This is a genomic window from Rikenella sp. (assembly GCF_056799795.1).
In genome coordinates, this window is the sequence record NZ_JBQIQO010000019.1 from 1 (window position 1) to 45,143 (window position 45,143).

The 45,143-nt window shown below is 59.7% G+C and carries 40 protein-coding genes; 20 read left to right on the forward strand and 20 right to left on the reverse strand.

What is annotated here, in order from left to right; all coding sequences use genetic code 11:
• Positions 1-233: 233 nt before the first annotated feature.
• A complete protein-coding gene (locus ACTO3O_RS05855; protein ID WP_298080914.1) occupies positions 234-662 on the reverse strand; it encodes a type II 3-dehydroquinate dehydratase in 429 nt (142 codons plus the stop codon).
• A 124-nt stretch (positions 663-786) separates the two neighbouring features.
• Here ACTO3O_RS05855 and xerA point away from each other — a divergent pair, with 124 nt between their 5' ends.
• From xerA to ilvC, 5 genes are all read left to right on the forward strand, one after another.
• On the forward strand, positions 787-1,764 hold the full coding sequence (xerA, locus tag ACTO3O_RS05860) for a site-specific tyrosine recombinase/integron integrase (protein ID WP_298080912.1): 978 nt from the start codon (positions 787-789) through the stop codon (positions 1,762-1,764).
• Between the two features lie 125 nt (positions 1,765-1,889).
• Positions 1,890-3,722, forward strand: coding sequence for a dihydroxy-acid dehydratase (gene ilvD, locus ACTO3O_RS05865; protein WP_297829923.1), 1,833 nt, complete (start codon positions 1,890-1,892; stop codon positions 3,720-3,722).
• A 28-nt stretch (positions 3,723-3,750) separates the two neighbouring features.
• Complete coding sequence (gene ilvB / locus ACTO3O_RS05870) at positions 3,751-5,490, forward strand: biosynthetic-type acetolactate synthase large subunit (RefSeq protein WP_297829925.1); 1,740 nt, start codon at positions 3,751-3,753, stop codon at positions 5,488-5,490.
• Positions 5,491-6,057: 567 nt separating this feature from the next.
• On the forward strand, positions 6,058-6,603 hold the full coding sequence (ilvN, locus tag ACTO3O_RS05875) for an acetolactate synthase small subunit (RefSeq protein WP_297829927.1): 546 nt from the start codon (positions 6,058-6,060) through the stop codon (positions 6,601-6,603).
• Positions 6,604-6,745: 142 nt separating this feature from the next.
• Positions 6,746-7,795, forward strand: a complete 1,050-nt coding sequence (gene ilvC, locus ACTO3O_RS05880; protein WP_297623839.1) for a ketol-acid reductoisomerase — start codon at positions 6,746-6,748, stop codon at positions 7,793-7,795.
• 84 nt (positions 7,796-7,879) lie between these two features.
• Here ilvC and ACTO3O_RS05885 read toward each other — a convergent pair whose 3' ends face one another.
• The 5 genes from ACTO3O_RS05885 to ACTO3O_RS05905 all read right to left on the reverse strand — a co-directional run bounded on the left by ACTO3O_RS05885 (position 7,880) and on the right by ACTO3O_RS05905 (position 13,588).
• The gene (locus tag ACTO3O_RS05885) at positions 7,880-9,328 is read right to left on the reverse strand and encodes a leucine-rich repeat domain-containing protein (protein WP_297829929.1); all 1,449 of its coding nucleotides are present in this window, start codon (positions 9,326-9,328) and stop codon (positions 7,880-7,882) included.
• Between the two features lie 19 nt (positions 9,329-9,347).
• Positions 9,348-11,228 (reverse strand): ABC-F family ATP-binding cassette domain-containing protein, encoded by a 1,881-nt coding sequence (locus tag ACTO3O_RS05890; RefSeq protein WP_297829931.1) that lies wholly within the window; start codon positions 11,226-11,228, stop codon positions 9,348-9,350.
• 2 nt (positions 11,229-11,230) lie between these two features.
• Positions 11,231-11,692: a type I restriction enzyme HsdR N-terminal domain-containing protein gene (locus ACTO3O_RS05895; protein WP_294593621.1), complete on the reverse strand. Its 462-nt coding sequence runs from the start codon at positions 11,690-11,692 to the stop codon at positions 11,231-11,233.
• Positions 11,693-12,645: 953 nt separating this feature from the next.
• Positions 12,646-12,804 (reverse strand): hypothetical protein, encoded by a 159-nt coding sequence (locus ACTO3O_RS05900; protein WP_298080908.1) that lies wholly within the window; start codon positions 12,802-12,804, stop codon positions 12,646-12,648.
• A 121-nt stretch (positions 12,805-12,925) separates the two neighbouring features.
• Positions 12,926-13,588, reverse strand: coding sequence for a superoxide dismutase (locus tag ACTO3O_RS05905; protein ID WP_297627939.1), 663 nt, complete (start codon positions 13,586-13,588; stop codon positions 12,926-12,928).
• 234 nt (positions 13,589-13,822) lie between these two features.
• Here ACTO3O_RS05905 and ACTO3O_RS05910 point away from each other — a divergent pair, with 234 nt between their 5' ends.
• On the forward strand, positions 13,823-14,980 hold the full coding sequence (locus ACTO3O_RS05910) for a metallophosphoesterase (RefSeq protein ID WP_297829933.1): 1,158 nt from the start codon (positions 13,823-13,825) through the stop codon (positions 14,978-14,980).
• 357 nt (positions 14,981-15,337) lie between these two features.
• Here the strand turns inward: ACTO3O_RS05910 and ACTO3O_RS05915 are convergent, their stop codons facing one another.
• On the reverse strand, positions 15,338-17,008 hold the full coding sequence (locus ACTO3O_RS05915) for a formate--tetrahydrofolate ligase (RefSeq protein WP_297829935.1): 1,671 nt from the start codon (positions 17,006-17,008) through the stop codon (positions 15,338-15,340).
• A 99-nt stretch (positions 17,009-17,107) separates the two neighbouring features.
• On the opposite strand from ACTO3O_RS05915, the gene ACTO3O_RS05920 reads away from it, so the two are divergent.
• From ACTO3O_RS05920 to ACTO3O_RS05935, 4 genes are all read left to right on the forward strand, one after another.
• Positions 17,108-18,256: a glycosyltransferase gene (locus ACTO3O_RS05920; RefSeq protein WP_297829937.1), complete on the forward strand. Its 1,149-nt coding sequence runs from the start codon at positions 17,108-17,110 to the stop codon at positions 18,254-18,256.
• A gap of 13 nt (positions 18,257-18,269) precedes the next feature.
• Positions 18,270-19,565, forward strand: coding sequence for a S28 family serine protease (locus ACTO3O_RS05925; protein WP_297829939.1), 1,296 nt, complete (start codon positions 18,270-18,272; stop codon positions 19,563-19,565).
• 250 nt (positions 19,566-19,815) lie between these two features.
• The gene (prmA, locus tag ACTO3O_RS05930) at positions 19,816-20,679 is read left to right on the forward strand and encodes a 50S ribosomal protein L11 methyltransferase (RefSeq protein ID WP_297829941.1); all 864 of its coding nucleotides are present in this window, start codon (positions 19,816-19,818) and stop codon (positions 20,677-20,679) included.
• Positions 20,680-20,683: 4 nt separating this feature from the next.
• On the forward strand, positions 20,684-21,220 hold the full coding sequence (locus ACTO3O_RS05935) for a GNAT family N-acetyltransferase (RefSeq protein WP_297829943.1): 537 nt from the start codon (positions 20,684-20,686) through the stop codon (positions 21,218-21,220).
• 75 nt (positions 21,221-21,295) lie between these two features.
• On the opposite strand, the gene ACTO3O_RS05940 is transcribed toward ACTO3O_RS05935, so the two are convergent.
• Entirely contained in the window at positions 21,296-21,553 is a 258-nt protein-coding gene (locus ACTO3O_RS05940) for a GlsB/YeaQ/YmgE family stress response membrane protein (protein WP_294592314.1), read from the reverse strand.
• Between the two features lie 512 nt (positions 21,554-22,065).
• On the opposite strand from ACTO3O_RS05940, the gene ACTO3O_RS05945 reads away from it, so the two are divergent.
• Positions 22,066-22,752, forward strand: coding sequence for a cell division ATP-binding protein FtsE (locus tag ACTO3O_RS05945; protein ID WP_297829965.1), 687 nt, complete (start codon positions 22,066-22,068; stop codon positions 22,750-22,752).
• An 18-nt stretch (positions 22,753-22,770) separates the two neighbouring features.
• On the opposite strand, the gene ACTO3O_RS05950 is transcribed toward ACTO3O_RS05945, so the two are convergent.
• Positions 22,771-24,102, reverse strand: coding sequence for a YihY/virulence factor BrkB family protein (locus tag ACTO3O_RS05950; RefSeq protein ID WP_297829945.1), 1,332 nt, complete (start codon positions 24,100-24,102; stop codon positions 22,771-22,773).
• 36 nt (positions 24,103-24,138) lie between these two features.
• Positions 24,139-24,918 carry an endonuclease/exonuclease/phosphatase family protein gene (locus tag ACTO3O_RS05955; RefSeq protein WP_297829947.1) on the reverse strand — a complete coding sequence of 260 codons (780 nt, stop codon included), beginning with the start codon at positions 24,916-24,918 and terminating at the stop codon, positions 24,139-24,141.
• 70 nt (positions 24,919-24,988) lie between these two features.
• On the opposite strand from ACTO3O_RS05955, the gene ACTO3O_RS05960 reads away from it, so the two are divergent.
• The 4 genes from ACTO3O_RS05960 to ACTO3O_RS05975 all read left to right on the forward strand — a co-directional run bounded on the left by ACTO3O_RS05960 (position 24,989) and on the right by ACTO3O_RS05975 (position 27,914).
• On the forward strand, positions 24,989-25,153 hold the full coding sequence (locus tag ACTO3O_RS05960; protein WP_294592322.1) for a hypothetical protein: 165 nt from the start codon (positions 24,989-24,991) through the stop codon (positions 25,151-25,153).
• 176 nt (positions 25,154-25,329) lie between these two features.
• Positions 25,330-26,805 carry a catalase gene (locus ACTO3O_RS05965; protein WP_294592324.1) on the forward strand — a complete coding sequence of 492 codons (1,476 nt, stop codon included), beginning with the start codon at positions 25,330-25,332 and terminating at the stop codon, positions 26,803-26,805.
• Positions 26,806-26,895: 90 nt separating this feature from the next.
• On the forward strand, positions 26,896-27,240 hold the full coding sequence (locus ACTO3O_RS05970) for a DUF4491 family protein (RefSeq protein ID WP_297829967.1): 345 nt from the start codon (positions 26,896-26,898) through the stop codon (positions 27,238-27,240).
• Complete coding sequence (locus ACTO3O_RS05975) at positions 27,237-27,914, forward strand: DUF2461 domain-containing protein (RefSeq protein WP_297829949.1); 678 nt, start codon at positions 27,237-27,239, stop codon at positions 27,912-27,914. Before ACTO3O_RS05970 ends, ACTO3O_RS05975 begins: the two co-directional genes overlap by 4 nt.
• Positions 27,915-28,231: 317 nt before the next feature.
• On the opposite strand, the gene ACTO3O_RS05980 is transcribed toward ACTO3O_RS05975, so the two are convergent.
• Entirely contained in the window at positions 28,232-28,378 is a 147-nt protein-coding gene (locus ACTO3O_RS05980; protein ID WP_297829951.1) for a hypothetical protein, read from the reverse strand.
• 258 nt (positions 28,379-28,636) lie between these two features.
• Entirely contained in the window at positions 28,637-29,107 is a 471-nt protein-coding gene (gene coaD / locus ACTO3O_RS05985) for a pantetheine-phosphate adenylyltransferase (protein ID WP_297829953.1), read from the reverse strand.
• Positions 29,108-29,289: 182 nt separating this feature from the next.
• On the opposite strand from coaD, the gene ACTO3O_RS05990 reads away from it, so the two are divergent.
• From ACTO3O_RS05990 to ACTO3O_RS06000, 3 genes are all read left to right on the forward strand, one after another.
• Positions 29,290-29,856 (forward strand): 30S ribosomal protein S16, encoded by a 567-nt coding sequence (locus ACTO3O_RS05990; RefSeq protein WP_297829955.1) that lies wholly within the window; start codon positions 29,290-29,292, stop codon positions 29,854-29,856.
• A 108-nt stretch (positions 29,857-29,964) separates the two neighbouring features.
• The gene (locus tag ACTO3O_RS05995; protein WP_297829957.1) at positions 29,965-30,552 is read left to right on the forward strand and encodes a ribosome maturation factor RimM; all 588 of its coding nucleotides are present in this window, start codon (positions 29,965-29,967) and stop codon (positions 30,550-30,552) included.
• A gap of 21 nt (positions 30,553-30,573) precedes the next feature.
• Positions 30,574-31,566 (forward strand): SEL1-like repeat protein, encoded by a 993-nt coding sequence (locus tag ACTO3O_RS06000; RefSeq protein WP_297829959.1) that lies wholly within the window; start codon positions 30,574-30,576, stop codon positions 31,564-31,566.
• A gap of 150 nt (positions 31,567-31,716) precedes the next feature.
• Here ACTO3O_RS06000 and ACTO3O_RS06005 read toward each other — a convergent pair whose 3' ends face one another.
• Both ACTO3O_RS06005 and ACTO3O_RS06010 read right to left on the reverse strand, forming a co-directional pair.
• On the reverse strand, positions 31,717-33,390 hold the full coding sequence (locus ACTO3O_RS06005; RefSeq protein ID WP_297628136.1) for a nucleoside kinase: 1,674 nt from the start codon (positions 33,388-33,390) through the stop codon (positions 31,717-31,719).
• A gap of 55 nt (positions 33,391-33,445) precedes the next feature.
• Positions 33,446-34,642 carry a 5'-nucleotidase gene (locus tag ACTO3O_RS06010; RefSeq protein WP_297829963.1) on the reverse strand — a complete coding sequence of 399 codons (1,197 nt, stop codon included), beginning with the start codon at positions 34,640-34,642 and terminating at the stop codon, positions 33,446-33,448.
• 351 nt (positions 34,643-34,993) lie between these two features.
• On the opposite strand from ACTO3O_RS06010, the gene ACTO3O_RS06015 reads away from it, so the two are divergent.
• The gene (locus ACTO3O_RS06015) at positions 34,994-35,191 is read left to right on the forward strand and encodes a hypothetical protein (protein WP_297628142.1); all 198 of its coding nucleotides are present in this window, start codon (positions 34,994-34,996) and stop codon (positions 35,189-35,191) included.
• 728 nt (positions 35,192-35,919) lie between these two features.
• On the opposite strand, the gene ACTO3O_RS06020 is transcribed toward ACTO3O_RS06015, so the two are convergent.
• The 6 genes from ACTO3O_RS06020 to ACTO3O_RS06045 all read right to left on the reverse strand — a co-directional run bounded on the left by ACTO3O_RS06020 (position 35,920) and on the right by ACTO3O_RS06045 (position 44,187).
• The gene (locus ACTO3O_RS06020) at positions 35,920-36,993 is read right to left on the reverse strand and encodes a chorismate mutase (RefSeq protein ID WP_297832551.1); all 1,074 of its coding nucleotides are present in this window, start codon (positions 36,991-36,993) and stop codon (positions 35,920-35,922) included.
• 815 nt (positions 36,994-37,808) lie between these two features.
• Positions 37,809-38,648, reverse strand: coding sequence for a prephenate dehydrogenase (locus ACTO3O_RS06025; RefSeq protein ID WP_297832548.1), 840 nt, complete (start codon positions 38,646-38,648; stop codon positions 37,809-37,811).
• 23 nt (positions 38,649-38,671) lie between these two features.
• Complete coding sequence (locus ACTO3O_RS06030) at positions 38,672-39,841, reverse strand: pyridoxal phosphate-dependent aminotransferase (protein WP_297832545.1); 1,170 nt, start codon at positions 39,839-39,841, stop codon at positions 38,672-38,674.
• A gap of 29 nt (positions 39,842-39,870) precedes the next feature.
• A complete protein-coding gene (locus ACTO3O_RS06035; RefSeq protein WP_297832542.1) occupies positions 39,871-40,713 on the reverse strand; it encodes a prephenate dehydratase in 843 nt (280 codons plus the stop codon).
• A 630-nt stretch (positions 40,714-41,343) separates the two neighbouring features.
• Positions 41,344-42,018, reverse strand: coding sequence for a transglycosylase SLT domain-containing protein (locus ACTO3O_RS06040; RefSeq protein ID WP_297627349.1), 675 nt, complete (start codon positions 42,016-42,018; stop codon positions 41,344-41,346).
• A gap of 51 nt (positions 42,019-42,069) precedes the next feature.
• Positions 42,070-44,187 (reverse strand): putative porin, encoded by a 2,118-nt coding sequence (locus ACTO3O_RS06045; protein ID WP_298080898.1) that lies wholly within the window; start codon positions 44,185-44,187, stop codon positions 42,070-42,072.
• On the opposite strand from ACTO3O_RS06045, the gene ACTO3O_RS06050 reads away from it, so the two are divergent.
• Entirely contained in the window at positions 44,166-44,432 is a 267-nt protein-coding gene (locus ACTO3O_RS06050) for a hypothetical protein (RefSeq protein ID WP_297832739.1), read from the forward strand. The two genes, ACTO3O_RS06045 and ACTO3O_RS06050, sit on opposite strands and share 22 nt — an antisense overlap.
• Positions 44,433-45,143 lie beyond the last annotated feature (711 nt).

The following is a 45,143-nucleotide window of genomic DNA, read 5'->3' on the forward strand; positions in this document are numbered from 1 at the left end:
CGCTTAAGCAGCTTGGCCCAGTTCTTAGTGCGCGCCGGGGAAATCTTGTCAAAACGTGCCAGCACATTTTGACGATTTCCCTCTTTAGGCGGCGGCGCGCGGTCGAGCTTTGTCCCGTCTGAAACTGCCCTGCGCGGGCGGCGACCGGGTGACCCCGGCGGGACGGGCGAAACTACGTTTCGCTATGGCAGCCTCAGCCTAAAACCAGCAACCCGCGCCCCACACGGCAACCCCTACAGGAAGCTCCGTATCGCCAGCCGATAGGAATCGAGCCCGAAGCCCATGATCGACCCCCTGCACCTCGGCGCGATCAGCGAGACATGTCGGAACTCCTCCCGCGCCAGGATGTTCGAGATATGCACCTCCACCGTTCCCAGTCCGCATCCCGCCACCGCCCCCACCGCATCCGCCAGCGCCACCGACGTATGCGTATACCCCCCCGCATTGAGCACCACCCCGTCGTAAATTTCCCTCGCCCCGTGGATCGCATCGATCAACACCCCCTCCACATTCGACTGGACATAATCCAGCTCCGCCAGCCCCTCGAACTCCGCCACCAGCTCCGTCAGGTAATCCTCGAACGTCCGCGAACCATACACCTCCCGATCCCGCACCCCCAGCAAATTGAGATTCGGCCCGTTGATAATCAATATCTTTTTCATGAATTCTCCGATTAGACGTCAAATTTAGTGCAAATTTAGGTAATTTAGCCCCATCCGAGCGTATTTTCGCCAGCCCCTCGCCCCGGCAGCACAACCACCCGCACCCGGCAACCCGCCCCGAACCATGAACACCCCCACCCCCGCCACCGCCTGGCAACAAGCCCTGGACAACTACCGCGACTACCTTCGATTCGAGCGGAACCTCTCCACCCACAGCATCGAAGCCTACCGCCGCGACGCCACCCGCCTCGCCTCCTTTCTGCTCCGCCAACCCCGCCCCGTCTCCCCCGAGAGCGTCACCCCCGCCGACATCGAAACTTTCATGTCCCACCTCTACGACAGCGGCGCCGGCGACTCCACCCAAGCCCGCACCCTGAGCGGCATCCGGAGCTTTTTCGCCTACCTCCTCCACGCCGACCTTATCGACACCCTCCCCACCGAACTCATCGACTCCCCCCGGATCGCCCGCCGCCTGCCCGACACCCTCTCCTACGACGAAATCCGGCGCATGCTCGACACCATCGACCTGAGCACCCCCCTCGGCCACCGCAACCGCGCCATCCTCGAAGTCCTCTACTGCTGCGGCCTCCGCGTCAGCGAGTTAGTCACCCTCCGCCTGAGCGACCTCTTCACCGCCGACCACGTCATCCGCGTGACCGGGAAAGGGAACAAACAACGCCTCGTCCCCATCGCCCCCCCCGCCCTCCGTCAACTCGAACTCTACCTCTCCCGGCGCCACGAACAACCCGTCCAGTCCGACTCCTCCGACATCCTCTTCCTCAACCGCAACGGCCACCAGCTCACCCGCGTGATGATCTTCACCATCATCCGCCGCATCGCCGCCGCCGCCGGCATCACCAAGACCATCAGCCCCCACACCCTCCGCCACTCCTTCGCCACCCACCTACTCCAGGGCGGCGCCGACATCCGCGCCGTACAAGAGCTGCTGGGCCACGAATCCATCCTCACCACCGAGATCTACACCCACCTCGAACTGCGCGACCTTCGGAGCGCCCTGGAGCTCCACCCCCTCGCCCACCCCTCCGCGAGCGACAAAAAAGACCCGCTTGACACCGAAGAAAAGCAAGACACAACAAACTAAAAATAAGTTTATTATAGAATACAATTCCCCATTGGAATCCGTAAACCCCTCCGAACTCCCTTTTGAGTCGGAGGGGTTTATGTTCTTCATTTGTACCGGCAAAGAAGCCCAAAACGCAAACCACCATGAGACCCTTACGCAGCGACGTCAGCACCCATGGCCGCCGGATGGCCGGCGCCCGTAGCCTTTGGCGCGCCAACGGCATGAAAGAAGAGCACTTCGGCCAGCCCGTGATCGGCATCGTGAACTCCTTCACCCAGTTCGTACCCGGGCACACCCACCTGCACCGCATCGGTCAGGAGCTCAAACAGCTCATCGAAGCCGAAGGGTGCTACGCCGCCGAATTCGACACCATCGCCATCGACGACGGCATCGCCATGGGCCACGACGGAATGCTCTACTCCCTTCCCTCGCGCGACCTGATCGCCGACTCCGTAGAATACATGTGCCAGGCCCACACCGTCGACGCCATCGTCTGCATCTCGAACTGCGACAAGATCACCCCCGGGATGCTGATGGCCGCCATGCGGCTGAACATCCCGGCCGTATTCGTGAGCGGCGGCCCGATGGAAGCGGGGGTTGTGGACGGAGAGGCCTATGACCTCATCGACGTGATGGTCAAAGGCGCCGACCCGAGTATATCCGACGCCCAGCTCTCGAAAATCGAGCGCCACGCCTGTCCGACCTGCGGCTCCTGCTCCGGGATGTTCACCGCCAACTCCATGAACTGCCTTACAGAGGCCTTGGGACTTTCGCTGCCCGGGAACGGAACCATTGTCGCCACCCATACGAACCGCCGGAAACTGTTCGAATCCGCCGCGAAACTGATTGTCAAGAACGCCCGCGACTACTATTTCAACGACAACGACAGCGTTCTTCCGCGGTCTATCGCGACCAAGCAGGCCTTTCTCAACGCCATGAGCCTCGACATCGCCATGGGCGGGTCGACCAACACCGTGCTGCACCTGCTGGCAGTGGCACAGGAGGCCGGCGTAGACTTCACCATGCGCGACATCGACGCCTTGTCGAGAAAATTGCCCGTGCTGTGTAAAGTGGCCCCCAACCACTCCTCCTATCACATACAGGAAGTCAACCGCGCCGGCGGGATTATGGCCATCCTCGGGATTCTGCTTCGCGCAGGCCTGATCGACGGCACCGTGAAACGCGCCGACGGCTTGACCCTGGCAGAGGCAGTGGCCCGGTACGATATCGCCAACCTCGGAGCCAGTGCCCGGGGCGAAGATACCGAACGCTACCTCTCCGCCCCCGGAAACCGGCCCGAAGTCAACACCCACTTGGGGTCTCAGGACGCGATGTACCCCGACTACGACCTCGATCGGGCCACGGGGTGCATTCGCGACATCGAACACGCTTATATGCGAGACGGCGGGCTGGCAGTGCTCTACGGAAATATTGCGAAAGACGGGTGTATCGTGAAGACCGCCGGCGTCGACGCCTCCATCCTCGTATTCGAAGGGACAGCCCGCGTTTTCGACTCCCAGGAACAGGCCAGCAAAGGGATATTGGACGGGACAGTCAAGGCAGGCGACGTCGTGATTATCCGCTACGAAGGGCCGCGAGGCGGGCCGGGGATGCAAGAGATGCTCTACCCCACCTCCTACCTCAAGACCGTCAAGCTCGACAAAGCTTGCGCCCTGCTGACCGACGGTCGATTTTCCGGCGGGACATCGGGACTTTCGATCGGCCACTGCTCGCCCGAAGCCGCCGCAGGCGGCCTGATCGCCGCCGTCGAAGACGGCGATAAAATTCGGATCGACATCCCCAACCGTTCCATATCCTTAGTTGTAGCCGACGATATTCTGGCCCGGCGCATGAAACACATCCGGTCGAACGGCGGCTTCCGCCCCCACCGGGAACGCACCGTGAGCAAAGCCCTGCGCGCCTATGCCCACATGGTCTCCTCCGCCGACAAAGGCGCCGTCCGGATCGTCGAATAGCCCCCAACCACCACCAGATACCAGAGTCATGAGATATACCGAAAAAGCACATATCAGCGGCGCCGAAGCCCTCCTCTCCTCCCTGATCAACCAGGGCGTCGAGACCGTCTTCGGCTATCCGGGAGGGAGCATCACCCCCGTTTACGACCGGTTGCAGGACTACCCCGAACTGCGTCACCTCCTGACGCGGCACGAGCAGGGTGCCGTCCACGCCGCCCAAGGCTACGCCCGCGTCTCGAACCGCACCGGCGTCTGCATGGCCACCTCGGGACCGGGGGCGACCAATTTGCTGACCGGGATCGCCGACGCCATGCTCGACTCCACCCCGATCGTCTGCCTCTCCGCACAAGTGCCGTCAACAGCCTTGGGAACCGACTTCTTCCAAGAGGCCGATATGATTAATATGACCGTCCCGATCACCAAGTGGAACTACCAGGTGACCCGCTTCGACGAGATCGTACCCACCATCGCCAAAGCATTTTATATCGCCGGATCGGGACGTCCCGGCCCCGTGTACATCGAATTCACCAAAGACGCCTTGACCGCCGTCGGCGACTACCGTTGGGAACCCTGCACCGGCATCCGGAGCTACCACCCCAATCCGACCATCGATCCCGACGCCGTGCGCGACGCCATCGCCCTGCTCAACGAATCCGAGCGCCCCTTGATCCTCGTGGGGAACGGCGTGAAAATTTCCGGTGCCGAACAGGAAGTACTCCGTTTGGCCGAAGCCGGAAATATTCCCGTAGCCTCGACCCTGATGGGCCTTTCGAGCATCCCGAGCGACCATCCTTTATATATCGGTATGGTCGGCATGCACGGGAACGTAGCCGGCAACCTCATGACCCAGGAATCCGATCTGCTGCTCGCCATCGGCATGCGCTTCAGCGACCGCGTGACCGGCAACCTGAAGACCTACGCCCCGAAAGCCCGTGTCATCCACATCGAAATCGACCCCGTCGAGATCGACAAGAACGTCCGCACCGACCTCGCCCTGCTCGGCGACGCCCGCGAAGCCCTGACCGCTTTGCTCAGTACCGGCGATATCGTCCGGAAACCGCGCGAAGCCTGGTTCGCCCAGGCCGCCTCCCATGCCGCCGTCGAAGAAGAGCGCGTCATCCGGCGTCAATTGCAACCCGAACGGGATACACTGACCATGGGCGAGACCGTCCGCGCCGTGGCCGCAGCCTCCGGCGGCGAAGCCGTCGTCGTGACCGACGTCGGCCAGCACCAGATGATGGCCGCCCGCTACTCCTTCTACAAACACACCCGGAGCTTAGTGACCTCCGGCGGCTTGGGGACTATGGGTTACGGTCTTCCCGCCGCCATCGGCGCGAAAGTCGCCCTCGACGAAGCCGCCCGACGGAACGGCGAAGAACACGGACGCGACGTAGTCGTCTTCCTCGGCGACGGCGGCTTCCAGATGACCATCCAGGAGCTCGGCACCATGATCCACTGGGGAATCCCCGTGAAAGTCGTCGTTCTGAACAACACCTTCCTCGGAATGGTACGCCAGTGGCAGCAGCTGTTTATGGAGAAGCGCTACAACGCCACCGAGCTCGTAAACCCCGACTTCGTCCGGATCGCCGGTGCCTACGATATTCCCGCCCGTCGCGTGATCGACCGGAGCGAGCTGCAAGCCGCCGTCGGGGAGATGTTCGCCACCCCCGGCCCCTACTTTTTGGAAGTCGCCGTCGGGAAAGAAGACAACGTTTTCCCGATGATCCCCGGCGGCGCCTCGTTAGACGACCTACTCTACAACGAGTGACCGGCATCATTAGGAAAGAGATTCTCAATAGTCCACTGCGGACACAGACAGAGTCCCTTGAGTCCTGCGGAGCCTAAGGAGTAGCGTAGCTATCACGAAAGTTCTTTGGGTACCTTTCTTTCAAGAAAGGTACGGTTCTATCCGGACCAAAGCTTGACCCGCGCGCGACTGCTGGAAAAGGAAATCATTCAAACGCGTAAGTTCGCGTTTGAATAAGATTTCCGCCAGCGCGCGGACAAAGGATTGGACGCTGAGTTGGGCCGAGGCTGCCAGTCAGCAAATGCACGCGCCGCCGCCTTAAGAGGGCAATCGTCAAAATGCGCTTGCGCGTTTTGATAAGATTTCCCCGGCGCGGACAAAAAAGGTGCGCGAACAACGCTCGCCACCGCCCCATGTACAAAAACGCCCATGTATAAAAAAAGTTTATACATTTTGCAGCAATCTTTAAACAAAAAGTATAAAGTTGCAACAATGTTTAAACATTCCGCGAATAACAGACCTTACGAACTGAATACCAACCCCATCGATTACAACATTACCCGTAATCGACCAACCACAGAGAGACCTATGGCCCCCACCCGCGACACCGACCCCACCATCCGCGAATATATCATCACCGTCTTCACCGAAAACCAAGTCGGCGTCCTCGGTCGGATCACCTCCATCTTCACCCGTCGCAAGATCAACATCGAGAGCCTGAAAGTGAGCGAAACCGCCGTGAAAGGGATCAGCATGTTCACCATCCACGCCTTCACCAGCGAAGACACCGCCCGCCGCGTGCTGAGCGGCATCGAACGCATCGTCGAAGTGCTCCGCGCCGACAAATACCGCGCCTGCGACGTCACCACCCAACAGATCGCCCTCTACAAAGTCTCCCCCGACGCCTTCCGCCACAGCGGCGACACCCCCCTGAAAGAACACAACGCCCGCGTGATCGAAATCAACCCCGCCTACATCGTCCTCGAACGCACCGGCACCAAAGAAGAGATCGAATCCCTGCGCGACCACCTCCAAACCAGCGGCATGCTTCTTCAATTCACCCGCTCCGAGAACCTCGTCCTGCACGACCCCTCCGTGGAAAACGTCCTCGGCCAGCTCGCCGCAGGCGAATGACCCGCCCCTACAGAGAGAGAGCCCCGAGCTATTTTCCGTGTAATAAACAGGTACGGCACATCGCAACTTCGCCGATAAATCCCTACCTTTACCCCACACACCGAAACCACAAAAACAGACATAAAAAAACAACCACAAACAAATGGCAAAAATCAACTTCGGCGGCGTAGAAGAAAGCGTCGTCACCCGCGAAGAATTCCCGCTGAGCAAAGCGAAAGAGATCCTGAAAGACGAAACCATCGCCGTCATCGGCTACGGCGTTCAAGGGCCCGGCCAGGCCATGAACCTGCGCGACAACGGCTTCAACGTCATCGTCGGCCAGCGCAAGAACTCCAAGACCTGGGACAAAGCCGTCGCCGACGGCTGGGTACCCGGCCAGACCCTCTTCGAGATCGAAGAAGCCTGCGAAAAAGGCACCATCATCCAGTTCCTCCTTTCCGACGCCGGCCAGATCACCCTGTGGCCCACCGTGAAGAAACACCTGACACCCGGGAAAGCCTTGTACTTCTCCCACGGCTTCGGGATCACCTATAAGGAAAAGACAGGGATCGTGCCCCCTGCCGATGTCGACGTCATCCTCGTCGCACCGAAAGGATCGGGAACCTCCCTGCGTCGGATGTTCGTGGCAGGGCGCGGGCTGAACTCCAGCTTCGCCGTCTTCCAGGACGCGACAGGCAAAGCGAAAGACCGTGTGCTGGCTCTTGGGATCGGCGTCGGCTCAGGCTACCTCTTCGAAACCGACTTCAAACGCGAAGTCTACTCCGACCTGACCGGCGAACGCGGCACCCTGATGGGCGCCATCCAGGGTATCTTTGCCGCACAATACCAAGTACTGCGCGAGAATGGGCACACCCCCTCCGAAGCCTTCAACGAAACCATCGAAGAGCTGACCCAATCCCTGATGCCGCTCGTAGCCGAAAACGGGATGGACTGGATGTACGCCAACTGCTCCACCACCGCCCAGCGCGGCGCCCTGGACTGGTGGAAACCTTTCCGGGATGCGACATTGCCGGTATTCCAGAAACTTTATAGCGAAGTGGCTAATGGGAACGAAGCGCAGCGTTCGATCGACTGTAACTCGAAACCCGACTACCGCGAAGGGCTCGAAAAAGAGCTCAAAGAGTTGCGCGAGAGCGAGATGTGGCAAGCAGGGATGACCGTGCGCAAATTGCGTCCGGAGAACAACAAATAGATAGTTATCTATTTGATTTACAATTAATTATGGGGTGTATTCCGATCGGAATACACCCCATAATGCTATTTATCCCTCCCCACCCTAACTGCGCCGGAACCTCCAATACTCCTCATCCTCCTCACCCCCCACCTCCCACTCCGTCAGCACCACCCTCCACCCCTTCCGTTCCGCCCGCCCATAATCGCCCGCCGCCTCCCGATCAACCCGAATTGAACTCCCAGTCCCCGTCTCCCTCCTCCCCTGCGGCAACGCCTCATAAATCCGCTCCATCCCCTCCGCCGCCAGCCGATTCCCATAACACTCCAACGAGACCAGCCGCTCATTGCCCCCCACAACCAGCTCCGTCATCCCATTCTTATCGCACGCCAACCGTTCCAGCCACCCGTTCCGACTCACATCCAGCACCTTCAGTTTATTCCGATAACACAACAACTGCCGCAACCTCGGCAATCCGCTGACATCCAGCACCGTCAGCTTATTTCCGTCGCACTTCAAGTCCGCGAGCGCCTCATTTCCGCCGAGCTCCAGCCTCCCGATCCGATTCCGGTAACACCACAACCGCTCCAACTTCGGATTCCGCGACACATCCAACTCCATCAACCCGTTATCCGAGACCCACACCTCCTCCAACTCCGGATTGTGCGTCACATCCAACCCCCTCAGCTCCGCATGCCGACACGACAACCTCCTCAACCTCCCGTTCCGGCTCACATCCAGCTCCGTCAGCGGATTGCCCTCACAATCCAACTCCTCCAACTCCGGACAATGCGTCACATCCAACGCCGACAGCTCATTACTGCCGCAGTTCAACACCCTCAGCCTCCCGTTCCCGCTCACATCCAGCTCCGTCAAATTGCTCCCCATACACTCCAGCACCTCCAGCTCCGGACACCCGCCGACCTCCAGCCTCCGAAGCTCCGGCCAGTTCCCCCCCAGATCCAACACCCTCAGTCTCCGATTTTTCGACAGCTCCACCCCCTCCAATCGATTAAAATCCGCCTTCAACACCTCCAACTCCGGACACCCGCCGACCTCCAGCCCCCTCAAGTCATTCCCCGAACAAATCAGTATTTTCAGCCGCCCCAGCGCCCCGACCTCCAACTCCGACAAGCGATTATGCGAACAATCCAACACCTCCAGCCTCGTCAACCGCCCCAGCTCCGGCAGCATCCCCCTCATCCCGCCGCACTCCCACCTCCTGAGCCCCCCGCACCCCTCCATCGAGAGCTCCGAGAAACCAGTCTCCTCCGCCTCCTTCCTCCCGCACCCGAACTGCCACAACTCGCCCTCCTCTCCCACGATCCGGATCCGATACCTCCCCCTCCGTCGATACATATGCCCGCAATCTCCCCCCTCCAGCGTCTCCGGCATCCTCTCTCCCCGCTCCACCGTCCCGTCCCCCCAGTCGATCATATAGCGTCCCGTTCCCGCCATCGCGAACCGGAAACGATTCCGTTCCGGCCGATTTTTGTACCTCCTGACATACCGTGCCGTAAAGGCCAGCGTCCACCTGTTCAGCCCTTTGTCCATACCCGTTTTCTCCCATCCGTTAGAGTTCCGAGAGCTCCAGCCAGCGCATCGACTTGACATCGATTTCGTCGATCAGCGCCGCGATCCGTTCCGACTCGGCGATCAGCTCCTCGGTAGACAGAGAGCCGCTGCTCATCGCCGCCTCGATAGCCGCCTTCTCCGCCTCCAGCCGCGGAATCTCCTCGCCCAACAGCTCGAACTCCCGTTTCTCGTTGAACGACAGCTTTCCCTTGACCCGCTCCTTCGGCCTCTCCGCCGCCGGCGCCGCCACCTTGGGAGCCGCCGCCACCGCCTTGGCCGTCGCCGCCCGCTCCGCCTCCCGCTCCCTTTGCCGGCTGCGGTAATCCGTATAGTTGCCCGGAAAATCCTCGATCCGCCCCTCGCCGTGGAACACCAGCAGGTGATCCGCCACCTTGTCCATGAAATAGCGGTCGTGCGACACCACGATCAGACACCCCGAAAACACCGCCAGATACTCCTCCAGCACATTGAGCGTCTGGATATCCAGGTCGTTCGTCGGCTCGTCCAGCACCAGGAAATTCGGATTCGCCATCAGAATCGTACAGAGATAGAGCCGCCGCCGTTCGCCCCCGCTCAGCTTCGCCACATAGTCGTACTGCGCCTGCCGCGAGAAGAGGAACCGCGTCAGCAGCTGCGACGCGCTGATCTGTTTGCCGTCGCTTAGGGTGATATTCTCCGAAATGGCCGTGATGACGTCGATCACCCGCACCTCCGGGTCGAACTCCAGCCCCTGCTGGCTGTAATAGCCGAACCGCACCGTCTCGCCGACGTCGATCACCCCGCTGTCGGCCGGTTCGAGACCGAGGAGTATCTTGATGAAAGTCGACTTCCCCGTGCCGTTGTTCCCCACGATCCCCATCTTCTCGTAGCGCGCGAAGAGGTAGCTGAAGTCATCGAGAATCACCCGTTCGCCGAACCGTTTGAAGAGGTGCAGCGCCTCGAAAATCTTCTTCCCGATATAGGTCTGCCGCACGTCCAACTGCACCTCCGCCTCGTTTCGCCTCACGTGCGCCTTCTCCTTAATCTCCTGAAAGGCGTCGATCCTGTATTTCGCCTTTCCCGACCGCGCCGAGGGCGTGCGGCGTATCCACTCCAACTCCCTGCGGTAGAGGTTTTTCATCCTCGCCACCGTCGCGTCCGCCGCGTCGATCCGCTCCTGCCGTTTTTCGAGGTAGTAGCTGTAATTGCCTTTGTAGCTGTAGATTCGGCGGTCGTCGATTTCGAGGATTTCGTTGCAGACCCGGTCGAGGAAGTAGCGGTCATGGGTCACCATCAGCAGACTCATGCGCCGCCCGGCGAGGTATTCTTCCAACCATTCGGTCATTTCGAGGTCGAGGTGGTTGGTCGGCTCGTCGAGGATCAGCAATTCGGGCTCGACGATCAGCGCCGCCGCCAGCGCCACCCGCTTGAGCTGTCCGCCGGAAAGGGTTTCGATCCGCTGTTCGAGATCCGTAATCTGCAACCGTCCGAGAATCTGCTTGGCCCGCTGTTCAAAATCCCACGCCCCGAGCGCCTCCATCCGGGGAAACAGGGCGTCGAGCGCCGCCGCATCGTTCCGGGCCAGAGCCTGTTCGTACTGCGCCAAAGTCCTGACGGTTTCGTTTTCGCCGTGGAAACAGGCCTCCAGCACCGTCGTCCCGGCCGGAAACTGCGGATTCTGTTCCAGATAGCCGACCCTCAGGTCGCGCCGGAAAACGACTGCACCGCTGTCGTAGTCCATCCGGCCGGCAATGATATTGAGCAGGGTGGTCTTTCCGGCCCCGTTTGCGGCGATCAGGCCGATGCGCTCTCCTTCGTTGATGCCGAAAGCGATGTTTTCGAATAGGGTGCGCTCGCCGAAGGATTTGGTGAGCGACTCGACTTGCAGATGGATAGCCATATTTACAGTTGCGGTATTTCGTCGATGAAGCGGTAGCTCCGGGCGGCGTGGTCGATCTGGCAGCAGTAGTGACGCAACCCATTAGTCACCACTAAGTAAGGCACCCCGAGCCGGATGTTGTAGTGTGCCACCTGGTTGAATACATCCTGTGTGATGGTCACTCCGGCGGCTTTGCATTCGACGACGAGCTGCGGTTCGGCCTGCCGGGAGTAGACGACGATGTCGGCGCGCAGGGCGAATCCGTCGATACGGAGGGGTTGTTCCTGTACGATGCGGTAAGGGTCGATGCCGCGACTGCCGGTGAGAAAGCGGATAAAGTGCTGCCGTACCCACTCTTCGGGGGTGAGTACGAGCCATTTGCGTCGCAATGCGTCCCAGACTTCGGGTTTCGGGCCGGCGGCGCGGAGCCGCAGGTCGGCGGCCGGGAGATTCAGGGGGGGATATTTGTCAGGATCGAGCATCATGAGGTTGCAAAATAACGAAATTTTCGGAGCTTTTCGGCTCTCTTCGGAATCAGGCGTCGGAAATCCGGCGGGGGTAGAGGCTCCGTTAGCTGTTGGGGTAGAGGCGGCCAATCGGGAGTGCGGCACGCACCGCCTGCCCGGCGGACGCGTTCGCGCCACGGCGGGCGGCCTTTATTACTTAAAAGTAACCGCGCGCCACGCCTTAGGAGGGAAATCGTCAAAATGCGCTGGCGCGTTTTGACAAGATTTCCGCCAGCGCGCGGACAGAGAACAGGGGTAGAGGCGGCCAGTGGAAATGCGCCAGCATTTCCCGTCCACGGGACGTGGGGCCCGCTTGGCCGACGCGTTCGCGCCACGGCGGGCGGCCAAAGAACGGTGCGCGGAAGTGTGGCGGAGCGACAGCGGAGCCGCAGTGAGGCGGACACGGGGCGGAGAACTGGGCCGAGCTTTGGGCTGTGCTTGTTCTTCGGGCACGAAAACCGGCTACGGTTTTCGTGCCGCGCTGGGCTGAGTCTTGGGCTGGAATTTGGGCGGTGAGTTGGGCCGTGCTCTTGGTCGTGCTTTGGGCCGAGAGCGAATAGCTAATTCCCCGTGTCAACGGTCGGCCCGCAGCCCCCGGATGCGGAGGGCCGAAATACTCCGCTCTCGCTTCGTCTTCGCTCTCCGCTGGTTGCGGCCGAAAACAAACTCCGCAGAATGGGGCGTGCTTTTGCGGTTCTTCGAACCGCCGGGCTTGCGCGCTGGGCCTTCGGCCCACCCCCGGAGCGCACGGCCCGAACACGCGAGGAAAAGACGTTGCTTATGCGACCCTTTGGGGCGCTCGGGCCGGAGTCACTCCCAGTGTAGGGCCGCCACTTCGCAATGCTCGTTCCCGGCCACGCTGGCTCCGACCACACAAATGGGGGACTACATGTAGGATAGAGGCGGCCTGTTGTAAGTGCAATACGCCCCGTTTATTCCGAGAGGCAACGCATCTGAAGACCATGGCCGCGATTGTGCGCGATGCTGGGGCTGAGGCTATGCGCGTAGAAGTCCAAGAACACGCCGACTATGCCGTTCACCGACGACGAGTAGCTGTGCCCGCTGTTGCCGACGCTGCACAGTGCGCCCAATCGCCTGTTATCGCCGGCATCGCGGAAGCCCGGGGCGGCGAGGACAACAAACCAGAAGCAGCAGCCCGAGCGTTACTTAACGCTCGGGCTGCTGGTCAGTGGTCGTGCGTTCGCTGCGGACTTACCGCCGATCGTAACGCCGACCGATCGTCTTCCAATCCACCAAATCCCAATAGTTGGTGATGTATTCCGTCCGGCGGTTGCGGTAATCGAGGTAATAGGAGTGTTCCCAGACATCCAGCCCCAACAGCGGAGTCAGGCCGTAACGCAACGGATTGCCCGCATTGGCGTCCGTCGTGATGCGGAGCTTACCCTCCCGGTCGGTCGCCAGCCACGCCCAGCCCGAACCGAAAAGTCCCGCTGCGGCTTTCGTGAATTGGGCCTTGAACTGGTCGAACGAGCCAAAATCGCGGTCGATCGCCTCCGCCAGCGCTCCGGAAGGCCGGGTCTGCGGCGTCGGAGAGAGACCCAGGAAGAACAATTCGTGGTTCAACGCCTGGCCTGCGTTGTTGAAGATCGGCCCCTCGGGCGCTTTGCGGACGAGCTCTTCCAACGAGAGGGTCGCATACGGTGTCCCCGAAATCAGGGCATTCAGGTTGTCGAGGTAGGTCTGATAGTGCTTTCCGTAGTGGAATTCGAGGGTTTCGCGGCTCATCTTCGGCGCGAGCGCGTCGAGCGTGTAGGGCAGTTTCGCAAGCCGGTGTTTCGGAGCGCTCTGGGCGAACGCCTCGGAGGCGAAGAGCCCCAAAAAGGCGAGGGCGGAGAGTAAAAGGTGCTTTTTCATAAGGGTTATGATAATCATTCGAGAGACTTGTATCGCAAACGGCGTGCCACACAGAGCTCCCCGTTTCTGCTTTTGCGCCCGTTCGCTGCCGGATTCCGAACGAAGAGACTACATTTACAGTCCGAACGCCCCGTCCGACAACTCCCCCCTCTGATGACGACATCTCGCCCCCGCCGATAAAATAAAACCGGCCGCCGGACGTTAGCATTCAATAAAATAAGATACCCTTTCCGTATGATACCCCTCTTCATCGTCCTTTTTCTGCTTCTGCTGACGCTTCCCGACCTTTATATCTGGCTCACCTACGTGCGCGGCGTCGCGGACGGACGGTGGACGATCGCCTACTGGACACCGACCGCGCTGGCCTTCGTCGCGTTGGGTTGCTGGCTGGGCGGCGTGTGGCCCGAGGGGAGCGTCCGCCTCTTCTTCGGCCTGCTGATGTGCATCGCCGTACCGAAAGCCGTTTTCGCCCTCTTTTCGCTGGTCGGCCGAGGAGTCGGGCTCTTCGCGCCGCAGGTCGGAAAGATCGGGACGACACTCGGAATCGTCGCGGCGATCGGAATTTGCACGGCATTCTACTACGGTTTCGCCCGCGGCTGGAAACGGCTGGTCATCCGGGAGACCACCGTGGTCTCAGCCGGACTGCCCCCGGCATTCGACGGCTATCGCATCGTCCACCTCTCCGACCTGCACGTGGGAACGTACGGCAACGATACGACCTACCTTTCCCGGCTCGTCGACCGGGTCGACGGGCTGCACCCCGATCTGATCGTCTTCACGGGCGACTTAGTAAATCTCTCGTCCGATGAACTCGACCCGTTCCTCGGAGTGCTGTCCCGGCTTCGGGCACCGGACGGAGTCTATTCGGTACTCGGGAACCACGACTATTGCACCTACCGACGGCTCGACCGGCCGCACGAAGCGGCCCGCGACCATGCGGTATTGATCGACCACGAACGGGCGATGGGCTGGAACCTGCTGTTGAACGAACACCGGATGCTGCATCGGGGCAGGGACAGCATCGCCCTGATCGGCGTGGAGAACGACAGCCGGCCTCCCTTCCCTTCGCGAGGCGATCTTCCTCGGGCACTGCGCAGCGTGCCGAAGGGTGTTTTCCAGATTCTGCTGAGCCACGACCCGAGCCACTGGCGTCGCGAGGTGCTTCCCGCGAGCGACATCCAGCTCACCCTTTCGGGCCACACCCACGCCATGCAGCTGAAGGTGGGCCGCTTTTCGCCCTCGCGGTGGAGCTATCCGGAGTGGGGCGGGCTGTATCGCGAAGGCGACCGGCAACTTTTCGTTTCGTTGGGGCTGGGCGGCGCGATTCCGTTTCGGTTCGGCGCCTGGCCCGAGATCGACCTGCTGGTGCTGCAACGGGAATCAACGGAATAATCCGCCAACCGGCCCCGGGCTACCGCAACGGGACTTCGGGCGCACTGAGCGGCAGCGGCCGATACGGCTACAGCTACTCGTCGTCGGTGGACGGCACCAATGGTTTGGACTTGGATTTTCACACGACAGCACTCAACCCCAGTAGCACGCCGAACCGAGCCCACAGTTTTCAGTTGCGTTGCCTCTCGGAATAAACGCCGCAGGCCCGCGGGGGGCAAAGGGCCGGGTCTACCCTAAAAATAAGGGCAGCCTCTACCCGAAACTGGCCGGATTTACCCTAAATAAGAGGCTGCGGCATGCCCGAAAGCAAGCCGCAGCCTCTTATTTATATATGCAGGCCTTCAGCCCTGCTCCATGTTAGAACAGTCCCGAGATATTGCCCTCGTCGTCGATGTCGATCGCCTCGGCCGCCGGCACCTCCGGCAGACCCGGCATCCGCATGATCTCGCCCGTAATCGGAATCAGAAAACCCGCCCCCGCCGCAATCTCGATGTCCCGTACCGTGATGGTGAAACCACGCGGCCGACCCAAAAGCGCCGGATTGTCCGACAGCGACTTCTGCGTCTTGGCGATGCAGACCGCCAGCCCCGTGAGGCCCAAATCCGCAATGCGCTTCAGAGCCTGTTTCGCCTTGGGCGTGTATTCGACACCGTCCGCCCCGTAAATCCCCCGCGCGACCGTCTCCACCTTCTTCTCCACCGACTCGTCCAGCGGATAGAGCGGTCGGAAATCCGTCCGCCGCGATTCCGTCGCCTCGACCACCAGCCGCGCCAGCTCCTCCGTCCCCGCGCCGCCCTCGCCCCAGACGTTCGCCACCGCGCACGGCACACCGCGCATCGTGCAATAATCCTTGATGAACTGCAACTCCTCGTCGCTGTCCGTCACGAAACGGTTGATCGCCACTACCGGCGACAGGTTGAACAACCCGATGTTCTCGATATGCTTCTGGAGGTTTTCGATCCCCCGCTCCAGCGCCTCGACATTCGGCGTCTTGAGCTCGGCCAGCGGCTGCCCGCCGTGGTATTTCAGCGCCCGCACCGTCGCCACCAGCACCACCGCGTTCGGAGCCAGCCCCGCCGCCCGGCACTTGATGTCGAGGAACTTTTCCGCCCCGAGGTCGAACCCGAAGCCCGCCTCGGTCACCGTATAGTCCGTCAGCGAAAGCGACATCTCGGTGGCCAGCACCGTATTCGTCCCCTGGGCGATATTGGCGAACGGCCCGCCGTGGATCAACGCCGGCGTCCCCTCGATCGTCTGCACCAGATTGGGTTTGATGGCATCCTTCAGCAGTGCCGCCATCGCCCCCTCGGCATGCAGATCCCGCGCATAGATCGGTTTTTTATCATACGTAAAGCCGACGAAGATATTCCCCAGCCTGCGTTTGAGGTCGGCCGGCCCGGAAGCCAGACAGAGGATCGCCATCACCTCCGACGCCGCCGTGATATCGAACCCCGTCTCGCGCGGCACCCCGCCGGTCGTCCCCCCGAGCCCCGCCACCACGTCCCGCAACGAGCGGTCGTTCATATCCATCACCCGTTTCCAGGCGATCGTCCGCGGGTCGAGCCCCAACGAGCGGGTTTTGCTCTGCAAATTATTGTCGATCAACGCGGCCAGCAGGTTATGCGCCTTTTCGATCGCGGCGAAGTCGCCGGTAAAGTGGAGGTTGATCTCCTCCATCGGCAAGACCTGCGACCAGCCTCCGCCCGTCGCTCCGCCCTTGATGCCGAAGACCGGCCCGAGCGACGGTTCGCGCAGGACGACACACGAGCGTTTCCCGATCCGGTTCAGCGCCTGCGACAGGCCGATCGAAACGGTGGTCTTCCCCTCTCCCGCCGGGGTGGGCGAGATGGCCGAAACCAGAATCAGACGCGAGTCGTGCATCCGGTTCCGATCGATGTATTTCAGCGGCACCTTGGCCTTGTACTTCCCGTACATTTCGAGGTCTTCGGGGTCGATGCCCAGCTGGCGGGCAATGTCGGCGATCGGTTTCATCCGCACCGACCGGGCGATTTCGATGTCCGTTTTCATAGCGTTCGTTTCGATTTTTAACAACCCGGGTTCGTTCGGGCAACCAAATATAACACCTTTTTCGTATATTAGCATACTTTTTCAGCAGAGACGCACGCCATGAAAATCCGCATCCTGGGGCCGGCCCATCCCTACCGGGGAGGAATCGCCAAGTTCGACGAGACGCTGGCCTCGGCCTTCGCCCGCGAGGGACACGACGTGAAGATCGTCAACTTCACGCTGCAATACCCGTCGTTTCTCTTCCCCGGCGAGACGCAGTACACCCGGATGGCGGCTCCGGAGGGGCTCGCCATCGAACGGCGCATCAACTCGGTGAACCCGCTGAACTGGCCGGCGGTGGGGCGCGAGATTGCCGCCGAGCGGCCGGAGCTGGTGATTCCGCGCTTCTGGATGCCCTTCATGGGGCCGTCGCTGGGGACGATCGCCGGAACCGTCCGGCGGCGGTCGCCGCAGACGCGGATCATCGCGCTGACGGACAACATCGTCCCCCACGAACATCGTCCCGGCGACCGGACACTGACCCGCTACTTCCTGCGGCGGACGGACGGCGTCGTCTACATGTCGGACGAGGTGGGGCGCGACCTCGACTCGTTCGCCTATCGGGGCGTGCGGGCCATGTCGCCCCACCCGATCTACGACACCTACGGGCCGGCGATTCCGAAGGCGGAGGCTTGCGCGGCATTGGGATTGGATCCGGCGGCGGACTACGTCCTCTTTTTCGGCTTTATCCGCGACTACAAGGGGCTCGACCTCTTGCTCGAAGCGTGGGCCATGCTCAAAGCGCAGGGCGGGACGCAGGGGCGGAAGCTGCTGATCGGCGGCGAATACTACGGGAATCGGGAGAAATACGAGGCACTGATCCGGCGTCTGGGGCTGGGCCCGGACGATCTGGTCGTCCACGACCGGTATATCGAGGAGACGGAGGTGCGGAACTACTTCTGCGCCTCGGATCTGGTGGTGCAGCCTTACCGGAGCGCCACGCAGAGCGGGGTGACGCAGGTGGCCTACCATTTCGAAGTGCCGATGGTGGTGACTCGGGTGGGCGGTCTGCCCGAGATCGTGCCGGACGGCGAGGTGGGCTACGTGACGCCGGTGTCGGCGGAGGGGATCGCCCGGGCGATCGCCGACTTTTACACCCAAAACAAGGCGGCGGAGTTTCGGGCACGCATCGCCGTCGAAAAACGCCGCTTCGGGTGGAAGGCGCTGACGGAAACGTTCCTGCGGCTGTACGATGAAATCAGAAAATAATAATTTGAATCCCATGAGATACCTGAAATTTACTTTCGCATTTTTCGCCCTGCTGCTGGCGGGGCTGACCTTCGCGGGGGCCACGGAGCTGTACGACCGGCTGATCGCCCTGAAGGGCGTCGTGTCGGTCGAGGAGTTAGAGAAAGGGCTTTTCGAAGAGCGGTACGCCGTGATGTTCGAACAGCCGCTCGACCACCGGCGGCCGGGGAAGGGCCATTTCGAGCAGCGTTTCGTGGTGGCGCACACGGGCTTCGACCGGCCGACGGTCTTCGTGACCGAAGGGTACGGCGGGGCAAGGGCCGTGGGGACGCGGTATCGCGAGGAGCTTTCGGAGCACCTGAACGCGAATCAGGTCTTCGTGGAGCACCGGTATTTCGGCGAATCGACTCCCGAGCCGCGGAACTGGCACTACCTGAACGCCGAACAGGCGGCGGCAGACCTGCACGCCGTGCGGGAGGCGCTGCGGGAGATCTATCCGGAGAAGTGGGTGGCGACGGGAGTGAGCAAAGGGGGCGAAAACTCGCTGATCTACCGGATGTACTATCCGGAGGATGTGGACGTAACGGTGGCTTATGTCGGGCCGGTCTGCTTCGGCGTCGAGGACGGGCGGCACGAACCGTTCCTCGACCGGGTCGGGACGGACGAGGAGCGGGCCACGATCCGGGAGTTCCAGACCGAGGTGCTCAAGCGGCGGAAAGAGCTGGTGCCGCTCTTCGACGAATACTGCAAGTCGAAAAGCTATACGTTCCGGACGAATATCGACGAGGTGTTCGACCTCTGCGTGCTGGAATACCCCTTCTCGATCTGGCAGTGGGGGACGGCGACGAGCCTAATCCCGGCGCCGGACTCGCCGCATCAGGAGCTGTTGGATCACCTGATCGCGATCGTCTCGCCGGACTACTTCGCCGTCAACGACGAACCGTCGTTCTTCGTGCAGGCACAACGGGAGCTGGGCTATTACGGCTACGACACGGCCCCGTTCGAGGGGCTGCTCTCGATCCGGGACGCCAGGGGTTACCTGCCGCGGATCATGCTGCCGGACGATGCCCGGAATATCCGGTTCAGCGACGGACTCTCGCGCCGGATCGTCTCGTTCTACAAGGCGAACGACCCGAAGGTGATCTGCATCTACGGCGAGAACGACCCGTGGAGCGCGGCGATGCCCGACTCGACGCTCTTCGAGGGGAAGGCGAACATGAAGCTCTTCGTGGAGCCGGGCGGCAGCCATCGGGCACGGATCAAGACGCAGAGCGAGGAGGTGCAGGCCGAGATTTGGGAAGTGATCGAGGGGTGGCTTTTCGGGATTTGACGAATCGGAAGCCGACCCCGCCCCGGGCTATCGCGATCGGAATACGGGCGCGCTGAGCAGCGTCGGCAGCCTCGGTTACAGCTGGGCTTCCACGGCCAGCGGTACTAATGGCATGAACTTGCATTTCCACGTAGCGTACCTCAATCCCAGCAGCGCGAGCAACCGCGCCTACGGTCTTCAGTTGCGTTGCCTCTCGGAATAAACAGGACAAGCCCCTTTCCGAACATGCAAAGTTTTTAAACCCAAAAGGATGAATTATATCGAATACAACATTCAGGTACCGGGCCCGGACGAGGCGGAGATCGTCGTGGCCGAGCTGGCCGAACTGGGATTCGAGAGCTTCTCGGACTACCTGCCCGACGGCTTCATGCCGGGGGCCGGCAGCGTGAAGGGCTACATTCCCGACACGGCGGAACAGGAGGGAACGACGCATACCGCCATCCAGAACTTCCTCTACCGCGAGGGCTACCCCTACGAACGGAACGAAATCGAACAACAGAACTGGAACGCCGAATGGGAGTCGCGTTTCGAACCGATCGACATCCTCGACGGGATGTGCTACATCCGTGCACCGTTCCACGCACCGAAAGCGGGAGGAGCTAAGCACGAGATCGTCATCATGCCGAAGATGTCGTTCGGCACGGGGCACCACGCCACTACCTACCTGATGGCGGAACAGATGCTGGCGATGGATTTCGCCGGAGCATCGGTGCTCGACATGGGCTCCGGAACGGGGATTCTGGCGATTTTGGCCGCCATGCGCGGCGCCGTGGTAGTCGACGCGGTGGACATCGACACGTGGGCTTACGAAAACTGTCTGGAAAACATCCAGACCAATGGAGTGCAGACCGTAGTCTGTCCGATTCTGGGCGACGTGACGGCGGTGGCGGGAAAGGTCTACGACTACATACTGGCCAACATCAACCGGAATATCCTTTTGGGCGATATGGAACGGTACGCCGCCGGTTTACGGAAGGGGGGACTGCTGCTGGTCAGCGGCATTCTCGACCTGGATGCGGACACGCTGATCGGTACGGCCCGGCGACACGGGCTGGTGCAGACGGCGACCAACACACGCGACGGGTGGGCGCAGATCACCTTCCAAAAGGCTTAGCGACATGCTGTTACAGGACGATCGGATTCGGCTGCGAGCCTTGGAGCCGGAGGATGCCGAGGCGATGTACCGGTGGGAGAACGACACGACGCTGTGGCGGCTCGGCGACACGACCCGCCCTTTTTCGCGGGCGGCGATTCGGGAGTTCATCGCGGGCGCCTCGCTCGACCTCTACGCGGCCCGGCAGATGCGGCTGATGATCGACCTGCGGGCGACGGACGAGACGATCGGGTGCGCAGACCTGTTCGATTTCGACCCGCTGCACCGACGGGCGGGGGTCGGCATGCTGATCTACGAACGGAAGATGCGCCGACAAGGATTCGCGACGGCGGCTTTGCAGCTCCTCGCAGAGTACGCTTTCGGGCACTTGGAGATGAGGCAATTGTGGGCGGACATTCCGCTCTCGAACGAAGCGAGCCTGCGGCTGTTCGCACGGGCAGGATTCGAGGACTCGGGCGTGAAACGCGCCTGGATCCGGGCGGCGGAGGGGACGGGATACGAAGATGTGCGGTTCGTCCAACTGCTGCGGCGGGAACGATGAACATCTATGGCACCTGCATAAACAGAGCGCGCTCCGGACTGATCCGGAGCGCGCTGCTTTTTCCGCTATCGCCCGTTACCGGGAGACTTTCCGCCGCGAGCGGAAGAACGAGACGATCCAAAGCAAGACCACTGCGCCGACCAGTGCGGTGATGAGGCTGCCGAAGCGGCTGGCGGGTGCCCAGCCGAAAAGACCGAAGATCCAGCCGCCGAGCAACCCGCCGACGATCCCGATCACGATGTTGAGCAGGAAGCCCGACCCGCGACCTTTCATAATCAAACTGGCGAGCCATCCGGCTGCCAAACCGATCAAAATAAACCACAAGAAATACATAACTCAAAGGTTTTTAATGGTTAAACTTTCAGAGGTTAATTACTCCGCGGGGTAATGAAACCAAGAATTATGCCAAATTAATCCCGTATCTGTTTTCTTGCTTTGAATCGGAGAGTACTGTTCTCTTTGTGAACAAAGAGAACCAGAAAACCGACGCTGCCAGTGAGGGCAATGCAAACATAGTTTGCAAATTGCCGAGCGGCGAGGAGGAAGGCGAAGCCAAACTTCAGAGCGCATCCCTGCGGGATGCTCTGGCCGTGTCTGCCCGATTGGTTGGGCTGGATTTTCGGCGAGCGCGCTAATAATGGGCGAGAACCCCACGCGCGCCTCGCCTGAAAATCACAGCCCAACGAACGAGGCGGAGATAACCCGTGGTCGTCCCACCGGGACGACCTCTGCAAAAGTTCTTTGGGTACCTTTCTTTCAAGAAAGGTACGGTTCCAGCAGGCACAAAGAAAAAAGTATCGGATAAAAATCGGGAGGAATGCTTTATCTTTGCGGTTACCATGTTGATGTCCGACAAACCCTCGTTACAGCTCACGAACGCCGTGATTTTTCAGAAAGACGCCCGCCGGGAAGTATTGCGGGACGTGAACCTGTATGCCTATCCCGGCGAGCTGATCTACCTCGTGGGGCGAGTCGGCAGCGGCAAGAGCAGCCTGTTGAAGACCTTGTACGGCGAGCTGCCGTTACGCATCGGACGCGGACAGATCGCCGGTTTTCCGCTGCACACTTTGACCCGGCGGCAGGTGCCCTACCTGCGACGGCAGCTGGGGATCGTTTTTCAGGACGCCACACTGCTGGAAGACTGCACCGTTTATCAGAATCTGGAGTTCGTTCTGCGGGCGACCGACTGGCGCAACGCCGAAGCGATCAATAACCGGATCGACACCGTGTTGGCATTGGTGTCGATGAGCCATCAGGCACACGCCTACCCGAACCAGCTCTCGGGCGGCGAGCGTCAGCGGGCGGCCATTGCCCGGGCGCTGCTCAACAATCCTCAGATCGTGCTGGCCGACGAGCCCACGGCCAACCTCGACCCGGATTCGACCGAGGAGGTGATGGAGCTCTTCCGCAGCATGACGGACGAGGGACGGACAGTGATCCTTTCGACCCATAACCAGGCTATGCTCCAGCGTTATCCGGGCCGGACATGGCTCTTGGAGGAGAGCTACGTCACGGAACTGGATGCGGAGTAACGGAACTCTTCTCTCTCTTTACAAATCCTTGATCAGCACCCCTTCGCCACTGCGGGAGACCGCTTCGCGCAGGCGGATGATCTCGTCCCACTCCCGCGAAAAATCCTGTTTCAGATCGACCCGGAAATTCTCCGAACCGCAACGATCCACCCGCTCGAAAAGATCGGCCACCGTCATCCGGTGGATGTCCGAAGCCGGAATATAGGCCGAAACCACCTTATCGTCCTCGACCGGAGTCTCCGCCACCAGACCGATGCGCAGCAAAAGCTCCAACGTATCGGCCGTCAGCCGCGTCGGAATCCGATAGTGTCCCGAAATCTGATCCGCCGTATACGGCCGTTCGCCCGTCGCAAAACGCCCCACAATCACCCGCATCACCGCCAACAGAATAAAATCCCGATACCGGCGGCTGATATGCCGGGCCTCCTGCTCGAAATCGAACTTGCTGACATTCTGGTGAGCAAAAGCCAGCTCGGCACCGAACAGGCAGATGAACCAGGAGAGTTGCAGCCACAATAGCAGCAACGGCAGCGCCGCAAAGCTCCCGTAGATGGCATTATACTTCGAAATCCATATCTGGCCGCTGATGTAGAGCACCTGAAAAATCTGGAACGCGATGCCAGTGAACAACCCGGCGAACAACGCGCTCCCGAACCGGACTTTCGTGTTGGGCAGGTACATATAAAGCAGCACGAAGAGCAGGATAATCACCAGATAAGGTATCGCCCGCACGACCGGCGCCAGCGCCCATCCGAGGATATGCTCCTGTCCGGCGGCGGTGGCGAGCAGGAGCGAGATGCCGGCATTGCAAATCAGAAAGACCGGCGCAACCACCAACAGCGCCAGGTAGTCGGTGAACTGACGGACGTACGGTCGCCCGTGCTTGATCTGCCAGATGTCGTTGAAGTTGCTCTCGATCTTGCTGAAGAGGCTGAAGACAGTGTAGAGCAACAGCACGACACCGACACCGACGAAAACGCCTCCCTGGGCATACTCGATCGAACGGTCGATAAAGGTGAAGGCCCGTTGCAGAATCACCTCCTGACCGGTAAAGTAGCGTACCAGTTCGCTCTGGACAAGGTGCTGGAGGCCGAATCCGCGGGCGATGGCGAACAGCACGGCCAGAATCGGCACGATCGAAAGCAGCGTGCTGTAGGTCAGGGCGCCGGCCCGAATATTGAGCTGCGCGGCGCTGATGTTCCGAATGGCGAGGATGAAGCTCTTCAACAGGTTGTAGAGTCCGACGCGCTTCACCGAGCCGTCGATGCTGCTGATGCGCCAGATATCATAGGTGAAGAAACGAATCGTGTCGAGGACGAGCTGTTTGATTTTCAGAAACAATCTTTTCATACGCTGCGAAATAGTTCTTCGGTGTCGCCTCAGCGGCTATCGCTCCTTGTCGGGCTGGCGAGGGCCGTAGGTCACCTCGGCAAAAACGGGACGGTGATCCGACTGGTCGGGCGCGTCGATCACGCCGTTGTCGCAGACCCGATACGAGATTCCGCCACCGGTATAGCCCCAAATATAGTCGATCGTATCCTGCGGATCGTCGGCCGGCCAGCTCGGGAGCCGCGTGTCGTTCAGGGGTACGAACCGCTGACGCAGAGCGCGGAAGACTTCGGAATCGGGCGGACAGTTCAGATCGCCGGCCAAAAACACCGCCCGACCGGGATACGAAGCGGCCACGCTGTCGATCAACTCGACGGAGCTCAGCTGGTCGGCCGGGGTCAGCGACAGGTGGGTCGCCAGCACGACGTAGTCCGAGAATTCGGCTACAATCAGGGCTCTGGCCTCTTCGCGGCCGGGCAGGGGCAGCCGTTCGACCCGCTTCGGGCGCCGCTTCGAGAGGAGCCCGATGCCATACGCACCGCCGTCATAGGCGATCGCGCGGGCGAAGGTGCCGTGCAGACCGGTTCGATGGGCGAACTCCCGCAGGGCATCGGTATCGCCGTTCCGCCGGGTCATGCTGTCCAGCTCCTGCAAGGCGCAAATATCGGGCCGCGCGGCGCGAATCACGGCGGAGGCGCGCGCGTAGTCGCGCGTTCCGTCCATCCCCATACCTCCGCGCACGTTGTAGCTCACGATGCGCAGCGGACGGGCCGGGCGGCGGGCGACGGCTTTGGTCAGCAGGGCTCCGCCCAGGAGGCAAAAGAATACAAGTCCCATGTATCTCATCATTATCTGTTTTTAGATTTCTATCCTGTTTCATTCGCCCGCCCCGGGCTACCGCCGACATGTGGATGGAGCTCCGGGCAATACCGGCAACAGCGGGTACAGTTGGTCTTCCACGACGATCAGTGGAATCGACGGGGTGGATTTAAATTTCAATGTAATCTATCTCAATCCTCAAATGCAAGATGCCCGTGCCCACGGTTTTCCGTTGCGTTGCCTCTCGGAATAAACAGGGTGCCGCTCGGCACTCGAATACTGGCCGATTCTACCCTAAATAAAGGCAGCCTCTCCCCCACCCTGCCCGATTTGGCACGATCTATGCTATTCACACACACCAACACCACATTAATATCCGGTTTCTCCCGGCAAGAGCGAATTTTTCAACATTCAAATATCGCAAAACCGATGAAAAAGAACAAACACACCCTCACGAACGCCAACGGTAGACCCGTGGCCGACAACCAGAATGTCCAGACCGCCGGCCCGTACGGCCCCATGGCGATGCAGGACGCCTGGTACCTCGAAAAGATGGCCCACTTCGACCGCGAGGTCATCCCCGAACGACGCATGCACGCCAAAGGCTCCGGCGCCTACGGCACCTTTACCGTCACGAACGATATCACGCGATATACACGCGCCTCGATCTTCGCCGAAGTCGGCAAACAGACCCCTTGCTTCGTCCGCTTCTCGCCCGTCGCCGCCGAACGCGGCGGAGCCGACGCCGAACGGGACATCCGCGGGTTCGCTATCAAATTCTACACCGACGAGGGTAACTGGGATCTGGTCGGCAACAACACGCCGGTCTTCTTTCTGCGCGACCCGCTGAAGTTCCCCGACCTGAACCACGTCGTCAAGCGAAACCCGAGGACGAACCTCAAAGACCCCAATGCCAACTGGGACTTCTGGACACTACTGCCCGAAGCGCTCCACCAGGTGACCATCACGATGAGCGACCGCGGTATACCGGCCTCGTATCGCCACATGCACGGATTCGGCAGCCACACGTTCAGTTTCTACGACAAGGAAAACCGGCGCACGTGGGTGAAATTCCACCTCGAAACGCTACAGGGGATCAAAAACCTGACTGACCAGGAGGCGGCCGACATCATCGCCAAAGACCGCGACTCGCACCAGCGCGATCTCTACGAAGCCATCGAACGGGGCGACTTCCCGCGGTGGAAGTTCCGCATCCAGATCATGACCGAGGAGCAGGCCCGCAACTACCACATCCACCCGTTCGACCTGACCAAAGTGTGGCCCCACGGCGATTTTCCGCTGATCGACGTCGGGGTGATGGAGCTGAACCGCAATCCGGACAACTACTTCGCCGAGGTGGAACAGGCGGCTTTCAACCCGCAGAACGTGGTCGAGGGGATCGGCTTCTCGCCCGACAAGATGCTCCAGGGGCGGCTCTTCTCCTACGGCGACGCACAGCGCTACCGGCTGGGAGTCAACGTCGAACAGATTCCGGTAAACAAGCCCCGCTGTCCGTTCCACGCCTTCCACCGCGACGGAAAGATGCGGGTGGACGGCAACTACGGTTCGACGATCGGCTACGAGCCCAACAGCTACGGCGAGTGGCGCGATACGCCGGCGAAAAAAGAGCCGCCGCTCTCGTGGACGGGCGACATCTACAACTACGACGAACGGGAGTACGACGACGATTACTACACCCAGCCGGGCAACCTGTTCCGCCTGATGACGCCGGCCCAGCAGCAGGTGCTGTTCGAAAACACGGCGCGACACATGGGAGATGAGACCGAGCTGTTCATCAAACAGCGGCACGTGCGGAACTGCTACAAGGCCGATCCGGCTTACGGTCAGGGCATTGCCGACGCACTGGGCATCGACCTGAAGGAGGCGTTGGCGGGAGATCGCTAACGAACCGGAGGGGCTTCGACAGGCCGCGGAACTTTCACGTTCCGCGGCATTTTCTTATCTTTACCGAACATAAAATACGATCGTATCGTGATGGATTTTTTACAAGACTATCGGCTGCTGGGACTGGTGATCGGCATCTGTACCTTTTTGATTATCGGGTTGTTCCATCCGGTGGTGATCCGGGCGGAATATTACTGGGGAACGCGGTGCTGGTGGATTTTCCTGATGTTGGGCATCGGGGGAACGGCGGGGTCGCTGCTCACGGACAATGTCCTCGTTTCGACGCTGTTGGGGGTATTCGCCTTTTCGTCGTTCTGGACGATCAAGGAGGTTTTCGAACAGGAGGAACGGGTCGTCAAGGGGTGGTTCCCGACGAATCCGCGGCGGGCGGCCCATTATGAACGGATTCGCGAACAAAAATCGAAACAGTTATGATCGAACGGACGACACTGGAATTTTTGGACGATCTGCGGCGCAACAACTACAAGGAGTGGTTCCACGAGCATCGGGCCCGTTATGAGGCGGCGCGCGAAAACGTGTTGGAGAATGCGGAACGGATGGTCGAGGGAATCAATCTGTTCGACCCGTCGCTGGGGTATCCGGATGTCCAGAAGCTGATTTACCGGATCAACCGCAACCTGCGCTTTTCGGCGGACAAGCGGCCGTACAAGACCCATTTCGGGGTGGTGCTCAACGCGGACGGGGAGCGGCACAGTCCGTTGTCGGGCTACTACATGCACGTCGAGCCGGGCGGCATGTCGGTGGTTTCGTGCGGGTTGTACATGCCGGAGGAGAAATCGGGTTCGCTGAAGGCGATTCGGGAGGCGATCGACACGAATTGGGAGGAGTTCAGCGGAATTGTCCATGCGCCGGAGTTCCGGAGTGAGATCGGCGATCTGTGTCGGGAGGATAAGGTTTTGAAGCGTGTCCCGCGCGGGTTCCGGGCGGACTCGCCGGCGGCGGAGTACCTGAAGCTGAACCACTTCTATGTCTGGGTGCACCTGCCGGACGATCTGGTGACGAGTCCGGAGTACATTCCGGAGGCGTTGCGGTTGTTCCGGCTGATGAAGCCGCTGAACGATTTCCTGAACCGCATTGTCCGACCGTAAACGCCCGATTCCCTGCGGCGCCCGCCCCGGGCTACCGCCTGTATGCCTCGGGCATATTTGGCCGTGTCGGCGACGGCGGTTACGATTGGTCTCCGATGGTGCGCGGCACGCTCGGTACACATGTGGGATTTTTCACAACGAGCCTCAATCCCAGCAGTGCGAACAATCGTGGCTACGGTTTTCAGTTGCGCTGCCTCTCGGAATAAACGGACGCTAAGCGTCTTTTGATGGCAGCCTCGGCCCTAATCCCAAAACAGGCAGTCTCTACCCCAAACATGAGACAAGGTTTCCGGTTCGCGTGCCGAGCGGCATCCTGTTTATTCCGAGAGGCAACGCAACTGAAAACCATGGGCGCGGTTGTCTGAATAGCCAAGACCGAGACTCGTCACGCTGAAAAGCAAGTCCAAACCGTAGATGTCGCTTGTGACGGACGACCAGACGAACCCGCAGTTGGCGATGCCCATCAGCGCGCCCGAATGGGAATAGCGGTGGCCCGGGGCTGTTTTCTCTGTTTATTCCGAGAGGCAACGCAACGGAAAACCGAAGGCGCGATAGATCGCGTAACTCGTGATGAGGAATTGCGCACGAAATTCCAAAAGCATGCCGTTCGTGTTGCTAATTGTAGACGACCAGTTGTAGCCCTGACTGCCGACGACCGCCACTCCGCCGTTGTTACTTTCGCGGTTGCCCGGGGCGGGACAGGGTACTGCGGAAGAAATAGATTACAAGTATTTTTCGAGGTCGATGCCCGTCGGCATAAATCGTTCGAGGTCAGCTTTGTGGACATACAACTCCTTGACTACCGCCGACGAAATAGCCCCCAGATACGGATCCGTCAGCAGGTAAAAGGTCTCGATCCGCGGATCCAGCCGTTTGTTGATGGCGTCGATCGTGCGGTCGCTTTCGAAGTCGTCCACCGACCGCAATCCCCGCAGCAAGATGCGGATTCCCTGCCGATGACAGAAATCGGCCGTCAGTCCGTCGTAGGTCTCCACCCGCACCCGCGGCTCGTCGCGAAACACATCGCGAATCAGCCGGACGCGGTTTTCCATCGTCAGGAGTCCCTTTTTCTTGATGTTGTAGCCCACCCCGACAACGATTTCGTCGAACAGGGCGAGCGCCCGCCGTACGATATTCTCATGACCCGCCGTAAACGGGTCGAACGATCCGGCGAAGATGGCTTTTTTCTCCATACCCGTGAAATGCTGCAAACTTTTAGGTAAAGATAAACATTTTTCATACCTTTGCGACACTTGTCCGAAACAGCGGCGGTTTTGCACAAACCAGGGAACGGGGAAGATTCACTCTTCGCGGTTCGTTTTTCAAGAACGCTGTGGGCAGACAAGGGATTGACAATCAACAAATTTATCAAAACATGTCAACCAAAATCAGACTGTCGCGTCACGGGAAAAAAGGGTATGCTTTTTATCACATCGTGGTGGCAGACAGCCGTGCGCCGCGCGACGGGCGTTTTATCGAAAAATTAGGGACTTACAATCCGAATACCAATCCGGCTACCGTGGTGCTCAACTTCGAGAGCGCTGTGCGGTGGGTCGGTGTCGGGGCACAGCCGACAGATACCGCTCGGTCGATCCTTTCGAAAGAGGGGGTAATGTATCGTCATCACCTGAACGGCGGGGTGCGGAAAGGCGCTTTCACCGAAGAGGTGGCCGAACAGAAGTTCGCGAAATGGAAAGCTGAAAAAGAGGCCAAGACGGCATCGACCAAAGCTGCTCTGGATGCGGCTAAGGCGAAGACTGCAAAGGAACGTCTGGAAGCTGAAACGAAGGTGAAAGAGGCTAAGGCTGCGGCTTTGGCGGCTAAGTTGGCCGAAGCTGCTGCGGCGGCGAAGGCGGCTGAAGCTACGGAAGAGGCTGCCGAGGCGGTTGCCGAAACTGCGGAAGAAGCTGTCGTTGCGGCTGAAGAGGCTGCTGCGGAATAATTTTTCTCCGGGAGCACTTTTGTTCCGTGCAAAACAACCCTATGGAAAACCTCGCCCCATACCGGAGCGAGGTTTTCTTTTTCTGGCAAAATGCGAAATCAATCGAATATGAAAAAAGAGGAGAGTTCGAGTTACACAGCCCTCGCCAAGGCGATCGAAGCGGCGGCGCAGCGCGGCGAATGGGTGGTCGGGCGGATCAAAAAAGAGTACGGAAATGCGGCTGACGGAGGCGGAACTTTGCTCGTATCGCTCTATGACGGTTTTCCGGACGATCCGGTCGGGAGCGAACCGCTGTGGACGGTGGTCGACTCACTGGCCGTGCCGCTTTATGTCGCTTCGTTCGAGCGACAGGGCGGAGGGCGAGGCGTAATCGTATTCGATGATTTCGAAACCTCGGCGGAGACGGGCCTGTTGATCGGAAAGACGCTTTATCGGATACCGACCGCTGCCGACCGGTCGGAACGGACGGATAACGAGGAGGGGGATTTGAGCGTATTGGTCGGGTATGAATTGACGGATCGGCGTTCGGGACGGGTGGGGATGGTACGGGAATTTTATGACTATCCGGGCAATCCGCTGCTGGGTGTCGATTTCGACGGACAGGAGGTGTTGGTTCCGGCGGGGGTGATCGAAGTCACGAGCGTCAGGAAGCGGCGATTGGCGGGTGATCTGCCGGAGGGGCTGTTCGAACTGTGATACCAAACACAATCCTGAATCATGGAAAATAGACCTGAAATAGGGTACCATCGTCTCCAAGAAGGCGATGCGCAGGCACGACAAGAGCTCGTACAACTCGCCGAGGCCGGCGACGCCGGAGCGCAATTCAAGCTCGGAGTCTGCTATGACCACGGATGGGGCATGGAACAGAACTACACCGAAGCGGCCAAATGGTACCGTCTCGCTGCGGAACAAGGTCATATCGAGGCTCGATTCAACCTCGGAGACTGTTATAAGGACGGACTGGGGGTCGAACAGGACTACACGAAAGCAGCGGAGTGGTTTCGCCTCGCAGCCGAACAGGGACTGCCTGACGCGCAATACAACCTCGGAGTATGTTATGCGAACGAGGTGGGGGTCGAACTGGATTACAAGGAAGCTGTGAAATGGTATCGCAAAGCAGCCGGACAAGGGTATGCCGATGCGCAATACAACCTCGGGATTTGCTATAAAAATGGACGGGGCGTCAGACAGAGCTACCGGCAAGCAGCGAAATGGTACCGACTGGCAGCCGAACAGGGAGATGCGGATGCGCAGTTCAGACTCGGTCTCTGCTATATGAACGGAGAAGGCGTAAAATCAGACGCTGCGGAAGCGTGCGAATGGTTCCGTCTCGCTGCGGAACAAGGATATATCGAAGCACAATGCAACCTCGGCAACTGCTACTATTTCGGTTTCGGTATCCATCCGGACGATGCCGAAGCTGTGAAGTGGTACCGCCTCGCGGCGGAACAAGGAGATGCCGATGCGCAATATAACCTCGGGCTCTGCTATAAACACGGCAGAGGGGTCAAACCAAATGATAAAGACGCCGCAGAATGGTACCGATTGGCAGCAGAGCAAGGTCACGTCGAAGCACAATACAACTTGGGATGGTGCTATGAATTCGGCGAAGGCATCGAACAGAACCGCACCAAAGCTGTGGAGTGGTATCTCCATGCCGCGGAACAAGGATTTCAGGAAGCCGAAGCCAGATTGGCCGAACTACGCTGAGACACAGGATCCCGGACGGAGAATCGATAAAATTCCGACCGACGGTTTTCCGTCCGACACCCGGTCGCGCGGGCCCATGCCCCATAAAAAAGTGGAAATGCGTAAGCATTTCCACTTTTCAATTCGGCCGAATTCTTATTATCCGCGCGCCTAATAGCTGAAACTGCTGCCGCCCAGAAACTCGCGCAAAATCGAGGTCGGAGGCAATTCCCGATCCGGTATCTCGACGAAATAGTCCAAAAACCGCGACAGCCGCAATGCTTCCGCGAACTCCGGCGTATTGGCCGGAACGCGCCCCAACAGCGGCTGGGCGTACCTCTTCAGGATCGATATCTCGAAAAACAGGGAGGTATTCACCATCACGTCGGCCTGCTCCTGGAACGGAAAAATGTACTTGTCCTCGCCCCGCCGAACGCTCCCCCACCCCCGGATCGTATCGTAAGCCGAACGCCCCCGGTACTTGCTGTCCCGCACGATCCGCCGCAACAGCCGATTATCGGTCGTCGAAATCACGGTCATGTCGTCCAACGAAAGGGTCGTCAGGGCCGAGGCGTAAATCTTGTACTTGAGGTGCTCTTCGATATGAGGCGTCAGGGCCGGATTCAGACCGTGAATCCCCTCGACGATCACGATGCTCCGCTCGTTGAGCTGCAAGGTCGTTCCGTCGTAGTAGCGCTTACCGTCCGTAAAACGGAATTTGGGCATCTCGACCTGTTCGCCTGCGAAAAGGCGGTTCAAATCGGAGTTGAAGGCCTCGACATCGACCGCGCCGAGCGATTCGAAATCGTAATCGCCGTTCTCGTCCCGCGGGGTATGCTCGCGATCGACGAAGTAGTTGTCCATCGAGATGGTCTGCGGTTCGAGTCCCAGCACCCGCAGCTGGATGGAAAGCCTTTTGGCCAGTGTGGTCTTGCCGCTCGACGACGGGCCGGCCACCAGAACGATCTTAAGGCCGCTTTTCCGGTGACGTTCGGCAATGACGTCGGCAATTCGAGCCAGGGTCTTCTCCTGCAACGCCTCGCCGACTTTGATGAGTTCGCCGGCCTCGCCGGCCAGCACGCGCGAATTGAGCGACCCTACATCCGCAATACGCAGAATATCAGACCACTCCTGATTTTGCTGAAAGACGGAGAAGAGTTTCGGTTCGAGCCGCATCGGTTCGACTTTCGTCCAGTCGTCGCGCCGGGGCATCTGCAACACGAAGCCGCCGCCGAAAGCATGCAGGTCGAAAACGGTCAGCACGCCGGTCGAAACGGCCATCGCTCCGTAAAAATAACCGGGCAGTCCGCCGAGGTTATAAACCGTCACGAAGCACTGGGGCCATGTCCCGAGCAAGGCGACTTTGTCCTCGAACCCGCAGCCGCGATAGAGTTTCTCGACGTCGGAAAAGAGCAGCTTTTCGCGCACGATCGGCAGGTTGAGCTCCACGAGGGTCCGCATCCGCTTCTTGATCTCTTCGACCTGCTCGGCGCCGATGGAACCGGCTCCCTCGATCTCGCAATAATACCCCCGGGCGGCCGTATAAAGCACGCGCAGCCGGGCTTTCGGATAGAGGTCGGAAACGGCTTTGTGCAACAGGAAAAAGAGGGAACGGGCATAAACCCGCATGCCGTCGGACGAAACCATCTCGACAAAGCGCAGGCTTTTCGGCGAATAGAGCCGGGTGTTGAGCTCTTTCATCCGGTTGTCGGCAAAACAGGCGATTACGGGCGATTCGGTGCGCAGGGCAAGCATCTCCAAAGCCTGTTCCAGCGTGGAACCTTCGTCGACATAAAGTGTCGTATCGTTGTTCTCGCAATAAATCTGTATGGGTCGTGTCGTCATGCTTTCGATAGGTTACAAAAAGTATTCCTAAAGATACGGAATTTTTCTTTTTCGACTATTTCGCGGAAAAAATCGTCTGCCGCTCGCGCGCTGCAATTGCCCGCACCCACCGCTCCGGGCCGGCCGACCAGTTGTCGCGCGCCCGGGGCGACAAGGTCTCCTGGGCGGCCAACCAGGCGGCTAAGGCGACTCGATAGTCTTCGGCGACGACGACAACGGGCCATCCTTCGGCCTGAAGCTCCCGCGCACGGAACGAATTGAGTACGAGGGTATAGGTTCGAGCGGGATCGAACGGTTCGCCGCGTTCGGTCTCGTAAATCGTGACGCGGTGTCCGGGCCGGGCGGTCAGGTCGACCCGAAAACGAAGCCCGGCGACATCGTCGTGCAAATAGTAGGGCACTCGCAACCGAACCAGATCGGATTGAGGCCCGGAAATCCGAAAAAAGCGCATCCCGAAGATCTTTTCGATCCACTCTTTGAGCCTGCGTCCGGGCACCCGAACGGACACGAGTCGGTTGTCGAACCGAAAGAAGGGCAAAACGTCGCTCAACGACAAGTCACCGGCGGCCAGGGTGGCATCCATCACGGGCGGCGCAAAAAACGAGAGGTCGGCTCCGGGCGCCATGGCCTGATGAAAGCGGTGAAAGAGGTCGGCGAAGGCGGATGGCCCGAAAAATCCGTCCCGTGTGGTGATCGCGGTATCGAGCGTCGCCACGGGCTCCAGAAAGAGCCGCCGCATCTGTTTCTCATCGGCTGCAAAACGCGCTTTCAGCGTTTTCGAGGGCCGAATTTCCGAAAAATCGTACCGCCTGACACGCACTGCCGTCTGCCCTTCGATTTCATACCGATCGACAACGAGCCACTCGTTTTCGCCGAGCGAATCCACTGCGGCAGGGGTCACACAGAAAAGGGTCATCACGGAATCCTGCTCTGCCTCGCTCGCATAACCGGCTGCACGCATTAACCTCTGCCGTAAAGTACTGTCGATCTGATTCGTATAAATCGCATCGCCGAGCGGCATCTTCCGCCGAGGAATGTCTACGGCGAAAACGGCCGTCTCTCCGAGTTCTGCCCGCCAGGTCTCGACAAACCGGGCGACGGCGATCAAGGAACCGGCCCGATGTCTGCCGGTGATAGGGTCGAAATCCATCGTGGCGGCATCACCGGCGGTCACAACGAGCCGCTGGTGTGACTGAGCGGAGGCGATAGCGCCCAGCAGACTGAAAAACAGACTGATAACTATTCTACGCATCTTTCGTTTCTGCGTGTTGGTTCAGATTGGGCGATGTCCCGCCCCGGGCTGTCGCGAAAGGAGTAACGGGGCACTGGGGGTCGTCGGCAGCAATGGAATCAGTTGGGCTTCGACGGTCAGCCACACGAATGGCATGAACGTGAATTTCAGTGTGATGTGGCTTCGTTCCAGCACTTCGGACAGCCGTGCCTACGGTTTTCAGTTGCGTTGCCTCTCGGAGGAATAGACGGGGGACGCACAGCGTCTTTTAATGGCAGCCTCTACCCTAACTTGAAGTCGAGGCAGGCCGATTGTTGGGGTAGAGGCACTTAGGATAGAGGCGGCCATTGGGGAAGAGGCTACCCGGTTCGCGTGCCGAGCGGCACCGCCCCGGGCTACCGCAGTAACCCATTGGGCACGCTGCTCTATGTCGGCGATGCCGGATACGGTTGGTCATCCGCTGTCAGTAGGCTCAACGGTGTGTTCTTGCACCTAACCGCGGAGCTCCTCCTCCCCAGCAATGCGGGCAACCGCGCCCACGGTTTTCCGTTGCGTTGCCTCTCGGAATAAACGGGAAGGAGTGCTTTCACCGGAACCGATTGGGGACTTAGAACCCGGAATATATGTCATTTTCTATTCTGACTTTGCGGGTCGAAGCCTGCGGGGGCGCAACGAGCTCCGTCGAGTTGCAATCCGCCGCGCAGGGTGCGGCGAACTGCGCGACTCTGCGAGTCGCAAAAGCACAGCCCAACCCACGGCCCAAAGCACTGCCCCGTGTGTGCCTCACTGCGGCTCCGCTGTCGCTCCGCCGCGTTTTCGCGCGCCTGCGCGATTCATTCTATTTCGGCTCACCATCGAAATAGTTGAATCGCTTCTTTAGGCGGGGCGCGCGTCGGCCCTACAGGAGGGTACTGCCCTCAGGCCGGGCAGGCCCCGCGTGCCCGCGGTGGGCAAAGGCAGCCTCAGCCCAATTCCTCGCCCTATGCTTTGTCCTGCCTGAAACTGCCCTGCACGGGCGGTGGACGGCTAATAAGGCAAAGACAACCCTAACAAAACGCTCGATGAGCGCACCAGAGGGACGGAGCGATACTGCGTATCGCTTAAGCAGCTCGGCCCAGTTCTTCGATGCGCGCCTGGGGAAATCTTGTCAAAACGTGCCAGCACATTTTGACAATTTCCCTCCTAAGGCGGCGGCGCGCGTTAGTTTGAGGGGACTGCGTTCGGGCCCCACCTCTCGTGGACGGGAAATGCTGACGCATTTCCATTGACAACCTCGGCCCAATTCTTTGTCCGCGCACCTACTTCTTCGAGTTCATCACCTGGTGCTGGCGGCTGATGCTCTCCATATGAATCGAATTCAACAAAATGCTCAAAAACTCCCGACTCAATTGCAACTCGTCGGCGGTCGCCAAAACCCGCTTCACGATATCGTCCCAGCGAGCGCTCTGGAGAATCATCACTTCGTTGTCTCGCTTAATCTCACCGATCTTCTCGGCCACGGCCATCCGCTTGCTCAACAAGGTGAACAATTCGGCGTCATACTGGTCGATCTGGCTGCGCAACTTATCCAACGAACGCAGAAAATCCGGCTTGTCGGTCTGAGGTTTACGCCACACGATGCTCCGAACCAGCTCGCCCAGCTCTTCCGGAACGACCTGTTGTGCGGCGTCGCTCCACGCTTTGTCCGGACAGATGTGGCTCTCGATAATCAAACCGTCGTAGTTCAGGTCGGCACATTCCTGAGCCACCTCTTTGAGCAGGGCGCGTTTCCCGGTAATGTGGGACGGGTCGCCGATCATCGGCACGTCCGGCATCCGCATCTTCATCTCGATCGCCAGGGGCCACATCGGATTGTTCCGGTACTTGGAGACGCCGAACGACGAGAATCCGCGGTGAATCAGCCCGACCTGCTCGATTCCGACCTTCTGAAGCCGCTGTACGGCCCCCATCCAGAGATCGAGGTCGGGATTCATCGGATTTTTGACCAGCACGGGGATATTCACGCCGCGCAGGGCATCGGCAATGTCCTGTACGCTGAAAGGATTGACGGTCGTCCGCGCACCGATCCACAACAGATCGACGCCGAATTCCAGGGCGCCTTCGACATGTTTGGCATTGGCCACTTCGGTCGCCACGGGCAGGCCGGTCTCTTTTTTCGCTTCGGCCATCCACGAAAGGCCGGGCAAACCGACGCCTTCGAACGTACCGGGTTTGGTACGCGGCTTCCAGATTCCGGCGCGCAGCACGTCCACTGCGCCGGTCGCGGCCAGTCGACGACAGGTTTCGAGGGTTTGTTCTTCGGTTTCGGCGCTACAGGGCCCGGAAATAATCAACGGGCGTTTGCCTTTCCAATCGATCTTTTTGGTTTCCATCTATCGTATTTGTTTTATTTTTCGTTCTGTAACTGATCTTTAGCCCGCCCCGGGCTACCGCGAAAGGCTCAATGGCGACGTAGTACACAGTGGTCTCGCCGGCTATAGCCTTTCATCCGCGCCCCGCGAATCTCGCTGTATGTTTATGAACTTCGGCCCGGATGGTCTCAATCCCGATTTAATCGAATACCGTGCCCACGGTCTTCAGTTGCGTTGCCTCTCGGAATAAACGGGGGTGCCGCACTCACAATGGGTAACCTCGGCCCGTATATCAACCAAGGCTCTCCTTATTCGTCCTCGGCGCGCCTCCCCCACGCGCCGCTATGGCGTCGCTCTCACCGAAGACGGCGATTCCCTTCAGAATCGCGCTATTCGCTTTTGGTTTAAGCGGGTCGCCGCCAGCGGTGACTGCAACGAGCTCCGACGAGTTGCAGCCCGCCGCATGGCGGCGAACTGCGCGACCCGAAAGGGTCGCAGAAGCTCGGACAACAATACCGCCGCGTGTCGGCCTCACTGCGGCTCCGCTTTCGCTTCGCCGCATTTTCGTACACCGATCTTTGTCCGCGCGCCTTGGGAAATCTTGTCAAAACGTGCCAGCACATTTTGACGATTTCCCTCTTAAAGCGTCGGCGCGCGGTTTAGTTTGAGGGTACTGCGCTCGGGCCGCGCGGGCCCCACGTCCCGTGGACGGGAAATGCTGCGCATTTCAACTATCAACTTCAGCCCAACTTTTCGTTCGCGCCCCGCTTATAAGGAGCGATCGGCCCCGCGTGCCCGCGGTGGGCAACAGGCAGCCGCGCCCCAAACCACATCCCCTAATGAATAATCCGACGGATGGAGTTCGCTTTCCGGATCGCAGACTGCAACCCCTCCGCGTCATCCCGCTCGATCATGTGCCGCATGATCTGGAGCTGGTGGATGTGCTCCCGAAGGACATCCAATACGTTGTATTTGTTTTTCAACAGAATCGGAATCCACATCTCGCCCGAACTCTTCGCCAGACGAACCGTGCTCTCGAACCCTCCGCCCGCCAGAGCGAAGATCGCCTCCTCCTCGCGCTCCTTCTCCAACACCGTCAGCGCCAGGGCATAAGAGGTGATTTGCGAAATGTGGCTCACATACGCCGCATGCAAATCATGCTCCTCCGGCTCCATCCTCAAAATCGGCATCCCGATCCGGCTGTATATCTCCTCGACCTGCGCCAGCGCGTCCGGATCGCTCCGATCACCCTGACAGATCACCACCGAACGTCCCGTAAAAGCGCCTCGCACAGCCGCCTCCGGCCCCGAATACTCCGTCCCCCACATCGGATGGGTCGCCACGAACCGACCCCGACGCGCATGTTGGGAAATAACTTCGCAGAGCTCCTCTTTGGTCGACCCCATGTCCATTACCACCTGCCGATCCACCCGGTTAAGGATCTTCACAGCCTGCAAAGGGATGGCATTCACCGGGATCGCCAGCACGACCAGATCCGAAGCGTCGACCGCCGCGTCGAGCGGCAGCAGCTCGTCCACCAGCCCGAGTTCCAACGCCTTGGCCGCATGGGCCGGATCGCGATCCACACCGATCACCCGGTCGGCCAGTCCCTGATCTTTCAACGCCAGGGCGAACGACCCGCCGATCAGCCCCAGTCCGATTATCGTTGCAATCATCTCGTTTTTCGTACCGTTTACGTCTATTTGAAAAGCCTTTCCCACGCCCGCTGCAAAGTCGCCTCGTCGGCGCAGAGCGACACCCGCACGTACCGTTCTCCTTCGGAGCCGAAAATACCGCCCGGGGTCAGGAAAATCTTGTTTTCGTCCAAAATCCGGTCGATAAAACCGTAACAATCCGTCCCGGCCGCCAAAGCCGTGTCCGGCAGACGCCCCCACTCGAAAAGCCCCATCTGGCCCGGCCGCACGGTACAGCCCAAATCCTCCAGTATCTGCACCGCCCACGCCTCGCGGCTCCGATAGGTGCGATTGACTTCGGCGTACCACTCGTCGCCCAATCCCAACGCCACGGCCGCCGCCTGTTGCATCGGCACGAACATGGCATTGTTCAGATTGCTCTTGCACCGCAGCACTGCCGCCAGCACATCCTCGCGCCCCACCATCATCCCGACGCGCCAGCCGGCCATATTCTGACTCTTGCTCAGCGAGTTGAGCTCCACGGCCACCTCCCGCGCCCCCGGAACGGCCATCAGGCTCTGCGGAGCGTCGTTGCGGATAAAGCTGTACGGGTTGTCGTGCACCAACAGGATACCGTGCCGCCGGGCGAAATCAACGAAGCGTTCGAAAAGCCCCGCTGTCGGCGCCGTCCCGGTGGGCATGTGTGGATAGTTGAGAAACATCTGTTTCACGCCCGACAGGTCGCGCCGTTCCAGCTCGTCGAAATCGGGCATCCAGCCGTTCGCTTCAGTCAGCCGATAGTCGTCCACGATCCCGCCGGCCAGCCGGACGGCGGCGGCATAAGCCGGATACCCGGGATTCGGAACCAGCACCCGGTCGCCGGGATTGACAAAGGTCTGGCACAGATAGGTCAGCCCCTCCTTGGAACCGTACAAGGTGAGCACTTCGCGCATCGGATCCACGGTCACGCCGTACTTCCGGTCGTACCACTCGGCGATGGCTTCGAGCAGCACGCGCTCACCTTTATAATTGGCATATCCATGGGTATGCGCGTCCTTGGCGCCGCAATAGAGGGCTTCAACGACCGACGGATGGGGCGGCAGATCGGGACTCCCGATGCCGAGGTTGATGACATCGAACCCGGCCCGCCGCATCTCTTCGATCTGGGCCAGTTTCTTGGAAAAGTAGTACTCTTTGACTTCGCCGAGCCGGTCGGCGATCGTTATATTCGTCATGTTCGGTTGGTGCTTTGAACTCACTTTCGCTAAATATGTTTCCCGCGGGTATATTCGCCGTAAACGGTCAGCCCGTCGCTCACGGAACGCATGTGGGCCACGGCTTCCCGGTATTCCCAAACGTCTTCGAACTCCATGTCGAGGTGGAAGAGGTAGTGGAAGGGGTCGCTGGGCACGGGATAGGATTGCAGTTTGGTCATGTTGATGTTGTACCGTTCCATGGTGTTGAGCACGCTGGCGAGTGTCCCTTTCCGATGCCCGACCTGAAAATAGAGGGAGGCTTTGTTGATTCGCTCTTCTCCGACGCTCCGGTCGACCGGGCAGTCGGCGCTCCGACGCAAGACCATAAACCGGGTGTGGTTGTTCTTGATGGTATTGATCTCGGGGGCGATGACTTTCAGGCCGAAAAGCCGGGCGGGCAGCTCGCCTGCAATAGCGGCGGCATGCCGCACGCGTTGCTCGCCCACTTGCCGGGCGGAGAGGGCGGTGTCTTCGGTCTCGACGAGACGCCACCCTTTGTCGTCCAAATAATCGGCGCACTGCAACAGGGCCATCGGATGGGACCACACTTCGCGGATCTCGCTCAACTCGACGTCGGGCAGCACGAGCAGGTTTTGCCGAATCTGCAAATAGAGCTCGCCGACGACGCGCAACAGACGATCCTGCAACAGGCCGTAATTGGGCAGAATGCTCCCGGCGATAGAGTTCTCGATGGCCATCAAGGCTGCATCGGCGCTCCCCTCTTCCAAAGCTCGCACCACGCCCCGAAAGGTGGCGCAGGGAACGATCTGTATCTCTTCGCCGAAGTATCCTTCGGCGGCGATGTGGTGGAAACAGCCTTCGTATCCTTGTATCGCTACGCGCAATCCCATATAAATCGGTCTCTTCTTGTTTAATTGTTCAATTATCTGTACCTGCTCGGGAGGGTACTGTTCTCTTTGTGAACAAAGAGAACCAGAAAAACTTTAGAGGATGCTTCGCATCCTAAAGCTGCCGGCGGCCCAAGTCTCGGTTGGTTGGGCTGTGGTTTTCTGGCGCAGCGCGCTAAATAATTGGGCATGATACCCTAAGCGCGCTCGCCGAGAAAACCCAGCCCGACAGACTCGCGAAGACTGAGGACTGCGGAGCCTAAGGAGTAGCGTAGCTATCACGAAAGTCTTTTGGGTACCTTTTCTTCAGAAAAGGTACGGTTCCATCCGGGTAGATACGGTAAACGAACGGTTAAAAACGAAAGACCCGGCTCTTCAGAGGAAGAGGCCGGGTCTTTGGTTAGCAAATATTGCGTAAATGGTAAGCAATCGTTTTACAAGGACAAAGAAGACGCAGACCCCTCTCCGAAAAACCGGCGGCGGTAATAATAAAAGGGCGAATAAAAACCCTCCGTCCTGCTATGTCCGAATTCCAGTTTCATGCTGTTTTCGCCGGATGTCTGCCGCGGCAAGGTCGATCGGCAGCAGATTCCGAGTGCAAATATACGTCTTTTTTCGACGTTGCAATATCCGTCAGATATATTTTTCGCAGTATTCGGCATATCGGGCCATCACTTTGTCGACGAACTGGAGCGTTTCGGTGCCGTCGAAAGCGCCGCTCCGCACCGCTTCGTCGTCCACCCACTCCGGCGAGCCTTTGATGGATACGTATTCGCTGAGGCGGTTCCAGGAGTTGTGGTTCACGCCGTGTTTCACGGCCAGCCGACGGGCGTCGATGATGTGTCCCATCCCGGCGTTGTAGCAGGCCAGGATAATCCGCAGCCGGTCGTCTTCCGAAGTCCGGTTCCCGAACCGCAAGGTGCGTTCGATCCGTTGGATCAGCCGCACGGCCATCGAGATATTGACTTTCGGATCGATGAGCTGTTCGGCAGGTACGCCAAAGTCGGTGGCGACGCTCTCCATCACCTGCATGAGGCCCAAGGCTCCGCGGTGCGACCGGGCGTGGGGATCGAAGCGGGATTCCTGGCAGGCGATGGCGGCCAGAAAGCGCCAGTCCATCCCGGCCTCTTCGGCGGCCTGCCTCAGCAGGGGGTCGTAAGGCGATATCTGTCCCCGGCTGGCGATCTCCACCTGTTCGGCGGTAGGCGCTACCGAGGCGACTACCTGACGGGTACCGGAGCAGCCGACGAAGGTCAGGTCCGATACGAGCAAAAATGCAAGAACAAGTCCTATTTTTTTGAGATTCATCCCTCGTTTTTACAGGTCGGGAGAGCAATTCTCATGCCAATGCGAGCCGCGTTAGTCGTAGAACGACCACGAAAGTCCAACCTTGAACATCATCCGGTTCTGGGGATAATCGACCACTTCGAAGTAGCGGTTATCGCCGAACAGGTTGCAATTCCAGTGCTGGAGTTTGAGCCTCAGTCTCAGCCGTTTCCACTTCGCTGTCACGAAGGCGTCCAACGAGGGGTAGTTGCCTAACTTCACGCGATCCTGCGTATAGAACTGTCCGATGGCGGGGTTGTAGGCGTAGGCATAATACTCGGTATTATACCGTCCGTCGACGCCGATCTGCATGTGGAGCACGTTCCGGACGATGTCGAAGCCGAAGAAATAGGACAACGATGCGCTGAGCAGGGGCACCGGAGCGACCGTCTGGTCGGAACTCCATTGCATGAGCACCCTATGGTTCAAGTGAAATCCGCCGAGGCGGAAATCCTTGCGCAGATAAAGTCCCATCACGTTGAGCATGCCGGTGTGCTGCTGAGGAACGACGTTCGTCCCGTAGTAGACTTTGTCTTTGGTCAGGGCGTAACTTCCTCCGAGTTCGATCCCGTAGTCGGGGACGGTGAATGCGGCGGTGATGAGCGTAGTCTTCTCTTTGGAGAAGTGGTTGAGCCACGCGTAGTGGTTCGAGAAGTAGTTCTGCTGCCAGAAGTCCGGCTCGCGCAGCGAGAAGCGCACCGAGGCGTCCAATTTCAGCGGTTTTTCGCGGACATAGGCCGCGAGCGACAGTTTGCCGCCCACATGGAAATCGCCGCTTCGATACCCGATCAGGTGGAGTTTGGCGTCGGCCGACCAGCGCATGTAGCGGCTGACGGCTCCCTCGAGTCCTCCGTAGACGTAGATCGAATTTTTACCTTGTTTCCCTCCGTTGCCGTAGAGCCCGCGATAGGGCTCCGGCACGTTGTAGTAGTAGCGGTTGAACTCGTCCCCCACTCCGGCGGTGACGAGGCCGAGAATGCCGTTCCGGTTGTAAGGCTGGAGCTGCATGAAAAGTTTGACGTCGGTCATGGCCTGCCGAACGGAGTCGTAGGTTCCGTCGGGACTGACGTAAAAATGGTCGTAGAACGGCGGCACGACGGGGTCGTCTCCTGCTCCTGTCCCGTCATCGGGATCGGCTTTGACGGCATCGGAATAGATTTTCCGGAAGGTGGTATGCTGGAAGGATTGGCCGACGTAAATGGTCGGTATTCCGGACAAGGTCAGGTCGTCGGAAACGCGCTGCCGGCGCAGGGGAATGGCCAGGGACTGGGTCCAGTAAAAGGTGTGCCCTTTGTACTGATTGCGGGCGTCGGCTTTTCCGTCCAGCCGAACGGGGATGTTCTCGGTCATGTCGTAGACGGTGTCCATCACGTCGCGCATGTCCTGAATCCCGCCGTTTTCCTGAATGTCGCCTACGTTATAGATATATCCGCCGTGAATGGCATAGCGTTTCCCGGTGTGTGCGAAGTTGGCGGCAAAGTACCTGTCCAAGGCTTTTTGCCGCTCGTACTGCCCGCGCATACCGTCGGAGTTGTATTCGAGGTTGATGGAGCTGGAAGGGGAGATGTTCTGCGAGATGACGGCGTGGAAGATTTGTTCTTCTTTCGACCGTTCGCCGGACATCTGGTAGGAGATGTTGGTGTAGGGCATCTTGGCGTTATAGAAGAGCACCTGTTCCGGTGTCATCAAATAGGGGGCCCATGCCTGTACGAAGGAGAAGTTGCGGAATTGGGGCCGCTGGAAGTAGTCGAGGGGAATGCTGGCGCCGCCGAGGTTCCCGAGCGAAGCGCTGCCGACGCCCTGGCGCATAAAGGGGTAGTCGATGTGGAAATCGGCGAGGGTGGTATCCAAGTCCCGCAGGGTGATGTCGTTGTCGTCGAGCGAAACGGTCCAGGCGAAGATGCGCTGTTTGCGGGTGGAGTCGTCGAAATAGAAGGATTCGAGGGGTTTCTTAGGTCGCCGCGCTTTGTCAATGGTGTCGCGTTCGATCATCTGGCTGGGCAGCAGGCCGGAGGAGTTGCTGGAGCTGTTGTCTACGGGATAACGGATCACGGTACCGCTGCCGTACTGCGCCCGGGCCGACATGGCGCAGCCGAGCAAGAGGGCGAGCAGGGCGAGGCGCAGAGCGTATGTCCGTCGGGATTTTCCCATTGACTTTTTTTCAGTGGTTATCAGTTTGTTCTCGTTCGCCAAGGGCGGTCGAGGGGGTTGTCGCCCCGGGCTACCGCGGTGGCAACGAAGGCTTATTATGGGGCGGCGGAGGCCTCGGGTATGGTTGGGCATCCGGGACGAGCGGCATAGATGGCGGGCATCTGCTTTTCTACATGCAGGGTCTCGATCCCAGCAGCTCGTACAGCCGTGTCTACGGTTTTCAGTTGCGTTGCCTCTCGGAATAAACGCGGCGTGCCCGCGGGGGCAAGGGGCGGGAGCTACCCTACTAACAACCGGCAGCCTCTACTCTATTTCAATTTGACTTTGCGGTCGGACGCCCGGGAGGCACAGCAACTCTCGACGCGCGAGCGGCGTGTTGCAGGCCTTCCGGTAGGAGGCGTCCGGCCCGCGCGACTCTACGAGTCGCATAAACTCATCTCAAGCCACCGCCCAATCCACAACCCGAATCTATCGGGGCTCGTTCTTGGCTCGCTATTTCGTTCTTAGCCTAAGTTCGCCGCCAGCGGTGAATGCAACGAGCTCCGTCGAGTTGCAGTCCGCCGCGCGGGGTGGCGGCGAACTGCGCGGCTCAAAGAGCCGCAACTGCACTACCTCATTCGTCGCCCCATTCTGCGAAATGCGTTTTCGGCCGCAGCCAGCGGAGAACGAACATTAAGGCCGAGGCGGCCAGTAAAAGACGCTGTGCGTCCCCTCCGCATCCGGGGGCTGCGGGCCGACCGTTGCCACGGGGACTTAGCTATTCGCTCTCGGCCCCAAAGCTTGGCAAAAGCACGGCCCAATTCTCTGCCCCGTGTCAGCCTCACTGCGGCTCCGCTTTCGCTCCGCCACGTTTACCGTCGCCCGCTGGGATTTCATCTCGATTTTGCTCACCGCAAAACGAGTGAAATCCCCTTTTAGGCGGTCGGGCGACGGAGTTTTCGCACACGGTCGAGTTT

What these genes read in the sequence shown, in the direction of transcription:
- ACTO3O_RS05950 (WP_297829945.1), bottom strand. Translation starts at nt 24,102, where the DNA reads ATGAAAAGATTGTTTCTGAAAATCAAACAGCTCGTCCTCGACACGATT.
- ACTO3O_RS05990 (WP_297829955.1), top strand. Translation starts at nt 29,290, where the DNA reads ATGTCAACCAAAATCAGACTGTCGCGTCACGGGAAAAAAGGGTATGCT.
- ACTO3O_RS05935 (WP_297829943.1), top strand. Translation starts at nt 20,684, where the DNA reads ATGCTGTTACAGGACGATCGGATTCGGCTGCGAGCCTTGGAGCCGGAG.
- ACTO3O_RS05885 (WP_297829929.1), bottom strand. Translation starts at nt 9,328, where the DNA reads ATGGACAAAGGGCTGAACAGGTGGACGCTGGCCTTTACGGCACGGTAT.
- ACTO3O_RS06040 (WP_297627349.1), bottom strand. Translation starts at nt 42,018, where the DNA reads ATGAATCTCAAAAAAATAGGACTTGTTCTTGCATTTTTGCTCGTATCG.
- coaD (WP_297829953.1), bottom strand. Translation starts at nt 29,107, where the DNA reads ATGGAGAAAAAAGCCATCTTCGCCGGATCGTTCGACCCGTTTACGGCG.
- ACTO3O_RS05940 (WP_294592314.1), bottom strand. Translation starts at nt 21,553, where the DNA reads ATGTATTTCTTGTGGTTTATTTTGATCGGTTTGGCAGCCGGATGGCTC.
- ACTO3O_RS05890 (WP_297829931.1), bottom strand. Translation starts at nt 11,228, where the DNA reads ATGGCTATCCATCTGCAAGTCGAGTCGCTCACCAAATCCTTCGGCGAG.
- ACTO3O_RS06030 (WP_297832545.1), bottom strand. Translation starts at nt 39,841, where the DNA reads ATGACGAATATAACGATCGCCGACCGGCTCGGCGAAGTCAAAGAGTAC.
- ACTO3O_RS06000 (WP_297829959.1), top strand. Translation starts at nt 30,574, where the DNA reads ATGGAAAATAGACCTGAAATAGGGTACCATCGTCTCCAAGAAGGCGAT.
- ACTO3O_RS06045 (WP_298080898.1), bottom strand. Translation starts at nt 44,187, where the DNA reads ATGGGAAAATCCCGACGGACATACGCTCTGCGCCTCGCCCTGCTCGCC.
- ACTO3O_RS05910 (WP_297829933.1), top strand. Translation starts at nt 13,823, where the DNA reads ATGATACCCCTCTTCATCGTCCTTTTTCTGCTTCTGCTGACGCTTCCC.
- prmA (WP_297829941.1), top strand. Translation starts at nt 19,816, where the DNA reads ATGAATTATATCGAATACAACATTCAGGTACCGGGCCCGGACGAGGCG.
- ACTO3O_RS06020 (WP_297832551.1), bottom strand. Translation starts at nt 36,993, where the DNA reads ATGGAAACCAAAAAGATCGATTGGAAAGGCAAACGCCCGTTGATTATT.
- ilvD (WP_297829923.1), top strand. Translation starts at nt 1,890, where the DNA reads ATGAGACCCTTACGCAGCGACGTCAGCACCCATGGCCGCCGGATGGCC.
- xerA (WP_298080912.1), top strand. Translation starts at nt 787, where the DNA reads ATGAACACCCCCACCCCCGCCACCGCCTGGCAACAAGCCCTGGACAAC.
- ACTO3O_RS05895 (WP_294593621.1), bottom strand. Translation starts at nt 11,692, where the DNA reads ATGATGCTCGATCCTGACAAATATCCCCCCCTGAATCTCCCGGCCGCC.
- ACTO3O_RS05925 (WP_297829939.1), top strand. Translation starts at nt 18,270, where the DNA reads ATGAGATACCTGAAATTTACTTTCGCATTTTTCGCCCTGCTGCTGGCG.
- ACTO3O_RS06005 (WP_297628136.1), bottom strand. Translation starts at nt 33,390, where the DNA reads ATGACGACACGACCCATACAGATTTATTGCGAGAACAACGATACGACA.
- ACTO3O_RS05915 (WP_297829935.1), bottom strand. Translation starts at nt 17,008, where the DNA reads ATGAAAACGGACATCGAAATCGCCCGGTCGGTGCGGATGAAACCGATC.
- ACTO3O_RS05955 (WP_297829947.1), bottom strand. Translation starts at nt 24,918, where the DNA reads ATGGGACTTGTATTCTTTTGCCTCCTGGGCGGAGCCCTGCTGACCAAA.
- ACTO3O_RS05905 (WP_297627939.1), bottom strand. Translation starts at nt 13,588, where the DNA reads ATGAAAAAGCACCTTTTACTCTCCGCCCTCGCCTTTTTGGGGCTCTTC.
- ACTO3O_RS06010 (WP_297829963.1), bottom strand. Translation starts at nt 34,642, where the DNA reads ATGCGTAGAATAGTTATCAGTCTGTTTTTCAGTCTGCTGGGCGCTATC.
- ilvB (WP_297829925.1), top strand. Translation starts at nt 3,751, where the DNA reads ATGAGATATACCGAAAAAGCACATATCAGCGGCGCCGAAGCCCTCCTC.
- ACTO3O_RS05965 (WP_294592324.1), top strand. Translation starts at nt 25,330, where the DNA reads ATGAAAAAGAACAAACACACCCTCACGAACGCCAACGGTAGACCCGTG.
- ACTO3O_RS05855 (WP_298080914.1), bottom strand. Translation starts at nt 662, where the DNA reads ATGAAAAAGATATTGATTATCAACGGGCCGAATCTCAATTTGCTGGGG.
- ACTO3O_RS06035 (WP_297832542.1), bottom strand. Translation starts at nt 40,713, where the DNA reads ATGGGATTGCGCGTAGCGATACAAGGATACGAAGGCTGTTTCCACCAC.
- ilvC (WP_297623839.1), top strand. Translation starts at nt 6,746, where the DNA reads ATGGCAAAAATCAACTTCGGCGGCGTAGAAGAAAGCGTCGTCACCCGC.
- ACTO3O_RS05975 (WP_297829949.1), top strand. Translation starts at nt 27,237, where the DNA reads ATGATCGAACGGACGACACTGGAATTTTTGGACGATCTGCGGCGCAAC.
- ACTO3O_RS05995 (WP_297829957.1), top strand. Translation starts at nt 29,965, where the DNA reads ATGAAAAAAGAGGAGAGTTCGAGTTACACAGCCCTCGCCAAGGCGATC.
- ACTO3O_RS05970 (WP_297829967.1), top strand. Translation starts at nt 26,896, where the DNA reads ATGGATTTTTTACAAGACTATCGGCTGCTGGGACTGGTGATCGGCATC.
- ACTO3O_RS05920 (WP_297829937.1), top strand. Translation starts at nt 17,108, where the DNA reads ATGAAAATCCGCATCCTGGGGCCGGCCCATCCCTACCGGGGAGGAATC.
- ACTO3O_RS05980 (WP_297829951.1), bottom strand. Translation starts at nt 28,378, where the DNA reads ATGGGCATCGCCAACTGCGGGTTCGTCTGGTCGTCCGTCACAAGCGAC.
- ACTO3O_RS06050 (WP_297832739.1), top strand. Translation starts at nt 44,166, where the DNA reads ATGTCCGTCGGGATTTTCCCATTGACTTTTTTTCAGTGGTTATCAGTT.
- ACTO3O_RS05945 (WP_297829965.1), top strand. Translation starts at nt 22,066, where the DNA reads ATGTCCGACAAACCCTCGTTACAGCTCACGAACGCCGTGATTTTTCAG.
- ilvN (WP_297829927.1), top strand. Translation starts at nt 6,058, where the DNA reads ATGGCCCCCACCCGCGACACCGACCCCACCATCCGCGAATATATCATC.
- ACTO3O_RS06025 (WP_297832548.1), bottom strand. Translation starts at nt 38,648, where the DNA reads ATGATTGCAACGATAATCGGACTGGGGCTGATCGGCGGGTCGTTCGCC.